We start from the raw sequence: 57,671 nt of genomic DNA, 5'->3' as shown, positions 1-57,671 counted from the left end.
CTCTTACAGATCAATTTGATAAGGTGTTAGCTCTTGTCACAGGTGGGGTAGACTATATCACTAAACCTTTTAATTTGGATGAAGTTTTAGTAAGAATCCAAGTGCATTTAAAATTGAGCTTCTTAACCAAAGAACTAGAAATAAAAAACCAAGAACTTGATAAGTTAGTAGAAGAACGGACACAAACACTCTCTCTAACTTTGGATAAACTCCAGCAATCTCAATTACAGTTAGTCCAAAGTGAAAAACTATCCACTCTGGGAGCATTAGTTGCTGGAGTCGCTCACGAAATTAATAATCCCCTAAACTCCTTGATGGGTAATTTAGGCTTCCTTCGTAATTATATAAATGCTTTAACTCAGCATTTACAGCTTTATCATCAACATTGCCCACATCCAGTTATAAATATTACTAAAAATGCTAATCTAATAGAACTAGATGAAATATTAATAGATATACCAAAAGTTATGACTTCAATCGATACAGAATTAGAAAGAATTAATAATATTAGTGATAGTTTACGCAATTTTTATGGTTCAGATATATCTAAAAAAGCATTTTTTGATATCCATGAAGGTATCAATAGTACTTTAATAATTTTATCCCATCGCTTAAGAGGTAATAAACTACGTCCAGACATAGAAGTAATTAAAGAATATGGCAATTTACCACTAATCGAGTGTTATCCTGAGCAGATAAACCAAGTTTTCATGAATATGATTGCTAATGCTATTGATGCTATTGATGAGTTATGTCACAAAGTAGCAGATATTCAAGACAATAAAAATCGTAAAATTATCATCAAAACTGTATGGAAGCAAGAAGAAGAATTACTAATAGTTACATTTAAAGATAATGGTTTGGGTATGTCAGTAGAAACTCAAAAACAGATATTTGAACAGTTTTTCACCACCAAACCAAGTGGTAAAGGTACTAATTTTGGTTTATCTATTAGCCGCCAAATTATTGAAGAGAAACACAATGGCAGATTAAAATGTTTTTCTGTATTAGGTGAAGGCACAGAATTTTTAATGGAAATTCCAGTTAGGTGACTTACTAAAAATTTTTCTAATCAGGCGAGGTTACTAGTAGATGTCAAATTTATATAAAAAATTAGTATATGCTGAATTTCACTAAATATGCTGTCTCTTTGGGAGGGCTAACCTTCTTTTTAATAACAACAAATCTTGCAGTATTGGCACAGACCAATCAGGAGCTAGGCCAGATATCACAATTAAATTTGCAAGCAGATTCAAGTTTACGGCAATACTCCATTATTGACTCTTCAAATCCCAAATATCAGCTGCATCAGGGTAGGAAGTTATTTGAGTCTGGACGCTTTACTGAAGCTGTGAAATTTTGGGAAGCTGCATATATTGGTTTTAAAAACCAAGGTGATAGTATTAATGAAGCTTGGAGTTTAAGTTACCTGTCCTTGGCTCATCAAAACTTAGGCGATTGGCAAAACGCAGAAGTTACTATTATTAATAGCTTAAATATATTAAAACCTCTCAACGTCCGGAAACAAGGAAACTCTGCCATCTTAGCAGTAGCTCTGAATACTCTAGGTAATCTCAAACTCTCAACAGGACAAGCACAAGCAGCTTTAACAGCTTGGCAAGATGCGGAAAGTGCATATGCAGTGGCTGGTGATGAAGTGGGAAAGCTAGGTAGTCAAATTAACCAATCCCAAGCAATGCGAGCTTTAGGATTATATCGCAGAGGGCAGCAGTTATTGGTTGATGTGCATCAAAAGTTACAAAATCAGCCAGATTCTATTATTAAAGCAAAAGCATTACAAAGCTTAGGAATTGCTTTTCAATTAGTAGGAGACATACAACAATCTCAAGAAATTTTACAGCAGAGCTTAAAGATTAGTAAAGGCTTAAATTCCGCTACAGACATTAGCAATATTCTGTTTAATCTGGGAAATACGGCTAGAGATTTACAACAAATAGAGGTAGCTTTTGATTATTATCAACAAGTTGTAGCTCAGACAACTAATTCTCAATTGCGAGTAGATGCACAGTTGAATCAACTTAGTCTCTATTTAGAAACTAGAAAAAACAAACCATCTGAGGCCTTGTTATCAGAGATTAAGTGGCAATTAGAGAAACTACCGCCAAGTCGGTTGTCTGTTTATGCAGCAATTAATTTTGTCAACAATTTTACTAAATTGTCAAAGCTAGATGGCAATGAGTCCGTATCATATCAAGAATCAGCACAAATTTTAGCCCGTGCATTACGGCAGGCTCAAATGCTGGGTGATTTGCGCTCTCAAGGTTATGCTTTAAATGAGTTAGGAAAATTGTATTTTGAGAAGCGGCAGTTAGCTGACGCTTTAAAACTGAGCCAAAAAGCACTACAAATTACTCAAGAGATTAACGCTGGTGATATTAGTTATCAAGCGGCTTGGCAAGTTGGGCGTATTCTAAAAAAACAAGGTGACAATCAGGGTGCGATCGCAGCTTATGATAGTGCTGTTAAAACCCTCAAGTCTCTGCGTAGTGACTTAGTAGCCATTAATCGTAATGTTCAGTTTTCTTTTCAAGAGAGTGTGGAGCCAATTTATCGGGAGTTAGTGGATATATTACTAGAATCGCCCCAACCTAGTCAAAGAAACTTAAAGTTAGCACGAGAGACAATCGAAGCGTTGCAATTAGCAGAGTTAGATAATTTCTTTCGGGAAGCTTGTTTAAACGCTAAACCAGAGCAAATTGATCAAATCGACAAACAAGCAGCAGTGATCTATCCGATTATTTTAGGCGATCGCTTAGAAGTAATTCTATCTATTCCTGGCAAACCCCTATCTAGTTATAAAACAGTCCTATCTTCAAGAGAAATAGAAGACATAATTAAACAGACACGCCAATCTCTCAACCCAATTTTCTCAAATGAGGAAAGGCTAAATGTTTCTCGAAAACTTTATGATTGGCTAATACGTCCTCTTGAATCTGAGTTAAGCAAAAGTGGAATCAAGACACTAGCTTTTGTGTTAGATGGTTCTTTACGCAATATCCCAATGGCAGTTTTACATGATGGCAAACAGTATTTGCTAGAGAAATACAGTTTAGCAATATCTCCAGGGATGCAGTTGATGCCAGCGCGATCGCTCAAACGGGAAAATCTCAAATTGATGACAGCTGCGCTGAGTGAATCACGCCAAGGCTTTAAAGCTTTACCAGCAGTTAAATCGGAAGTAACAGAAATTTCTGAGGAAGTTTCTTCAAAACTACTTTTAAATGAAAATTTTACCGACACCAACCTCAAACAAGCCATAGAATCAACACCGTTTTCGGTGTTACATCTAGCTACTCATGGTCAGTTTAGTAGCCAGTCTGATGACACTTTTATTCTTAGTTGGAATGAAAAGATTAATGTGAAAAAATTGAGTGAATTTCTGCAAGCCAGAAACGAATCACAATCTACACCAGTAGAATTAATGGTTCTCAGTGCCTGTCAAACAGCAAAAGGAGACAATCGAGCTATATTAGGCTTGGCTGGGGTAGCAGTACGTTCTGGTGCGCGCAGCACTCTAGCTACTCTCTGGTCAGTAAAAGATGAGTCTACTGCTAAATTTATGGTGGAATTTTATAAACACCTCAGACAGCCGGGTATTAGCAAAGCAGAAGCATTACGACAAACTCAACTAACTTTTTTGCAAAACGCTGATTTCCAACATCCTTTTTATTGGTCAGCATTTGTATTGGTAGGTAATTGGCTTTAGAGGGTGTTTGAATCGAAAATTGAACTCAGCATGACACAGCACCCATCAATTATCGTTATCTGATCAACCTATAATCCCATGTTTAACTTTCCACGAATTGTTGGTTATTTTTTCCTGTTTTTTGATTACTATTGGTATATTTACTTGTACCGCAAGAGTTTTAGCCTTTTATTAGTTCTTTTTCTAGTACACCTTAACAGGGGTAGCACAACAGAGGAACTCTATGTGCAGCGATCGCTCTAAAAATTGGTATATAAATTACGCAATTTTTACACAAATTGCGTAATTAAACGCAAGATATATTGACCCTCAAAGGTTTATTGTGATTATTTATAATCAACATTTGGCAAAAAGTTCCATAAAGAAATCATGTATAATATTATTCCATGATAACCAGTGATAATCATTGTATTCGGTGAATGAAATATAAAAACAAGCAACCACTCTCACAAGTTTTCAACTTGTGCCATCCATTTGTGATCTGAGAAAATTTTGGCATTGAGAAAGCTGAATAATTAATTGATGTGCATTGGCAAGAATGGCTGTTATAAATAGTGAAGTCTAATTGATATATTTCAACTGTATATTCAAAATATTTGAGGATTTGAGAAAGAATAATGCCAGGCAACGAGTGGGAGAAAATACGCCACATACTAGTTGTCCAAGACTTGCAAGGACAGCGCACCATACCATTGCAGGAGGCCACTTATTCTATTGGACGGCATACCAGTAATGCGATTGTTCTCCATTCTCGGTCAGTATCCAGACAACACGCCATTTTACTGCGGGTAACGCTTCCTGAGACTGACCAATGTAGTTTTCGGATCATTGATGGTAACTTCAAAGGACAGGGAAGCACTAATGGCTTACTTGTAAATGGGACTAGATGCTTTTCCCACAATCTCAGGCACGGGGATGTGATCAACTTTGGTAGCCATCAAGCTCAAGCTAAATATTATGCTATTTCCAACATTTCCGAAAAAGCTTTTTTTGCATCTGCCGACGTTGAAGACTTATCAACATTTTTATCTGAGCTATCCCAACCTGTTAATCCTTTTCAAACTTTAGTTGTTGATCCTGAGTTTGAAGGTGCTAGTGAGACGGCCTTAGCTCGTTTAGCATCGTTCCCAGAACTGATTCCCAATCCAATTATTGAGACAGATTTAGAGGGAAGAGTCACATATATCAACCCAGCTGCATCTGTGAAATTTCCAGATTTGCGAGAATTGGGTAAGCAGCATCCGATTTTGAAAGATATTCTGAATATTGCTGAAAATCCCAAAATCAATCCTTTTGTCCGAGAAGTGACAGTTGGTCATGCAGTTTATGAGCAATCAGTCCATAATTTACCAGAAAGTGATCTAATTAGAACGTATATTATACGTGATGTTACTGAACAAAAACAGGCTGAAGCCGAACTACATCAGCGCGATCGCCTGTTACAGGCAGTAGCAGAAGCAGCTAATTGGTTAGTTGTGGAAATGAATTATGATACTGCTATTGAAAAAGCTTTAGCTGTGGTGGGTGAAGCCGCCCAGGCAGATCGAGCTTATTTATTTAAAAACCATCCTCATCCCATTACGGGAAAAAGGGCAGTAAGCTTACAATTTGAATGGTATGGCTCCGACCTCCAGCCTTCTATTCAAGATTGGCAAAATCAGCTTTATCAGTCTACAGAATTATCACGTTGGTACAGTGTTTTATCTAGTGGTAAATCCATCAATGAACTGAGGCGAAAATTGCCAGTGGCTGAACGCGAACTTCTGGAAAGGCAGGGGATTCAGTCTCTATTGTTAGTACCTCTGGGACTAGAAGATCAGTTTTGGGGCTACCTTGGTTTAGCCGATTGCACTCAAGAGCGTTACTGGTCAAGGCATGAAGAGTCTACACTTTTGACAATGGCAGCTAGTATTAGTGGTGCTTGGCAACGTCAACAAGTGGAAGAAAAAATTCGCTACCAAGCCCTACATGATTTGCTGACAGGATTACCCAATCGCTTACTCTTTAATGAATTACTGGCTAAAGCTTTAGCTAACGCATCGCGCAGTCAAGAGAGTTTAGCGGTCATGTTTCTCGACCTGGATCGCTTCAAAGTCATCAATGATACTCTGGGTCATACCTTAGGCGATCGCTTATTACAAAGTGTCGCTCAAAGATTGCGTGACTGTCTTAGAAGTGGAGACACGGTTTCTCGTTGGGGAGGTGATGAATTTACAATTCTTCTGCCCCACATAAGTTATATAGAAGAAGTCACCCAGGCAGCTTGCAGGATTCTCAAAGCTTTAGAAGAAGTTTTCCATCTGGATGGGCATGAACTTTACGTGAGTGCTAGTCTTGGCATAGCCTTACTAGACCACCATAGTCCAGACGCAGAAGCTCTAATTAAACACGCGGATGCAGCCTTGTATCATGCCAAAGATGAGGGGAGAAATAACTATCAGTTTTACACCACTAGCTTAAGTGGTAAAACCCCAGAACTGCTAACTTTAGAAAAAAGTCTGCGTTATGCCTTAGAAAAGCAAGAATTAAAAGTTTACTATCAACCCCGCGTTAATATCCTCACCGGACAAATTACTGGTATGGAAGCATTGTTACGTTGGCAACATCCAGAGATGGGGATAGTAGCACCGAGTATTTTTATTCCCATTGCTGAGGAAACTGGGTTAATTATTCCTATTGGTGAATGGGTATTACGCACAGCCTGTATGCAAAACCGAGCTTGGCAAGAAGCTGGATTACCTCCTGTGCAAATGGCTGTTAACCTTTCTCCCAAACAGTTCCGTCAACCCACTTTGCTAGAACTTGTCTCGGCAATTTTAGCCGAAACAGGGCTAGCACCAGAGTTTTTAGAATTAGAAATTACGGAATCAACAGCTATTGAGGATATTGATTTTACTAGGAGTGTGTTAGAAAATTTACAGCAGATGGGTGTTGATATTGCCATTGATGACTTTGGTACTGGTCATTCTTCCTTATCCCGGTTACAGCTTTTACCACTCCACAATCTAAAAATTGATGGGTCTTTCATCAAAGCACTGACCACAGATAGCAAAGTAGCACATATAGTTAAGGCGATCGTGACTTTGGGCAGAAGTTTAGGTTTGAGGCTAACTGCTGAAGGGGTAGAAAAACAGGAAGAACTTGATTTTTTAAAATCAATTAACTGTCAGGATGTCCAAGGTTTCTTGTTCCATAAGCCTCTTTCTGCTGAAAAAGCAACAGAAATCCTTCAAGGTGAAAAAAAACACGCTACTCTGTAATATCGAGTACAGGTAATAGCTCATTGGTAATTGGTTTTGAAGATGACCAATTACCAAGATTACTTTATTACTGAGTGTTCAAAAGAACGTGATATTTTCTGCTATATCTCTAAGCAGCAATTTTTTCCTCAAGTAGTTTAAAAGTCTTTTTGGTAGCACCACAAATCGGACATTGCCAATCATTAGGGATATCTTCAAATGGTGTACCTGGCGCAATACCAGAATCGGGATCACCAGCAACAGGATCATAAATCATGCTGCATTGTCTGCAAATCCATTTGCGAGTGCTGGGATCTTCGCCGGCCACTCTGGTAACAGGTTGTCCACCATTTAATACTTCTAATGCTTCAGTGTAGCGATCCGCGTGGTAATTTTCGATAAACTTCAATAAACCAAAGCGATGTGCAGCTTCACGGAAAGTGCTGGCGTGTTCGCTAGATTCTTGCGCTTGTTTGAGAAATTCTTCCGCCGCCGGATGATCGCGATCGCTTTGGGCAGATGCGGCAAAATCTGGATACATTGTAGTGTACTCGTAGGTTTCGCCTTCAATAGCCAAAGATAAACACCGAGAGACAATTTCTCGCTTTTGTTCGTCAGTTAAGGCAGAGGGATTTTCTACAACCAATTCGGGATGTAGCAACTCAAAATGGGCAAAAGCGTGTTCTGTTTCTTGCTCTGCTGTTTCACGAAATAGTTTAGCTAAATCTGTAAATCCCAACTTACGGGCTACTTCGGCAAAAAATAAATACTTACGATTTGCCATCGATTCACCACCAAAGGCAGCTTCTAAGTTTTGCAGTGTAGTAAAGTTTGATAAATCCATAGTTTTTGGATGTAGTAAAGTATATTTACATAGCGAATATAGGCTCTAAATCACGTAAGTAAGCTGTTATTTGTGCATACAAAACAACCTTACCCACATTTGCTGCCCATATTTATTTACCCCTTTTGTTAGCTGCGACAGGACAATTATCAAGCAGCTGCATAGAGAAGACAAAAGATATCTAATATCAAGTCCGGTTAACCCTCTGTTATCACGTTGAGCAGAGAAAATAATCTGAATACCAATTTGTAGCGAAAAACAGTTTTAGGATAGCGTATTCACCATTTTTCTGCATCTATCGCTGGCATCCATGTCTAAGATCAATGTTATCTATCGCTAGAGAGTTACGCACAAGAGGCACTTAATCCTACTATCTAGAGAGTTAATTCGCACAAGCCATTAGGTAGAATCATGAGTGATAATACTCTGTCATCACGTCTCTATCCCACCCGCATTGATATTCCAGCAGAAAAACGGGTGCAAATTGTTGCTATCCTCAATCAAACTTTAGCGGCCACTCTGGACTTAAAAACTCAGGCAAAACAAGCCCATTGGAATGTTAAAGGTACTGATTTCTATCAGTTACATGAATTGTTCGACGAACTTGCTGGCGAATTAGAAGAGTTTGTTGACCTTGTTGCTGAAAGGGTAACTGCTTTGGGTGGATATGCCGTGGGAACAGCACGCGCCGCCGCAAAAAATTCAATTTTGCCAGAATTTCCCTTTGATATTTTGGATAGTCAGGAGTACGTAGCAGCTTTAGCAGACCGATATGCACCCTACGCCAAGCATATCCGCGAAGCGATCGCTAAAACTGATGATTTAGGTGATGCTGACACCGCAGACCTTTATACCGAAATCTCCCGCACCATTGACAAGCGACTGTGGTTCCTAGACGCGCATCTACAAGCAGCAACTGTTAAAGAAGAAAATGGTGCAATCGCTAAGAAAATTCAACAGCCAGCTGCTGTTAGATAAACTTTTTTGGGAATCTCTATAATTGCAATTTCATAGTATCTTTTTGGTAAGTACGCCACTTTTTAGTGCGTACTTTTCATTTTATATTGCCATACCTTACTATTTAAATAGTTCAATAAGTCAATTATAAAAAACAAAAATGTATTGTAAAGATTTCTTTTTGCCAAATTAAAAACAAAAAAATAATCTCTTATACAACCAATTGAAAATCACCAATCAATGAGGTAAACCTATGTCTAAAAATACAATCAACCATCTAATTCATGATAGAAATGCACGCGGTCGTAGTCAAACAGGTTGGCTTGATAGTTATCATACATTTTCCTTCAGCAGTTTTTATGATCCCAACCGGATGGGATTCCGTTCCTTACGAGTAATTAACGATGACCGCATTGCACCTGGTGCAGGATTTCCCACTCATGGACATCGTGATATGGAAATTCTCACTTATGTACTCTCTGGTGCAGTAGAACATAAAGACAGTTTGGGTACTGGTTCAGTTATTCGTCCTGGTGATGTGCAGATTATGAGTGCTGGTAAGGGGATTCAACATAGTGAATTTAATCACTCACGTACCGAACCATTACATTTACTGCAAATCTGGATTTTACCTGACGAAAAAGGATTAGCACCCAGATACGAACAGAAAGCTTTTACCCCAGAAGAAAAACGCGGTCAACTGCGTCTTGTAGCTGCTAAAGATGGACGTGATGGTGCTGTCACTATTCACCAAAATGTTGATATCTACGCCTCTATTTTAGAACCAGGTGATGTAGTCAATTATCACGTAAAAGGCGATCGCTATGCTTGGTTGCAAATTGCTCAAGGTGTCGTAACCTTAAATGGTACAGAACTCAGAGCAGGTGATGGCGTACAAATCAACGGAGAAGAGCAACTGAAAATCAGCACTAGCATCGGTACAGAATTATTGCTGTTCGATTTAGATTGATAACTGATGTTAAGCGACTCCCCTAATAGACTATTTATAAAGTCAATTTTAAGTAGGGGATTTAGGGGGATCAAACCACATTTTGCATCCAGCGCAAAGATGTGTGTACACCATAGCTCCTTGTAAGGGAGAGGTACCCTACGGGTAGGCTTACGCCATCGTAAGAGAAGCAAGCTATGGAGAGGGGTTTTCCATATCTCGTGAAAAGTCAGAGTTATATGGCAGTATGTTAGGCGCTTCAATTATTTTCTTCGTAAATTAATAGTAAAGGTACTACCTTTACCTAATTCACTCTGCACATCTATACTGCCTTGATGTGCTTCAGTAATAGCCTGAACAATGGCTAATCCTAAACCAGAACCACCAGTGTTACGAGAGCGATCGCTACTTACTCGATAAAAGCGATCAAAAATTCGAGTCAGTTCATGTTGTGGGATACCAATGCCTGTATCTTGAACTTTAATGACAGCATAATTATCATTGCGTTCCAAGATAACTGTTACTTCCCCTCCTTTAGGTGTGTATTGAATTGCATTGACAATTAAGTTGGAAAGCAATCGATAAAGCTGATCAGAATTCCCCATAATATTCAGATTCTGCTTAACTCGAATTGAATATATCAGCTTTACCCCTGCGGCATTTGCCATCGCTGCAAACTCTTCAATTAAATCGCTAACGATATCATTTAAACAACAAACTTCACGCTGTAACTTTTGAGCTTGTCTATCTAAACGCGCTAACATCAATAAGTCAACGACCAGAGTTGTTAGTCTTTGATTTTGACGCTGTATAGTTTGCAATATATCTCGTGTTTCTGGTTCATCTATTTTTGGCATTAAAAGTGCTGATTCTACCGTTGCGCCTGTTGCAGCTAAAGGAGTTCGTAATTCATGTGCGGCATCGGCTGTAAACTGTTGGATTTGTCGATATGATTGATAAATTGGCTGCATAGCTAATCCAGATAACCACCAACTAGCACCAGCAATGATAGCCATTGCTATTGGCAGTCCTAATATCAAAATTAGTTTTACACTATCCAAATAATGATTAAACTCTTCTAGACTTCGCCCTACCTGCATATATCCCCAGTCTTGATAATCTTGAGTATGCAGCGATAGGCTAATTTGATGATACTCTTTACCTTTGCTGTCTTTGAGGAATTGCCAAGTTTTTTGATTAAAAACATCAGGTAATCCCTCTGGATAATAACCAGCGTTAGCAATTAATTTCCCTGAAGTATCAAAAAAACGGATATAGTAGCTAGTCTTAGTGACAATACCCAGAAGATGACGTTGAGGATGCAGCTGTCCTTGAATACAATTAGTAGTTCCCTGTCTACAGTTACCTGTATTTGGAAATAACTGATTTGCTAAAGGTTCTAAACGTCCAGGTGACTGTAATTTTAGTTCAATACTGTCGTGCAGTGTTCCCGCTACAGTCTCAATTTCACTGTCTAAAGCTACCACATGAGCATGAAACACAGACCTATAAAAGCTAAAAGCAGATAGGCTTAAAATCAAACCCATAACAATAGCGTAATACAGAGCTAAACGAACACGGGTAAGCCGAAACAGTTTATTTTGATTCATCTGAGAACTTAAGACGATACCCCATACCGTGCAGAGTTTCAATTGGATTAGGACAGTCGTTACTTGTGAGTTTACGACGTAACAAGCGTATTTGGGCCGCTACTACATTACTGCTAGATTCCGCATTAACTTCCCAAATTTGATTACGAATTTGCTCAGTTGTCACAATTTGGTGAGGATGGTTCATGAAATATTCCAATAGTTGGAATTCTTTATTAGTTAATGGAATACTTTGCTGTTCACCTGTTGTATTTTGTCTAACAACTGTACTGTTGCCGTAATCTAGGGTGAAGTTACCAACAGTTAATTGTTGGGGTTGTAAGTGTGGAGAACGACGTTGCAAAGCTCGCAATCGTGCCAGCAGTTCCACCATACCGAAAGGCTTTACTAAGTAGTCATCGGCACCTGCATCTAGTCCGGCAACTTTATCTTCCATTCTATCTTTGGCAGTTAGCATCAGGATAGGAAGAGGATTACCTTGATAACGCAGTCTTTTACACAATTCTAAACCACTAATTCCTGGAAGCATCCAATCAAGAATCACTACTGTATATTGCGCCGAACTATTTTCTAAGTAAGTCCATGCGTCATTCCCATCCATAACCCAGTCAACTAGGTACTTTTGCTGATTTAAAGTACGCTTAATCGCTGCCCCCAAATCTGGCTCATCTTCGACTAGTAGCACCCTCATATCAAACTGAGTATTTGAAATTTCGTTGTAAATTTTTGGCTTTAGTATAGTTCGCCATAGGGACACCCTTATTAATAGGTTTGCAGAAATTTATGAAATTAGGATGAAATTCTGAGATATTTTATGTCAATCAAAGTTAATTAATTGACGGATATAAATTATCGCTACTGATTTCTGGAATTTTCCAAGAAAGATTAAATAAAAATTTCATCTTGATTTCATATTTATACTTCAACATAAAAATATGTTGATTTCGCAATGATCATAACTTAAATACTTGCTTAGGTATTTATCAATCCAAACATGATTGCTATCTATTTTGAGTAGATTAAACCGGATTTAAGAGGTAATTAACTATATGAGTAATAGTTGTTACTATGCTTATTTTCAAGAAAAAATGTAGTGGTGATGTTTCAAAAAAATCAAACCCAATGAGCAAGTTCATGTAGCTATGAGATTTTGCGCTAATTTTTTATTTTTTGGGTAATTAATATGAATTATTTGGCGAAATATTCATACTTTGAAAGCATTTTCAAACCTCAAAGCGGCAACCATAGTAAATGGAAAAATACTACGGCTACTGATGTTACCCAGGCGTTGGGTAATGTCCCGATTGTCAAACTCAGAAATATTTCTCCTGTCTGTGCGATCGCAGAATGCTTCTTGAAATTGGAAAGTTGTAATCCTGGTGGATCAATTAAGGAGAAAAATGCAGTCTACCTCGTTACGTGTGCAGAGGAGGAAGGGCTGCTTGTACCTGGTGGTACGATTATTGAGTCCAGTTCAGGAAATTTCGGTGTAGGATTGGCGATGGTAGGAGCAGTCCGAGGGTATCGGGTGATAATTGTCGTCGATGCGAAAACTCCTCCACCCTTTAGGCGAATGTTGAAAGCGTATGGTGCTGAACTTGTCGATGTACCGCTACATGAAGCAGACGAATCGGGATCTATGCAAAAGGCACGAATGAAACGGGCGAAAGAGCTTGCAGCAACTATTCCTGATGCTTGGTATCCATGTCAGCACTTGAATCCTTTGAACACTGAGGCACATTCGTATTACACTGCGAGGGAAATTGAAGCCCACTTTGCTGATGAACTTGATGCTGTGGTAGTCGGTGTCAGTACGGCGGGACAGATCATGGGAATAGCTCGTTATCTCCGGCCGCGATTCCCGAAAATTCGGATTATTGGCGTTGATGTGGTGGGTTCAGTAATTATGGGAACGTCAGCAAAACCGTACAAAATGACGGGTATTGGCTTATCTTTCTTTCCCCCAAATCTCGATCTTTCCCTACTCGATCGCGCTTACATAGTACCAGAAGATTTAGCTTATTCAGTCTGTCACGCCCTAGCACGTCGTGAGGGTTTGCTTCTGGGTGCATCAACAGGGGCGATTGTAGCTGGTGGACTGCATCTGGCGCGTGAACTAGGTAGGGGCGCGCGGATTTTGATGATTAATCCAGATAGAGGAGATAGATATCTGGAGACAGTGTATGATTCCGAGTGGCTGGAGCGTCATGGATTTACCCTCAAACAAGACTCTCATCTTGATGATGCGATCGCTTCACTAAGCCCTGTGTATTTTGAGTAGTGCTGAAAAATATCATGAACACCTCACCCCAGCAGAAACAAGAAACAACTTCAGGGCGATCGCTCCTAGCACTACTCACCCAGTTTATTCCACTTTCCCTATCTGATGTGGCCATGACTCTTGGAGATCCGCTTCAGACATCTGCACTGAGTCGCCTAGCCTTTCCACAAGAAACATTAGCCGGAGTCGGGGTAGTCAAAGGAGTTGCTGTATTTCTAGAAAGCCCCATTATCATGATTCTTCATGCCTCAACCGCACTGGGAGGCCAAGCCAAATCTCGACGCGCCCTTTGGCAGTTTACGATCATTGCGGGACTAGTTCTTAGTGGTATCTTCCTGTTACTCACTTGGGAACCCTTGTATAACTGGCTACTGCTTGATGTATTTGGTGTTAGCTCATTAATTGCTCAACGAGGAAGAACGGCTTTTCTGCTCATGTTCCTGTGGCCTTTCGTGATTGCTTGGCGGCGATTCTTTCAAGGGTTGTTAATCCGCGCTCAAAAGAGCATAGCTGTAGGTTGGGCAAGTGTAGCGCGATTGACTTGGGTAGTTGTGTCACTGGTAGTAGGAGTAAATTTGCGATTAGATGGGGCAATGCTCGCAGGTATCACCATGATGGGAGCAATACTTATTGAGGCAGTATTGGTCACATGGTTTTGTTTGCGTCTTGGTGCTATTTCTATTCTTGAGCAACAAGGATATTCTGAGACTAAGAAACTGCCTCAAACTTTGTCAGGAGTCAGCTTTTACTATCTTCCTTTAGCCTCAACAATGCTGATTGTTTGGGGTGCAAGAGCCATTCTCTTAAGTCTCATTGCACGTTCATTCGATGGTAGTTTAGCACTTGCTGTCTGGCCTGCGACTTGGGGGTTACTGCTTTCAATCGCTAACGGTACACGTATGATTCAACAAGTGGTAATTTCTGCTTATGAAGAAACTTCCAGGCGAACACTTGCTGCTTTTGTAATTATTGTCGGACTGAGTTTTACTTTAATACCTTTTTTCCTGGGGTTTACAGACCAAGGATTATTTTTACTGCGTCAGTTTTTGGGAAATAATCCTTCCCTTGTAGAAGCATCTCGTCCAGTTATACAAATACTCTCATGTTTCCCCCTACTCTTGGCTCTGCAAAACACGTTTCAGGGGCTACTTATTCACAAGGGTAAGAATTGGTTTATCAACTTGGCAACAGTAGTTGCTGCGACCTTTACTTTAGTAATATGTGGAAGTTTGATTTTTACCAAACATAGCGGAGCTACTTCAGCAGCCTATGGAATGCTGGCGGGTGTGATGAGTGAAATAATTGTCCTTTTCTTGGCACTCCAAAGTAAATCATCGGCTCAATTGTGACGAGCCATCATGACATATTTTTAGCCCTTTCCCTTTTACAATGGCTGAAGAAATAGTTTAGCCTCAGCTACTCGCCTGCGCCTCAAACCCGCCTCAACTGAACTACCCGGATTTCTATACATAGTTAGTGTGGGTTCAATTTTGTCCCACTCTTGATTGTTCAAAACTCTAGTAATTGTCTCAAAGCCCTTAGAACCGTAGAAATTCGCACCCAAGTTATAGGCAAAACTTAATAATGCTCCTTGTTGGTAAGGATTTAAATTTTCCCATCCGGGTATTTTCTCTAGAGATGGTAAATATTTACGCTCTAACTGAAGAATTAACAGTTCATCCGCCTCCACTTGGGTCATTTTTTCACCCAACGACCATTCGCTACCATCTTTTTTGACGGTAGAACCCCAACCAATGGTGTAAGGTTTACCTTTAGAGAGGGGATCTGGATAAGCTATCAGCTTACAACCTTCAAATTCCTTGATCAAATTCACCCCTGGTAGTGGTAATTTACCGGAAGCCCCACCATAAAGTTTTGCTATTTCTATTTGCCTCTGAATTGCTTTATTTAAGGCATTACGAGTATTTATCTCTACTACGCCATCAGGAGTAATACTTTGCCTTTGCTGGAATTGTTTGACAGCCGCTTCTGTTTTGTTACCGAAATCACCATCTATCCGACCTGGGTCGAATTTTAGTTTAATTAATATTTCTTGCAGTTCGCTCACATCTGAGCCTTTTGACCCTTTTCTGAGCGTCTCGGTGATACTCATATTACGTGCATTTTATTTAATTAATATATACAATTACTAATCAAACCTTTCTGTCTTTACACGCAAAGCATCTGTAATAAAAAATTATATGTGGTTCTGGCTAGAGGAAATTAAACTCTGATTTAATCAGCCAACGCCTACCATCGTGAAACAGCAAAGTTAACTTATCCGCAGTGAATTCAAAATTTATTTGACGATTGGCAAATTCTGGCCAAGCAGCCTGAAAGTTTTGTTTTGTTAAGTCTCGAAAGGCTACTGTCATGTGTGGTGCAAAAGGTCGCTGTTTGCCAACTGCATCTACAATTTTCAAGCTAGTTTCTGTATGGGTTATTAACTCAGCTTGCAAGTTTAACAGTTCTGGACTTCTCTCGACATTGATATAGATGACACGAGGTGGAAAGGCATCAAAGCCACTGAGAGTTATTGGTATTGACTGTTGCTGGCTGGCAAACTCTCTCAAGGAGGTTTCTAGTATTGATAAATTATCATCTACCCACTTGAAAGGTGGTTGTAGTGTAATGTGTGGTGGCGACTTTTGCGCGTGGCGACTAGCGTAATGATCTGCAAAATACTGTTTGATTTGGTTGGCGTAGTCTTGTATCTCTTGCGGCGGTAGCAAGGCAACGAAAAAACGGCTCATTAGGTAAATTCAAAATTTAAAATGGAAAACAGGATACAGTAATTTGCAAATTGACATTACATAAACTCGCGATCGCTCCTCACTTTATTTCCATGAAGTTGGAGACCGATAACGTTACCGTTGAAAATATTAGAACATAGGATTTCCAGAGGTTGCAAGCAAAATGCCTTGGTTTGTAAAGTTAGAAGAAGGTAAAGTTGATAAATCCACCTTTGACCAATACGTACCTGCTCACCAAGCCTACGTGAGAGATTTGATTACCAAGGGTTACAAAGCCCGAACAGGTTATTGGGCGCAATTCGGTGGCGGGATGTTGCTGTTTGAGGCTGCTTCAATGGCAGAAGCCGAGGCAATTGTTGCCGATGATCCCTTAGTAAAAAGCGGTTGTGTCAACTTTAAACTTTACGAATGGAAAATTGTCGTGGAATAACGCACAGTTACGGAATTTGATGTTATATTGTTAATAGACCTGGATCTATGCGACTGCAACGCCTAAACCTTGTCAGGACCGGAAGGTAGCAGCAACACAGGATGCTTGTGGTAGGCGTAGTCTCCGGGTCGCCCTATTTATTAGGAGCTATCAGCAGCAATGCCTGGTTTTGGAGATATTGTTCAAAAAGCATTTTACCTCGGTGTCGGGTTGGCTTCTTACGCTGGCGAGAAAGCCGGAGGTAAATTAACTGAACTGCGATCGCAAGTCCAAAAACTGGCAGATGAAATGGTTGCCAAGGGTGAAATGACCACAGACGAAGCTCGTCGCTTTGTGGAAGACATGATGAAGCAAGCCCAACAGCCTCCAGCGACAGATGAAGCTCCTGAAAAACCGCCGTCTTCTGAACCTCGTCGCATCGAAATTTTAGAGGAAGATGAAGAGCCAACGGTGAGAGAGGCATCAACAGAAAAAGTAGATGAACTGCGCCAACAAGTGCTAGACCTGCAAGAAGAGTTAAAAAGACTGCAAAAAGAATAGATATTTCTGAGTTAAAAGTCTTATTAGCGCAGTGTTAACTGGGTATATTACCACGCACCAGAGAATCTATAATATATGTGATCTAGGGTGTACTTTAGTGTTTCCAGCCAAGTAGCACTATGCGTCCTATTTTTTGCAAGCCAGGGCGTTAAGTTTATGGATCAATGGCAAAAAGATTTGATGGAAATGGTGGAAACCGTGGCCGATGAAGTAGAACGCTTCTTCTTAGGAATGGGTGAAATGGTAGATGCCTTTTTTGAGCTAACAGAAGAATTCACTGAACAAGTCCAACACAACATTGTTACCGAAGTTGACCAGTATTTACAGGATTTAACGGAGCCGATTCTGGATATTTACTGGGAACTAGAGGATGTTGTGGCAGATGTTGATCCTGGCTTTCCCTATTCAGTCGAAGCGACAACAGAACAAAATGCTGCCTGCATAGGTTGTAGCAATTACCACGGCCATGTATATGGCGGTAACTTGCTAGTCTGTGGTATGCACCCTCATGGGTGGGATGATGGGAGTTGTCCTGATTGGGAACGAGAATAGTTTTGAGGGCTGGGTGCTGGGTGTTGAATGTTAAGTTATTAGTGATGGGTCTTTACATTTCTTTGGACTAATAATTTATGAGTAATTCTTCACCGGAAACTGTATCTCAGCCTAGCCAGGAAGTTAAGTATGGCGAACGGGAAATCGCAGAAGGACAACTAATTACCTTTCCCAATCCGCGTGTGGGTCGGCGCTATGATATTAATATTACTTTGCCGGAATTTACTTGTAAGTGTCCATTTTCCGGTTATCCTGACTTCGCCACCATTTATATTACCTATGTGCCTGATGAGCGAGTGGTGGAATTAAAGGCTCTCAAACTTTATATTAACAGTTACCGCGATCGCTACATTTCCCACGAAGAATCAGCCAACCAAATTCTTGATGATTTTGTCGCAGCTTGTGACCCTCTAGAGGCAAATGTTAAAGCTGATTTTACTCCCCGTGGGAACGTTCATACTGTGGTGGAAGTTAGGCACACGAAATAAGGAAGGCAAGGGAACAGGATAGCAGAGGAAGCTTTTAAAATTTAAAATTGCGTCTCATGTGAATTAAAATCTGTTAATTCAGTAGACATTTGTAGGGGTGGGTTCACCGGGATCAAATTGTTTATGATATTTGATTAACTCGCCTCTACCGAGTCTCATTAGCCGCAAGTATAGGCTATTTTTTGGATATAGAAGGTTTTCCTAATTCACGTCAGACGTAAATTACAAATTACGTAAGTGTAAGCCTAATAATTGAGTATTAAGAATCACAAATTAATTACTGTGGCTGAGAAACTTAACATTCACATCCAAGGTCAAGGTTTCCCCATATTAGGATTACATGGACATCCTGGTAGTGGTCGGAGTCTTTCGGTTTTTACCAATCACTTATCAAAACGTTACAAAACTATTGCCCCTGATTTGCGTGGATACGGCAAAAGTCGCTTTCGTGGCAACTTTACCATGCAGGATCATTTAACCGACTTAGAAGCTTTATTAGATCGTTTTCAAATCGAGAAATGCCTAGTATTGGGATGGTCTTTGGGTGGGATTTTAGCAATGGAGTTGGCTTTGCGCCTACCACAGCGTGTCACTGGGCTGATTTTGGTGGCAACAGCAGCTAGACCCCGTGGTAATCATCCACCAATTTCTTGGCAGGATAATCTTTATACAGGTGTTGCTGGGTTAATAAACTATATCAAACCAAGCTGGCGCTGGAATATTGAGAATTTTGGCAAGCGATCGCTGTTTCGTTATCTCATACAACAACACACACCCACTGCCTATAATTACATAGCCAGAGAAGCCTTACCAGCTTATTTGCAAACTTCTACATCTGCCACTCACGCCCTTAACAGCGCCCTACGTTTAGGATACAACCGACTTGCAGACCTTGAGCAAATTCATTGCCCTAGTCTGCTACTGGCCGGCGCTCAAGATAGACACATTACAGCCGATTCCAGTTTAGAAACAGCCCAACATCTCAAACATAGTCAGTGGCAATGCTACCCTCATACCGCCCATCTTTTCCCTTGGGAAATCCCCCAGCAGGTAATAAACGATATTGACCTGTGGTTAGCAAACAACTCACAGGTAATGAGCAATCAATAATACAAAGTCCACAGTCAAGAGTCCCAAGTCAAGAGTTAAATGCAATCACTAATGACTAATGACTAATGACTATTAACTAATTGCCTAACTTACATCTGACCGCTAAAGGCAGGCTTTACTTTGCGGTCAAGACGTTCCCCCAGGTCTTCAGCAATCGTCAAGTTATTGGGTTTGCAGCGCTTCACGTTCACACCTATTCCTTGCGCTCCTTCCGTCTCTAAATCCTCGACGTAGCCTTTGATGGCTAACTTCGCCTCAGCAGAATTCAGAAAAGGCCCGAAGTAGTATGTGCAGCATGGGTTTTGAGTAGTAATCTCCACCCACCAAGCCAAGCCAAAAGTATTGAAAGTATTAATTGTAATTTCTTTCAGGTTTTGCCAAATTGTTTTCATGGTTGTCGCCAATTGATCAAAGTGGTACTGAATGTTCAGCAATAGAGATTGCTATTTTTTGTTGTTACATTTCTTTATACTCTTTTACTGATTATTTTCATAGAGGCTTTTGTAATTTATCTAGGTATAAAGTGTTTAATGAGCGTTGGCGGAAAATCTCATAAAGCGCCATTCCTGCGGCAACTGAGGCATTCAGACTAGGGGTCTTACCCATCAGGGGAATTGATACCAAAACATCACATGAGCGCTGAGTTAACATACTCAAGCCTTCGCCTTCCGAGCCGATGACCAAAACAATGGGTCCCCGGAAGCTGACCGTGTGCAGAGGTTCACTACCTCCAGCCGCAGTTCCATAAATCCAGAAGCCTGCCTCTTTTAAATCTTCTAAAGCGCGTCCAAGGTTGACAACTCTGGCTACAGGAAAGTTTTCTAAAGCGCCTGCTGCTACTTTCACGACTGTAGAAGTGATCCCGGATGCTCTTCTTTGGGGAATAACCAAGCCTTGAGCGCCAATTGCTTCGGCTGTACGAATAATTGCCCCTAAATTATGGGGATCTGTGATGCTATCAGCTACCACAATGACGGGATCTGTGACAGTTTTAGCCTGGGCGATTAATTCATATAAATCAATATACGAGTAGGGCGCAATCTGTGCAGCTATGCCTTGGTGATTAGCTTGGTCGGTGATTTGATCTAAGCGTTTGGTGTCTACTTCGTCTATGACTGCACCATTGTCCTTGGCTTGCAGAATCAAATTATGAAACCGGGGATCGTAACGTAGTCGAGGAGTTACCCAGATGCGGTTGAGTCCACGTTGATTTTGCAAAGCACTAAGGACTGGATGACGACCATAGATAATATCGTTGTCGTTATCCTCTTGTGGTTTGGGAATAGGGGCTGAATCAGAATATTGACGAATAGGAGCTGAATCAGAATATTGACGACGCGGACGTGGAGGACGTGAACTGCTGCTAGAGCCAGAATTGCTCTCCCCATTTCTTTGGCTGCGAATAGGATTGGCAATGACGCGTTTACCCTTGATTTTTACGGGTTGTCCGCGATTGGCCTCACCGACAGTCTTAATTTTTTTAGGTTTGTTAGTCATAATATTTTGGCGTATGGCGCATGGGTAGACAGTCCGATTCCTGTATGTACTGAACCTAAACTTAAAAAACTTCCGATCATTGAGATTGAGTAGTTAAATTATTCTTCTTTCTCTAGATGGATTTTCTGTAACAGTTCGGTTAAACGTGGGAAATCGGTGAGATAAAGGTAGCCTATTAAAGCTTCAAGACTAGTGGCTTGTTGATATATTTCGGGATTAACTCGTTTGGGACGACCTGCGGCAGCATTACGGCCTCGGCGGACAATTTCTAATTCACTTGCCCTCAGGTAAGGAGTCAGCGATCGCAAATGTAGCGCCTGTGTTTCTGCTCTTACTTGTGCTACTACTAAACGATGGTAAGCATCTGATCGCTGTAGTGGTAGCAGGTAAAACATTCTAACATACAGTTCATAAATTGCATCCCCTACATAAGCTAAAGCCGCAGGAGAAATCTGCTGCAATTGTGTCTGGGAGATATTCTGAATTAATGGCGCGGTAGTTGCCAAGAGTGCTTGATCCCAAGATGAATCTGGCTTAAGGTCTTCACCTTGTTTATCTAGTAACTCTTCCTCCTGGGACTTCACAAATTCATCATTCCTTCACGGGGTAATATTAAAAAGCAAAGATAAAAAATTTTAGATGCCTGGTTTTGGCAGTTTTTTTTAATTTCAGAGGGTATCTATAATTGCCTTTATACTTTACTACATTTATAAGGCATCTACCAAAAGGCTGATTTTCTATTACGCCATTTTGCTACACCTAGCTGAATTCAATGCTATAAAAAATCATTTCCTAATATATCTTTTTATTGGTTAGTTTGCTATAGATAAATAACTTGGTCAACCTAAACTCTGGCAATCGTGAGATGAGAGATGAGTTTTGACACTCTCCGCCCTATAAGGGCGAAGATTCTTCAATCTTTGACCCAACTTGCTCAGACAGGATTTCTCCAGCATGAGTAGAGGTCGAATCTCCTGAAGCGTTCGGGTCTATGACCCAAGTTCCCGTATGACCTACGGTACTCAAGGCTAATTTCAGAATATTGATAGCCGCATTCCAATCCCTATCCATGACGAAACCACATTCACAAGCATGAGTTCTGGTTGATAGAGATTTTTTGACCATTGCGCCACAGTTAGAGCATTCTTGCGATGTATAGGCAGGGTTAACCGCAACAGTTATTCTGCCAAACTTCACTCCGAAAAACTCCAACCATTTTCTGAATTGATACCAACCAGCATCATTAATAGATTTAGCGAGACAATGATTTTTAACTAAATTCTTGATCCTCAAATCTTCATAGGCTACCAAATCGTTAGACTGGATTACGCAACGCGCCACTCTCTTGGCGTGTTCTTCACGTTGCCTACTTATTTTGAGGTGTACTCGCCCTAACCTATTAATAGCTCTCTTACGGCTGGTAGAGCCTTTCTTTTTGCGAGAAACGCGCTTTTGTCTAAACTTGAGGCGTTTCTCTCCCGTGCGATAAAATCTTGGGTTAGGTTCACTATATCCATTGCTATCTGTGTAGAACTCTTTTAGTCCAACATCTAAACCAATGGTTTTACCAGTGGGTTGTGTTTCTACTTTGTTGTCTGCACTAATCAAAAATTGAACATAGTACCCGTCAGCACGGCGGACTAACCTAACTCGTTTTATCTGTTCTAATTGGTAGAAGCTTAAATCCCACGTTCCTTTAAGTTTTAGCTTGCCAATACCCTTTTTGTCGGTGAATGTTATTTGTTTCCTAGTCTGAGAAAGTGACCACCCAGACGTTTTGTATTCCACTGAGCGAGAATTTTTCTTGAACTTTGGATATCCTTTTTTGCCCGGAACAGACTTTTTGCAGCTGTCGTAGAAACGAGCAATAGAGCTATAAGCCCGTTCGATAGATGCTTGACAAGCACTAGAGTTCAAAGCTTTCACAAATGAGAATTCAGACCTCAAAGACTTGGCTATTCGATACAGTTCTTTTTGCCCTACACCTCGGTTATCCATCCAAAAACGGATACTCTTATTGCGAACAAATTGAGCTGTTCTTATCGCCTCATCAATGGCATTGTATTGAGTTGTTTTCCCTTTGGCTTTGAATTCTAAAACAATCATTTTACGTGGGAAACTTCTACGCAAACATTATAACATAATCAAAGTCGCCCTAAAAGGGCGAGGCTTTAGACCCATTTTTTTGGTAAATTTTTTAGCTAGTAGTCCGGTCAGTCAAGTTTGCGAGGTTAATAGCAGTGAAACATCTCTTTCTCCCTCTGCTCTCCCTGCTTGCCTTAGCCTAGCAACTTTGGGTTAGTGAACTACTAGTCCCCATTCCCTATTCTTATCGTTGGCTTTTTTACCTCTCCCAGACAGAGAGAGGTTTTTCGCCAACCTTTCTATAAATTAAGCTATGCCGAAAAATATCGGATAGCTTAATCTCTCTATGAGGTCAAGCACCCTTGATGTTTTCTACAGCTGCGTCAACTGTGGATTGCAGTGAGAGAAACTTCTCTAAGCGAACGAGCTTGACAGTTTGAGTAACGCGTGCATTGGTGACAATTTGCAAGGTTCCTTCGGCCGTTTGAGCTTGCTTGGCTAGCTGCACCAGAGCGCCCAAGCCGGAACTGTCAACAAAGTCAATTTGCGAAAGATCCAGAATAATATGCTTTGGGCCTTCATCAATTTTGCCGCCAAGTACCTTGCGAAACGTCGGCTCAGAAAAGGCATCTAACAGACCTGTGAGGCGGAATAGCTGATAGTTATCGCGGACTTCACGAGTACCTCTCAGGCTTACGGTTAGATTTAGTGGTTCAGCAATAATTCCCTCCTCGTCGTTAAAGTGAACGCTCAAGTATAGATGTTTTTTGGGCGTGTTGTCTACAACCTACTGGGGTATGGGGATCGGGGACTGGGTATTGGGTGTTAGGTAAATTTCTTCTCCCTTATTCCCTGTACCTTTCTAGTTCCTAGTTCCTATTCCCCAATCCCTTTTTAACTCACTTCTGCTGTAGTGGCTTGTTTTGTTGTCCGCATTTGATGAACAAACTGGGCAAACAAGTAATCAGCATCGTGAGGGCCTGGGCTGGCTTCTGGGTGGTACTGCACGGAAAAGATGGGTAGAGATTTGTGGCGCAGACCTGCAACAGTGCGATCGTTTAAATTGAGGTGGCTGATTTCCACAACTGCCTCAGGTAAAGAATCTGGGTCGATCGCAAAGCTGTGGTTTTGGCTGGTGATTTCTACCCGTTGTGTTAAACCGGCTGGTTGATTTAAACCCCGATGTCCAAATTTCAGCTTAAAGGTTTCTGCTCCCAAGGCGTGACCCAAAATTTGGTGTCCCATACAAATACCGAAAATGGGCTTTTCGCTTTCGAGCAATGCTTTGGCTGTGGTAATACCTTCTGTAACTGCCGACGGGTCGCCAGGGCCGTTCGAGAGGAAAATACCATCTGGATTGTATTTGAGGATTTCTTCTGGTGATGTATCGGCAGGTACAACAATGACTCGGCAACCATAACTGGCTAAACGACGTAAAATATTACGTTTAACACCAAAATCTAGGGCGACAACTGTCAAGGATTCCCCATTCTTTACCGTACCATCTGGGTTAAATTCCCAAACTGCTGTTGTAGGGTCTGACCATTCGTAGACTGTAGAGGTGGTAACTTCCCGGACTAAGTTTAAGCCTGCCATGTTAGGAGCTGCTTGTACCTGTTCTAACAACTCCGCTTCATCCAAAATTTCTGTAGAAATACCGCCGTTCATGGCTCCGTACATCCGAATTTTGCGGGTGAGGGCGCGGGTATCTATACCAAAGATACCGGGGATGTGGTGCTGTTTGAGGTAGTCGGGTAAGGATTGTGTGGATCGCCAGTTACTCGGTTTATGACAAATATTGCGGGCGATCGCTCCCCGCACTTGGGGACGTGCTGATTCTTCGTCTTCAGGATTAACGCCTGTATTCCCCAATTCGGGATAGGTGAAGACGACAATTTGACCACGGTAACTAGGATCTGTCAATACTTCTTGATAGCCAGTCATACCAGTGTTGAAGACGACTTCGCCAATGGTGGTTCCCGTCGCACCGAAAGACCAACCACGGTAAGCAGTTCCATCTGCCAAGACAAGGAGAGCAGGCATTGCGTCAGACAGGGGCATAAGCGATGAATTAGGATGGGGACTGGGGGGATTGGGGATGGGGGACTGGGAATTGGAGAAATTTTTTTCTCCGTTGCTCTGTGATTGTTGAGATTTTTTCAGTCGTTAGTCCTTAATACCCACACTGCGAGTGTTAATTATCCCATGAGTTTGTGAATTACACGTTCGCCAGGAAATTAATTAAAACTTAAAATCAAAATAGCTAATGATGGGAAAATGCCAGAGCCGTTGGGGAAGGGAAATGAGGGTGTAAGGGTATGGGGGTGTAGGGGTGTACAAGAAGAATTTCTTATTTCCCACTCCCTACTCCTCTGGTTACTGAACGCAGTCGCAGTAATACCAATTTGAAAAAAGAAGGCAACAAATATACAGCCCCAAAGGCTTGTCCTATCTTGATTTTTAATTTTGAATTTTGATGTTGGTATGACTCCCCACTCCCTCAATATGCCTTCGCTGGAACAGGTAAGATTACAATTAATTATGCTTCAGCCCTTTTTATCTCGCGCAATCCTGATTTGTTTGTCTGGTACGATCGCCTTTTTCAGTGTTGCTTGTAGCACAGACAAACAAAAAACGGCTATTCTTCGTAATCAACAGTCTGTGGTGACGGAGGATTTGCCAGTACCAGTTTCCGATGAACCACAAGTAGCACCCAATATTCCGGAGTCAAAAGAGTTGCCATCATCGCCAATGGAACCGAGTTCTTTTGAGATGGGGTTAGATAAAGCAGCTGGTGCTGAGAGTATTAGCCAATCGGCGCAATCGCCTGATGATTGGTATTTGGTAGCCAGTCAGTTCCATGATGCGATCGCGCTGATGAAACAAGTCGAAAAACAAAGTTCTGAGTTTGCGATCGCTCAAACTAAAATTTCTGAGTATCAGCGTCAGATGAAAAATGCTGTACGCCAAGCTAATACGGTCGCCCGACCATTGCCTACAAGACCGACTCCCAGGGTAGTGGCAACTGCGCCCCAACAGTCTAGCTCACCTCAGTTTGTTATCCCTGTGCCGCCACCTGGAAGTACAAAACTGTCAACAGAACCAGTAAATTTTCCCATATCAGCAGCACTTACCTCGGAACAAGATGTTTTTGTTGCCCCGATTAAACGCCGAATTGGGGGTACGCCAATTGTGACGGTGACATTCAACGGTCAGCAGCAATTTGACATGATTGTCGATACTGGAGCCAGTGGTACTGTGATCACTCAAGAAATGGCGAATGCTTTGAGAGTGGTTACTGTCGGTAAAGCCAAGGCTAACACTGCTAGTTCTAAGGGTGTAGAGTTTCCCATTGGTTATGTAGATTCGATGGCAGTGGGAGGGGTGATAGTAAATAGAGTACCAGTAGCGATCGCTGGGGCGGAACTCGAAACCGGGCTTTTAGGACATGATTTTTTTGGTAATTACGATGTCACTATTAGGCGCAATGTCGTAGAATTCCGCCGCCAAGCACATTCAGAAGCTAATTCCCCAGAAAGTATACCAATTGTGCCAATTTTGCCCAGGCAGTACCAGTCTGTAGGATCTCCTTAGCGACACTCACACCTTGGGCATGGTCTAATAATGGGACTGCACCCGCCACCTGTAGCGCCAACGCCGCATTTAAAGCTACAGCGTCTTGCTGTGCTTGGGTTCCTTTACCTTGCAATACAGCTTTGAGAATTTCCGCATTTTCTTGTACATCACCACCCCGGAGTGCGCCAATAGGAGCAGGTGTCACACCCACTTCTTGGGGATTGATCGTAGTTAACTGTAGCTCACCATCAGATAATACTGCTAAGTCTGTTAAATCACCCAAGCCAGCCTCATCAAGCCGTTCTCGTCCATGTAAGACGATCGCCTTTTGCTTACCCAAATTATCTAAAGCTTGGGCAACAGTTGTCAAAAGTTTGGGAGTAAATAACCCCACCACTTGCCCAGTGGGACGCAGAGGATTGACCAACGGCCCCAGCAAATTAAACACCGTGCGGATTCTTAAAGTCCGTCGCAAAGTAGCCACCGCCTTGAGTGCAGGATGCCAACCAGGGGCAAACAAAAATGTGATCCCGACTTCTTGCAGTGCAGCTTGTACTTTTTCGGGGGAAGCACCCAAGTTAACACCCAAAGCTTCCAAAACATCGGCGCTACCAGTCAAACTCGAAGCCGAACGATTACCATGCTTGGCAACAGGTACACCATAAGCAGCTGCCACAAACGCCACCGCCGTAGAAATATTAAAAGTCGATGACCCATCGCCACCAGTGCCACAAGTATCGATTATGGAGAATGGGGAATTGGTAATTGGTAATTGAGAATAATTTTCCCCAGTCCCCATTTTCGATTGAGATTGTAGTACTTCAGCCATACCAGTCAACTCGTCGGCAGAAACGCCTTTAAAATTGAGTGCCGTTAAGATTGCGCCTGATAACTCTGGGGGTACGGCTTCACTGAGCCAACCCTGCATCAATTCAGCAGCTTGCGATCGGCTTAGAGATTCACCATCTATTAATTGTTGCAGTAGAAGATACCAGCTAGTAGAAGATTCTTGTGTAGATGTAGGAGAACTGGTCATAACTCAAGTTTGTGTACTTTGAGAGGCATGGCAGTTATCCTACCGAAAAATCGACTGTCATCAAAGCGAGGTTGAAATATTAAGTTCTAACTGTAAATCAGGTTGATTTGTTGCCATTTTACTTAAATTATGTTTGATTTCATAATTGCTAATAAATAACTCTTTTCCCTTCGCAGCACCGCTTTGTTTATAGTTATTCATGCCATACTGCAATTCCCATTCGTATATATGAGCAGATGAAAAATTAGCTCGTATTTCCGGCGAGTTGTCGTAGGTAATTAGCCAGCGCTGAGGACATTGTTGCAATAATGCAGCAAATCTCTGATGTTCAAAAGATGTATGTAACTCCCCATCTTTACCATACAATCTAGATTTTGTAGCGCTATAATATGGCGGGTCTAAAAATATGAATACATCATTTTGTTCATTGTTTAATAGTTGACTATAATCTAAATTAGTAATTTTTATATCTTCAGTTAGTATATTTTCTAATTTCTCTAATCGTTCTATTGAGGAGTGGGTAAACCTTTTTTGAAAAGCTTGTTGAGAGAAACCGCCTGATTCTACAGTACCAGAGAAAGTAATTCTGTTGAGGACAAAAAATCTTACTGCTCTGTCTAAATCAGATAGGCTAATTACATCAACTGTGGTTAATTCTAAAAACAGTAATTTACCATCTTGGTATTTATCTTTAATTCGACGTATTTCTTTGACTAGCTGAGATAGGTCAGATTGGGCAATTTTCCAAAATAGAAATAATTCAGTGTTTAAATCATTAATCCAAATTTTCAAATCAGGAAACTTTTGCTTTAAGTAAATAAATACAGAACCACCCCCTACAAACGGTTCTCGATATTCATGAAAGCTTTCGGGTAGATATTCAATTATTTGCTTGATAGCTTTTGATTTCCCGCCAGGATATCGGAGTGGGCTTTTGAGCATAAACTGACAAAATATGATAATATTTGCGCTTAATAATTGACAAGCTAACTAATATTTTTTGAAAAACTACTGAAAATAACTACGGAGGTCATAACTATGTCCCGTTCTGCGCCCTATCAGCCGTTGTTGTTAAAGATTCTTCATGGTGTGAGTGGAATTTTAGCGATCGCCGCCATCATCACAGGTTTTTTAGTTTACAATACCTTCGATGGCAGATTTGGCAAGTTACCCATCCCCCGCGTTGGGGAAAGTATAGATGTTCACGGCACATTTGCAGTCTTTTTCTTCTTTGTGTTCCCGGCGCTAGCCCTCTATAGCTTTCATGCAGGAAACCGCAAGCTATTACAACAGGATTCTTTACAGAACTTAACTCAATTTGGTAGACCGATTTGGTGGGTAAGTTTACAAAGAATTGCCAATACACTCATGCTAATTGCGGCAGTTTTAGCTGTGTTGTCTGGCAGAATGATGAAAGAGGAATGGCTCCCCACAGGAGAGTTAAATCATGCTTGGTACTACCTGCATCTAATTGGTTGGGTTGTCATGGTTGCCTGTTTAGCAATTCACATTTTAATGTCTATTAAAGTGGGTGGTGTGCCGTTGTTACTGTCCATATTTTCTTGGCAGGTACGCCCAGAAGATAGCCCAAAAAAATGGTCTAGTCGTTTGCAAAATTGGTTGAGTGATTTATCAGCTAATTTTGGCGGAGGAATTAATAATTTCATGCAGAATAATTTCCCTCTCAGAGTAATTGAAATAATTGTGCTAGTGGGAATTTTTGCAGCCCTAGTTTTACCTTTATTCTTCTCTGGTGAGTAGTGAGTACTGAATCATAATATGAAGAAATATTAAAAATAGTATACGTCTAGAAAAGCGATGCTCTACGACCACCTGTCTGTCATCGCCGCAGTATTTAAAGACCAATTAGTGAGATAAACGCTAAAGTTGCATTAGTCCGTTAGTGTATGAGTTCAGTCATGGTTACTACTGATATGACCGTCCCCTTATGGGGTCTAGCAATTTTTGTTATCTGGACAATTGCTGTTGTTGTGTTTCTGCTAGCAGTTAGGATTCGGCATTTATCTACTGGTGGTTCTCCAAAGGATTTTGGAACACCAAATGAGGAGAGTTTGCTTTGGCGACTATTTCGAGTGCAGTCCAACTTAGTAGAAAACCTACCTTTGTATATAGGAGTTGTGTTTCTTCTAACAGTTCGAGGCGTATCGGGAACAGTGGTAGATTCACTGGTTGTTGTATACATCCTATTTCGACTTGTGCATTCATTAATTCATATAGCCGGACTAAATCCAGTGTTTCGGCTCTCAAGTCTAGTGATTCAGTTAGTCTGCTTGGTTGCTTTGATTACTTTGGCAATCTTCTAACTGAGAAAATCAATTTTCACAAGGAGGTTGACTACTAATCAAGGCGTTGAGAAGTAATTTACAGACCGCTTTATGGCAACTGTTGACAACTTGTTTTCCATACTGGAGCTTTTTGCAGTACTAGGCTGCGGGCTGATGGCTGGAGTCTTCTTCGCTTTCTCCACCTTTGTCATGAACGCTCTTGCCAGACTTCAACCCACCCAGGGCATTGCCGCTATGCAGTCCATTAATATTACGGTGATTAACCCATTGTTTATGACGGCGTTTCTGGGAACAGGCGTGGCGTGTATTATTCTTTTAATTTCCTCGCTGTTAGGGTGGCATCAACCCAATGCCGTTTATTTGCTTGTTGCTAGCTTACTTTATCTTGTTGGTACATTCGGCGTGACCATCGTATTTAATGTACCGCTAAACGAAGCGCTGGCGATCGCTAATCCAGATAGCACTGATGGCGTGAAACTTTGGACTAGCTACCTGACTAACTGGACATTCTGGAACCACATTCGCACAGCCGCAGCACTTGCAGCATCAGCATTGCTCACCATTGGACTCCGCTATTGATATAGAAAGTAGGGAAGTGAGAAAACATTATTTCTTAATTTTGAATTTTGAATTTTGAATTGATTCCCTCTGCCTTTTCTACCTTGACGAACGAAAGATAACACGACCAGGGATTTCCTCTTGGTTAATGCGTGCATAGACTCGCAAACAAGTCAAAACTTCCCCAGGAATACCACCGCAGTCTAATTGCAAGTCATCTTTAGAAAAAGCACAAATATCAGCGTAAATTCCCGTCAATTGGCGAATCCGCACTTCATAACCTGCATTAGTGGCTCTATCGGCTACTTTTTTGAGAGCGCGTCTTGATTCTTGTTGTAGCTTCCCCCACCAGGAATAACGCTCAGATGGTGGTACAAATACCAAAGAATTGATTGCTTCATCCATGTCAATCCAAGCGCGTAGAGTTAATAAAGGTTCGGCAATTTCTTCGGCTTTTTTTGTGCGTTGAAAGCGGTCAACCAAAGCATCAATATATTGGTTTTGTTGGTCTGGTTGGGAATGTAAAGGAACAAAGTCAAAACTAAAAACGCTTTTGAGCGCATGATGTAAATCGGGTTCTATTTCAATAAACTTACACCATAAAAGTAGGAAACTAGCTAATAAATGTAGTTCTTCAGAAGCATAGTTTTGAATAACATTATTCTGGAAAAATGCTTTTTGTGATAAGCATAAACCTTGAACATTAACACTACCACTTAATCCGGGGTAGATAATTTCATTGCGGATAAAAGGCAGGTGATAGACATATTCATTATTTTCCATCGCGCCCATTTCTTGAGCCAAATCTAAAGCTCGTTGTCGCCAAATTTGTGCTAAATCTTCGGGAACTCGTAATAATTTGCGGTGAATTTCGTTCCATAAATCCGCATCTGTATGACTTTGTAACAAGGAATCACCCAGATATAAGCCAAGTTCTGAGTCAGAATCAAAAGCCTCTCGCAGATGATTTAGCTTGAACTCATCTGGTTGCTGGATGATAGCTACCGCCTGTTTTTCTGGCTGTAGAAGATAGCGCAGTTCTTGCAGCACTTCATCACATACCTTTGCGCCTGGGTCTTGCGGAAATTCTGCTTGGGCTTTTTTCAGGGAAGCCTCTAGCCCATACAAACCATATCGCAATAATCGCGCTAATTCCGAGTTTTTTGTTGCTAGTAACTGATATAAGTGCTGCATTAGTAATTCCTTTTTTTATCTCACGCAGAGGCGCATACTTCGACTTCGCTCAGTAGCCAGAGACGCAAAGAAAGATTTTGTATAACTCTCCGCGTACCTCCGCGCCTACCTCATCACCCCTCTGCGTTTAAATTTGCACTAATGTATTCCACAGAAAGGGTCACGTTCCTTATCCACCTCATTAGGTTGCAAATCCAATTCAGCACAGTAAACACAACCTTCCTGTTGGAGACATTCTGCGCTTGTGGATGTCCAGTAAGGTACATCACCCGCGTGGATGCGTAAAATTCCTCGATTGTCGAGGGTAACGCGATATTGGCAAGGATAGTCTGTGTTGACATCTGGTTTGCGGAGTGCGCCTATACGTATCCATTTTTTGGTGTTGGTTTGGGTGTCGGTTTGGTAAACATAAAAGGTGTGTTGTCCGGTTTGGGGGAAGGGGGGAAGGGGGTTACTAATTAAGCCTGCACCTGGATGGGGTGAACCATCGTGGAGATAATGGAAGGTTTGCAGGGATTTGTTAGGATTTTTGTCTACTTCAAAGACCAAATGATAAGCATCTGGTTGATCTACCGTGGCTGATTCAATTACATTGACAGCAATATCACCATCATTTAAATCTTTGTCTGGACGTTCAACGGCGATATTCCACTTCAAGTTACCGTCAGCAAATAGGGTGGATGCGTTGGATACGGCTGAGATAGCTGAATTGACATCAATACCGGGAACATCAATTAGATAATGGGGGTTTCCTTGACACAGGAGGACGTTAAATTGTAAGGTCTGGTCAATTTCAAACTGGACTTTAATTTTTCGTAGAAATTCCCCTTCCTCCATTGCCAATTTTTCCATGAGGGTTTTGCCGTCGAAGCTACCCCACAGGCGTAAGTCTCCGTCTTCGTAGTCTTGGCGGTAAATGATGTTGGTTAACTGTATCCCTTGCCATTCGGTGCGGACTTTGGCGACGTTTTCCCCTGGTGTGAGTTGGTATAGTTCCTGTCCAGCTTTGAATACTGTGAGGAGGTCGTTGCTTTGGGTTTTGCGTTTGAAGTTGCAGGGGAGGTAATAAAAGAGGTTTTTGACATCTATTTCTAATTGGTTAGCGCCTTTACGTAACAGTCCTTTGGATTCTTCGGGGTCAAATCTTAGTCTCCGCAGTTTCTCGGCGTAGCAAGCACCGGCGGAGGTGGCTAGTTTGGTATATTCCAAAACAAAGGTGATGCGTTCGGGATTCCAGACGAAATGGGGAGAGTTGCTAAATTCCTGGTAGATGTGGCGTTGTACTAGGTCGAGGTTGCAAGTTTTACCGGAGAGAATTAACCAATCAACTTTATGGGTGTTCCAGGGGTCTATATTGTTGTCTTCGGAACGTAAACGGCTTTCCATCAAGCCTTTAGCTATCCCTATCGCCTCTTTAATGGCTGAGGCGGCGGCGCGTTCAAATTGTTGGGTGTCTAAGGTGACGTGGAGAGTATCTAATTCTTTGACTTGGAATTTGATGGCGCTTTGGGTTAGCAGTTCAGCAATTTGCTGTTCAGAGAGGGTAAAGGTAAGGGGAGAAACATCATCGGGTGCTTTTTGCCCTAATTTGAGCTTGGCTGCTTCTGCATGATCCCATAAAGTATAGAAGGTTTGCAGGCGTTGGGGTGCTTGTTGCCAACGGGTGGGGATGACTTTCTCGGCTGTATCTAAGGCATCTTTATAAGCAGCATCACCTTCAGGATTTTCTTTATCTAAACATTTCAGTAGACTACCGCTTTTGAATTTGCCTTTTTCTAAAAAGCGTTCGTTTAATTCCGAGCTAATTAAATCTTCTAGTTTGTCGCTTTCGATTTTACCAAAACTAATTGCTGTGAGTAAAGTATCAGCGATCGCCACTTTTAACAATCTATACACGCGCAAGGTGATTAATTCGCCACCCAGTTGTAAATGTCCAGAGGAACCCAGCAGTTTCGGCGTGAGTTTATAATAACGTCCGCCTAAGCCTCTATCTTCATTACTACTAAAGAATGGTGTTTTATCTTCTAGGGTGAGTTCAATTAAAGCTAAGTCTGTGGTTCCGCCACCAATATCTAAGACGAGAACGTTTTGCGACCATTTATTTTTCTCTTGACGGCAACGAGTTTTAAAAGACTCAATGCCAATGTTGAGATTACCACCAAACTCACGCCATAGAAAGAAGATGGCTACAGATACCGCTTCATCATAGGCAGTTTGTACGTCATCTATCCCTAATTGTTCAACTAATTCTTTGACTTCTTTCCGCACTACTGGCGGTGCAACTGTGGGGTAGGTGACAACTGCGGTTAAAAATTCCCCGTCAGAAAATCTGCGTCTGGCGCGTTGGCGATAATCTTCAGTTAAATCAATTAAATGTGACCAAGCTGCTTGTACAAGTTGATTAACATTAATTGTTTCTTCTGCGCCATCTAAAATAACTGAGAAATCACGCTTTTGTCCAAAGTAACGTTTTGGTGAATGGTGAAATCTGCTGATAATTTCTTTGAGAGAACTGCTGGTTCCTTGAGCGATCGCCTTTTTGCGATTGTCTCTTGCTTCCCTACCCATGCGAATATTTAAATCTGTCAAACTGGAGATTTCTAACTCGCTGGGAATTTCTGTATCGCGGCGGTCAATATCTAAGACTACAGGAATGAGATTTTGTGATTCTAAGGTAGGTACACGAAAAACTTCATGGTAGATATTATATAATTTTCTGCTGATAGCGTGACGAAATCTATCACTATTTCCTAAACATAATTCTATTTGTCGAATCGCTTCTAAAAATCTTTCTTTATTATCAGTTTGAAAAACTTCATGTAAGTTACTAGGGTCGATTTCTAAATTTTTACTAATATCAAGGGTAAACTTATCCCATTCACTGGCGCTTGCTTCTGGTAAGGCAATAGCAGCCGGAGAACTCAACCATTGAGATAGGCGATCGCGTAATCTTAACTCCTGTTCTCTCGGTAAAACTTCGGCAATTGGCACTTCAATTGGGTCAAAAAGTGTCACCGTAGAATTAGATGTACCGAAGTCTAAAGCAAACCAACCGGGGAATCTTTTCCGTTGTTTAATATCGGGTTGTTTTTCATGATTACGGATTTCTTGGGTATTATCTGGTTGTGTTGTTGGTTTCATAGGTAGTGACCACAGATGACAATAAGCTGCTATTTTTTTGCGTGCAGATAGCAGGGGATTTCCTGATAAATCGGAATCGAAATATTCAACAATTACTTGTAAATTACAGTTGATGGCTTGTGTGAAAGTTTGCTCTAGTTTACAAGGATACTGCTCTAATTGCCCAATTTGAGAAATTTTTGGTGTAGCAGATTCAAATTGTCTATAGGATTTTTCTATTTTTAATGCCAATTCACTTGATGCGCCTTTGACAGTGCAGGTTATGCGGGAAATATGGGGGACATTGTTCCCAGTACCAATTAATTGAATCGTGGGAAGTTCCAGATATTTTTTTTCATTAACCCGCATCTGAAAGCGTGGTGCAAGCTGAATTTTTACAGGCATTTGATCGGTTCCCTATGCAGTCGTAATTAGTGGTGGCTACTAATTACTAATTACTGATATTTGACTGCTAAATCGGCAATTTCCGAGAGATTTTGTAACCAAACTGGAACTGCACCCGATGATTGAGTATCGCCAGCAGCAATAAACCTCAGCAAGCCATCTTTTTTGGAGATATTTTGCAAGGTGGGAATAATTTGATCTAAAATTCCATCTAATTCGGCATTGACTCTTTGATTAACTTCACTAACATATTGCACCAAATGTAAGCTGGCACTAGCAGTAATTTCATCCCGTAGTCTTAATACGAACATTTGATGATTACTGGACTTAGATAGAGTTTGTGCTTTTTCCGGCGACCAATCAAAGATTTGACCAATATCATGTTTTTCATCCTGACGCGCCAGAGGGAAAATAATATCTGGTGTGAGGAATTTTTCTTGATGATTAATTTCCGATATGATTGCTGCTTGCCATTGGATCGGGTCACTACCTAACAACAATTGGTAAAATAAATCAGCTTCTTCCCCACCAAATTTGCTTTCAATCTCTTGTTCTATTTCTGGGTTGAGGAGTGCTTGCAAACGTTCTCGTTCTGGGGCGATTTGTTGAGATAATTTACTCAGTAAGTCTACCACTGCTTGGCGGATGCGATCGCGCGCAAATTCTTCTACTTCTTTGACAGTCTTTTCAAAAGCGGGATAAAAATCATCACTCTTGGTAGGAATACTGGTATTAGTTCTATTTCCCCTGTCAAATAACTTCCCGGCTGCACCCTTCGATTCTGTAATGGTGATTGTGCCATTATTCGCTTTGTTAAATAACAAAGTCCAATGATTCCAACTCAAAACTCTAAAGGTCAATTCATCTTTCACCACATCACTAACCACAGTTCCCCGGCGGTCTTTGAGTGGTTCTTTACCCAAATCTTTTTGGAAGTTGCGATAGGTTTTATCTAAATTTTCCAACGCAGTCCGCAAATCAATTAAAGCCTGACTGTCGCCTGTGGGTATGCCTTGCTCATGAATTTCGGCGATGATACCTTTGAGATTATCTTGTTGTTGCCGTAAATTATCGGCAGCGCGGCTAGTATCCTCATACAGTTGCTTAAGTCCGTGAGTCGCAACGTGATTCTGCATCAATTCCCGTAGCTTGGCGATACCCCCGTCTTGAGCAAAGTAACCTAACTTGCGACTTAAATGGCTGCGTGGATCTGATTCTATCAGGCGATCGCTCAAATATCCCCACTTTTGCTGCAACTGTTTCGAGCGCTCCAAGTAATTGGGATAGTCTAAGTTAGCCAAAAACTCTGGTGAACCTGCTTTGATAGTGCTGGAACGCTTGGCTAGTTCCGCCAGTCCCAACAGAGGTGAGAGTAAAGCGATGCGGTCTTTGTTGGTGGTGAATGCACTCGCGCCGTCGATGGTGGTTTGTAAAACCCTGAGTTGTTGTAAAACCTTATCTGCTGTTAAATGCGGCGTTCGACTTTCATCAATTAATTGGTCAAGTAGTCTTTCCCCCCCTTCACTTTCCAACGGTAACTGGTCAAACCGTCCCACGCCCACCAAAATTAAATCCTTCAGGTCTTGTCCTGGGCGCTGCTGCTGCATCATCGTAAAAATTTTATTAGCGCGATCGCTCCCCGGCGATTTACCATTGAGCAGTACCAAAATCGTCTGTACTTCTGCCAATTCCCGCAATGATAAAAACGTATCCCTAGCACCAGAGTTAGCCGCACCCAACCCCGGAAAATCCAGAAGAGTAAATTCGGAAGCATCTGTAATATCCCAAATTTCCCTAGAGATTTTCACATCAATATCCACACGGCGAATTAAGGGGAAACTATTTTGTAATAACTTGGTAGCTAACTTTTGCGGTGGACTTGGTAAACGAATATGAGCTGGTGGTAAATCTTCAAAGCCAAGAGTTTGGATAGCCAAAGGCTGTTCCGCCAATTGCAAACCTTCACGGGCGGAGTCAGGGTCAATTTCATAGCGTCCGCCACAGAGAGCTTCCCCATAGGAACCATAGGCGCGGATAAACAGCACCAACTCCCGCAGCAGATAACGCAACTCTAAATTATTACTACTCTTCCAACTGGCTTCACACCAACTGAGAATTTCTTTCCCAGAGTTGAGTTTTGCCGGTTGCATTGCTGGAAGTCCGGCTGCTATTGTCCGACGATTGGCTTCTCCTAACATGAAGCGCAAACACTCATTTACCCCCTCACGAGTCAGATACTCAACGGTGAAGTTACCAACCTGGGTAGTGGTAAAACCCGGATGAGGGATAAGATGAATCGCTGTAACGTTTCCTGTAGTGGGATTTTCGCTGATAGGTAAAGCATCTGCATAGCCGATGAGACTACCCAACAGAAGAGTTTTACCACTACTAAATTCTCCCATCACGCCAATTTTTACGGGTGAGGTAGCCAGTTCTACCGTTTTTTGGGCAGCTTCCCGTAGACGTAAAAGACAATCATCCAGACTAGCAGGAACCCAGTCTTCTTGTTGCGAGGGAGATTGAGGAACAAAATCTAATTTTTGAAGAATAAGTTCGCCGTACTCTTTAAAACGTCCCAGTTTTTCTGGCTCCATAGAGCAGCTTTCCGCTAAGATAAATTTCTGTGAGTTTTATAACACAAAAAAAATCTTTTCACTTTCCTATTTGCCATCTTGTTGATTAGTTGCTTTGGCGTAGTTGAACCAGGGTGTGATTTACTCAAGCGAGGATGCAGAAGGGTGTGGAGAGTTTAATTTTTGGAAAAGAGAGATATGGGTAATTTTTAGTACATTTTGGCAACATGGTTTGTTGACCAAGTAAGTCTCTTTATAAATTGATAATTGGTGGTGGGAATTTATAAAACCACGATGAATTTTTGAATCTTCAAGTTAAATAATTCTTGATTGATATACGTAATATAGAAAATTACAGCAATATTAATTGATATTGAGTCAGTATTTTCACTATTGATTAACTATCAAAATACTCTTTATATCTTTACGGCTTTTCGGTGAAATCCTTTTTAGAATTGTCTACATCAGGTTGAGTAAATCACCTAATTTTTGGCATGGCTCCGATAGATAAGTAGGATTTATAGGACGTGAGACAATCAAATAATCAAGTTACCAAACCACCCTTTCATCAGATAAAAGCGCCTCTGCAAATTGGAGAGTCTGGAAAAAAATACTTCAATTTCACAGTTACTTTAGAAACTGAAAACAATCTATATCAAGTTATAAAAAATTCTCATAAAATTATTTTTGTATTCACAAGTGATGGTTACGTTTGCTACACTTCACCTAATGTCACAGAAATCTTAGGACATGAAATAAGAGAACTGGAAGGTAAATCTTTCTTTTCTTTTGTCCACAATGACGATGTGCAACTATTTACTGATTATTTATCCACAGTTTCTAACTGTAACAATAAGCACCAGCCATTAGAATACAGGATAAAAGACAAAGATGGTAGCTGGCGATGGCAGGAAATTAGCACATCTGCCTTTAAAGATGAGAATACTAATATTTTGTATTGTGTAGGCATTACTGACGATATAACCGACCGCAAACTTACAGAAGCGGCGCTAGCAGAAAGAATCCAGTTAGCTAACTTTCGGACAGCAATTGATACTGTTTTCTCTCAAGATCACACATTACAAGAGTTAATGCGTGGCTGTGCTGAGACTATGGTGACACATCTCAATGCAGCCTTTGCCCGCATCTGGACACTGAATAAACAAAATAACGTCCTCGAATTACAAGTTAGTTCGGGGATGTATACCCACATTGATGGCCCCCATAGATTTGTACCAGTCGGTAAATTCAAAATTGGGTTAATTGCCGAAGAAGCCAAACCCCACCTCACCAACTCTGTACAAACCGACCCCCGTGTAGGGAATAAAGAGTGGGCAAAGCAAGAGGGAATGATTGCCTTTGCTGGCTATCCCTTGATTGTGGAAGGAGAAATATTAGGGGTCATCGCCATGTTTTCTCGCCAAGTCCTCAGCAAGTCTACCTTTGAAGCCTTGAGAATAACAGCCCATGAGGTTGCTCTCGGCATTAAGCGCAAGCAGACTGAAGAAGAACTGAGAAAATCTGAAGCTAAATACCGAGAAATTGCCCAAACAGCCCAAGAAAAAGCCCAAAAGTTAGAAGCAGCGCTATGGGAACTCCAACAAACCCAGGCGCAATTAATTCAAACAGAGAAAATGTCCAGTTTAGGACAATTAGTAGCGGGTGTTGCCCATGAAATTAATAATCCCGTGAATTTTATCTACGGTAATATCACTCATACCCGTGAATACATAGAGGATTTGCTTTACTTGGTTAAACTCTATCAAAATCACTACGATTCAGTATTACCAGACATTGCAGACCATATATACGGCATGGATTTAGAGTTTATTTCTCAAGATTTGCCTAAAGTTTTGAATTCAATGCACATGGGAGCAGAACGTATTCGACAGATAGTCCTTTCTTTGCGTAACTTCTCTCGCCTAGACGAAGATGGCATGAAAGCAGTAGATATTCATGAAGGTATCGATAATACATTGCTATTATTGCAAAATCGTCTAAAAGCTAAACCAGGCTGTAATGAGATTCAAGTAATTAAAGAGTACGGCAACCTACCCAATATCGTATGTCACGCCGGACAACTCAATCAAGTATTTATGAATTTACTGACTAATGCAATTGATGCTTTGGAAGAGTCTGTTGCCAGTAGTCATTTGTCAGTGGTGAATCATCAAACAACTAACAATCCCCGAATTCTGATTCGGACTGAACTTACCACCGACAACCAGGTAATTATCCGTATTGCTGATAATGGAATGGGAATGGCAGAGAAAGTTCTTAATCGGCTATTTGACCCTTTCTTCACCACTAAACCCATAGGTAAAGGCACTGGCATGGGACTATCAATTAGTTACCAAATTGTGGTGACAAACCACCAGGGACAATTACAGTGTATCTCTGCGCCAGGAAAGGGGGCTGAGTTTATCATTACAATTCCCACGGGTGATGGGTAATGCCGACAGAAACCTTGATATGGTGGGCAATGCCCACCATACTCAGATGTTTTTCCAGTCCCTAATGCCCAATTTTCTAGCGCCGTCTGGAACCGAAACCAGTTGAACGGCGGGCAGGAGAGCGTCCGCTACCAAAACTACTACCGCTAGGGCTGCGTCTGGTGGTGCTGGATTTGCCAGAAGGTCTTAAGGTGCTACCGCCAAAACCGGAACCAGAAGGACGGTTTGTGGTGGTGCGTGGTGCAGTACGGACAGTGGAACTAGGAGACCTTCTAATGGTTCCGGTGGTACGGAAAGCCGTCCGATTTCTTACGGCTGCTGGTGGCGCATTATAACGGCTGCGGTAGCTGGATACCGCTTGGTCGTAACTATTACCATATCCACCAAAGCCCCTAATTACTCCACCTGGTTGATAGACGGGGGGAACATAGTACTGGGGTCTAAACAAGGCATTACCGATCGCCTGACCTGCTATACTACCAGCGACAGAACCAGCAAAGGGGGCCCAAAAGCCATTTTCCCGACGAACTACAACTGTTTCTTGCTGTCCGGTTTGAGGATTAGTTTTATTCTCGGTAACGTTATGAACGTACTCAATTTTAAAATCTTCTGTCAAATATAAAACTGGTTGTCCATTGTCAACCTTCAGATAACTTTTCTTACCTTCTTTGATTTCATCGTCGGTCAGGCGAGCCATTTGCAAGTTTTCGGTGGCAAAGGTTGGGGGTGTACTGTTGAGCAAAAATAGGGTGTATTCCCCACTAGCATCATCGTAAGTGGCTTGTTGTACTTGATACTGACCGTCATTGAGTTTAGTAGTAGCAGAAGTTTGGCTTACATTCCGATTTGTAGAGTTGGTTTGTTCTCCTCCTCCACAAGCAACGGTTGTCAAGCATAAGCTGACTGCTAAAAAAATTACTGTGACTTTACGTAGTATGGTCATGATCATGGCATTGTCATCTTATTTTCGAGCTTAACAAGTTCTTTGATGGTTTGTAGGTACGGACAACCACACAAGTCTAGGACTTACGCACACAGGTTGTCTGTTGAGACTGGGTGTAAGGGTGTAAGGGTATAGGGGTGTAAGGGTTTCAAACAATTCCCCTATACCTCTATACCCCTATACCCCTGAACCCCTTGATTTTCAGTTCTCATGGGTACATCCTGGTTATAAAGGTATCAACTCTGGATAATATTGCAATAGCTGATCATTACTCAGTTCATCTCCTAACCGTGCTGGTGAGAAATGCACTTGGATGGCTCTGAGCTTGTGTTTGTAGTGCAGATTAATCAAGGCTTTTAAAGCTTCTTGCAACGCTTGAATATTAGCCAAATCAGTTTCTAACTCCGGTACTTCCCCTTCGTAGGCCACTGTAGTCATGATCACGATGTTGCGTGTCGCAGGCAAAGAGAGGGGGCGATCAAAGTCATCAGTATCTAATTCTAAATCAGCACCGTATCTGGCAGCAGAATCGCTAAATAATTCGTTGACGTAATCTCCAGCTTCCCCTTCATTCCAAAATACATCACCTTCATTGGCGGCAGAGAGCCAATATTCATCGTAGCGCAGTAGGGTCTCTGATAGTTCTACCAATCCTTCCCCTAAAACTTCTAATTCCCCTTCAGCATTGATTGCATCTCTCGCAATCCGATTTAGTTCTCCTAATATGGGCGCTATGTCAGACCCACTTAAATGTAGAAATAACCGAAATACTACATAACGAGTCCGACCCATCATTTTGTTAAACATACCAATTTGTTTCCTCCAAAAGTTTGTTTAATCGTGACTGAGGAATGGGGGAAATAAAACCAATTTGCAATAAAGCTCTCCCCTGCTCCCCTGCTTTATTATTCATTCACATAGTGAAAACTGTTAACAAAATCCGTAAGTGTGTTTAAACCAGGTAGGTTATGTGGGAGAGATTCACTAGATACATCGGATAAAAAAGTCATTTCGGTATCTGAGGAGTTGATAAATCGTTTACCAAAGTTGGGGCTGTCATGAACAATTAAAGTCTGAGCGCTGGAATTAGTTAATATGGTTTGGGTTGGAGCTTGAAAAAATTTGATTTTTGAGGCTAAATGCAGGTTCTTTTTGGTTTTTTTCATTGTCTGTGCCTGATTTATAGCTTCCGCGATCGCACTCGTTAATTCCTTCACCCGATGGGGTGTTTTTATTCCTAAGGAAGATATATTTTCTTGTTCCATCATGGCTAACAGGGCATAAATATTCTTTTGGGTATTAACAGCATCTTTAAAAGGTAAAATTGCCATACAGGCTGTGGGTAATAAGTCCGCGTCATTATCTACCCGGAATGTAAACACAGTCCGACGACGACTGATTTCCATGCTGGGGGGTTGTTTGAGGATTGAGTATTCTTGGGCGATGTGGTAGTAAGCGCCAGCCAAGGCAAAGTTCGCTTCTGCTTCTAAGGCTGCATCGATGATAATTTGAATGGTTGGCGGGGTTTCGTTGAAAAATTCTCGTGGATCTTCAGTATCAAACCGTTGGATAATGGAGCGATCGCCTGTAGGACTTAAGTCAATCCATTGACAAATCAAACCCTCTGTTTTTAAGCCAAATCTGGAAGTGGAGTAAAGTTTTGCACCAGTCAAAATGGCGCTGGTTAAATCAGCACCTACCCATTCTGCTCTAATTAATTTTGCTTGAATTAAATTGGCATGGACTAAACTAGCGTTTGTTAAATTCGCATTGCTCAAGTCTGCGCCGACTAAATTAGCGCCACTCAATTTTGCATTACTTAAATCAGCCCAACTCAGGTTTACACCACTCAAATCAGCCCACCGGAGGTTCGCCCCGCTCAAATCTGCACCACTAAGGTTAGCATGGCGGAAGTTTACCTGTTTTAGTTCAGCATCCCGCAGGTTGGCGCTCGTTAAATCACAACGACTTAAGTCAGATCCATTGAGGTTTGCCATTTCCAAGTTGGCTCCTACCAAGGATGCACCTTTCAGGCTGGCTCCGTTCAAATTGGCGTGGCGAAGATTGGCGTGGCGGAGTGTGGCTTCTCGCAAATCAGCACTATTAAGGTTTGCTTCAGATAAATCAACCCGACTGAGTTCAGCACGAATTAACTCAGCACGTACCAAAGAAGCCCCACGCAATTGAGCGCGACTGAGGTCAGCACGAATTAAATTAGCAACATTGAGGCTGGAATGATTGAAAATAGCATTAGTGAGGTTAGCACCACTTAGTCTAGCTACGTTCAGTTTGGCATGGCTAAAGTCAGCTTCGCTCAAATTTGACCCACTCAGGTTAGCTATACTCAAATTTGCTTGGCTAAAATTCACACCACAGAGTTTGACACCACTCAAATTAGCTTCCGAGAGGTCAACACCACTAAAATTGATGACTCCAGTCGCATATTGTGCCAGCAATTCCTCTACATTCATCTAATACCTCATGATTTATCTAATTCGTGATTAAAAACGACCATTGACTAATGACAAAAATGCAAATTGGAATTTTAGGTTTAGGCTTGATTGGTGGTTCATTGGGTTATGATTTGCGATCGCAAGGTCATCATGTTTTAGGTGTGAGCCGTAAGCGATCTACTTGTGAAACAGCCGTTTCCTTAGGTAGTGTTGACGAAGCCTCCGTTGACATCAGCCTATTAACAGCCGCAGAGGTTGTATTTATTTGTACACCTATCGGTCTTATTGTTCCCCAAGTGGAGCAGTTGATTAATCATCTACCCCAGGCTACTGTGGTAACTGATGTTGGGTCAGTGAAAGCACCGATAGTGGAAGCGATTTCACCTCAGTGGGAAAACTTTGTCGGTGGTCATCCAATGGCTGGGACAACAGATAGTGGAATAGAATCTGCCCAAAGAAATTTATTTGCTAATAGACCCTATGTGTTAACACCAGAGCCGACAACACCCAAAGGAGCGATCGCACTTGTAGAGGAAATTGTGCGATCGTTAGGGGCTAAGATTTACTATTGTCAGCCAGAGCAACATGACCGCGCTGTGAGTTGGATTTCCCATTTACCTGTAATGGTTAGTTCCTCCTTAATTGCAGCCTGCATCAGCGAAACTGACTCCGAAGTTTTACAATTAGCCAAAAACCTAGCTAGTTCCGGTTTTCGAGATACTAGCCGCGTCGGTGGTGGTAATCCAGAGTTAGGTGTGATGATGGCGCAATACAATCGCCAAGCATTGCAGGGAGCCTTGGAACAATATCGCCGTAATCTTGATGAGTTAATCGCTCTAGTTAAGCAGGAAAACTGGTCAGCTTTAAAAACCAAGTTACAAACAACGCAACAAGCTAGACCTAATTTTGTGGATGAGATTTAGTAGTTTAGCATTCTCAATGTGGCGATGACCTGTAGGCGATCGTAGGTCATCGTACAAAGAAATTCTTGCTGATTCAAAAACAGCGATTCTCTCCAATAAAAACTTCTCATCTAATCTTATATAATTGTCCAATTGACACTGATGATAATTTTGAAAAAATCAGATTGCTATATCAGACATAAATAAGCAGGTGAATCATATTTGTCTACTGATAAGATGTGTTATGCTTGCCAACGTAAACAGAATTTTTTGGTTTTGGATAAATATTAATTAATCCTACTTTCTTGTATTTTTAACTATTGTTGAGTGATTATGGGTAGTGATTTTTTTGTTACAATACGGGATTAATCGATGGTTTATATGAGCAGTATTTTGCTGATTTATTTGCTGAGTTCACTGTAATAGCAGTCCTATGAACTTAACATCGAGAATGGCAATAGTTTTGAAGTATTGAGGAAATCATTTGAGGGTGTACATATGAGATATGGAATTGATATTGGTCACAATTGCCCACCAGACACTGGAGCTAGAGGGATTAGGTTTGAAGATAATCTGACTCTAGATGTAGGCAATCGAGTCATATCTAAGTTGAGAGCTTTAGGACACGAAGTAATACCTTGTAAACCAGATAGAGCTACTTCCGTTAAAGATTCTCTCTCGCAAAGATGTAATAGGGCTAATGCCAATAAAGTAGAGGTTTTTGTTTCCATACACTTTAATGCTTTTAATGGACAAGCCAACGGTACTGAAGTATTTGCCGCGAGTGATAATGGTAGAAGAATCGCTAAACCAGTATTAGATGAAATTATTAAGTTAGGATATTTTAATCGCGGGGTTAAAAGTGGCTCTCACCTGTTTGTTTTGCGTAATACAAATATGCCAGCAATATTGGTAGAGTGTTGCTTTATCGATGCCCAAAAGGACATGAATTTATTTGATCCGGAAGCAACTGCTAATGCAATTGTCAAGGGATTAACAGGAAAATTACCAAGTACTCCTGTGCCTTCTGTTCCAGATGAAGAACAAAATATAGATACGAGTATTTTGAGACTACAAAAATCATTAAATCGTCTCAAAATTACTGGTAGAAGTAATAAATCTCTTGTCGAAAATAGCCAACTTAATACAGAGACAAAGTTTGCTATAGAGAGATTTCAAGGTATTGTGGGACTGGAGAAAACTGGAATTGTCAATGAGGCAACATGGAATGCCATCAATCTGATTTTAGCTAAAAGAATTATCAGACAGAACCATGCTGGTGGCCCGGTGGTTAGATACTTACAATTCCGAGTAGGAGTTGAAGTTGATGGTATTTATGGCGCGCAGACAGAAGCAGCAATTAAAAGATTTCAGAGACAAAATGGTTTGCTGGCCGATGGAATTATTGGGCCGATGAGTTGGCAAAGACTAATCGGTTAGTGGTAGTGATGAGTGAGAGGTTAGAGAGGTTAGTAAAATAACTAGCTTCTGGCTCCTCTCCTGACTTCTTTCTGTCACTAACCACGATTGCGTTCTAATAAAAGCATCATCATTAAGCTTAGTAGAACTTGTTGCTCTTCGCGATCGCTAACTTGATCTACAGGTTTGATAGTAAATTTTCTAGAGAGAAAGGAAGGGATTTTCTCTAAACGCATCACAACTGTACCATCAGTTCGACTGACTAAATAAACAGGGTTAAATACATAACCAGTGAACATACCGACAATGGGAATTTCCGCAAATAAAGCGTCGGCGATTTTCACCCAAGGATTTTTCTCTTGAATATTTAAGGTAGTTATATCGCCATCAAATATGTCGTAACGCGCACGCCATAAGGATTTTAAACCGCGTCGCTTGACTGCACCAATATTCGCACCGTTACTATCGGTGAAGTCATAGCGCGCAGAAAAATCAATGATGCGATCGGCTTTGATGTAGTATAGAGGACGGGTACGCTCAACATCTGCAAAGATGGTGATGGCTTCTTTGAGCTTAAATAGTTTCTGTTTGACGTAGAAAACTAAATTACCTTGAGCGTCTGCAACGGATATTTGCGGCGCTAACGCCCAAAACTTGAATGTAAGTTCTAGTGGATACTGCATAGGGATTCCAGTGAAGATAACTGCATTTCTCACCTTCCTATTAATCCCTATTAGTGCTGATATGTAACATAGAAAAAATTAAATAATGTAAACACATCTCATAACTTTTTTTGGTTATGTAGAATGTACTCTTATCGGTGAGAAAAACTATAGAATCTGGGTTAATTTCTTTTGGTGTACCCTGCGCTTGATAATAGTTGAAATTGAGGCTCATATTTAGGGTGAACTATGCTTAATGGCATGGTGGGCATTGCCCACCCTATTGGCAGATCATAGTGCTTGAGATTTTGATTTTTTTCATAACCAATTATGGTTAAGATTCATGCCTCGGTTTGCCATAGCTTCTAAAAATAAATCCGTTGATAGTGCTTCTTCCACAGGCCAAACCCCTGGTTTTTCCAGCTTACCTGCTAGTAAAAATTGTGCCATACTGCCTGTGCCACAACCAGAAGCAACGGCTGTATTTTCATGCACTAAAGTTGAGCAATAAACAGCTTGCTTACCATTTTTTATCCCCGTTACTTCTGAACGGACTGACACACCGATACCACTAAAATTATTAGTGACATCTGTCATGAAATGGCTAACATGAGACAAGAATTCAATCATGCTACGGCGCTGCATCAACCATTTAGGAAAAATGTGAGCAGCAATCCAAGTTAAATGATTATAAAAATCGGGAACTGAGCCAAACTTAGTAATAACTGTTTTTACACTGGGGAAAGCTTCAGGTAGTGTAAAAGTTTCTGGCATATCAAACCAATAAACTCCACTGTTATTGTAGGGAGGAGGGAATTTAACTACTTCTCTTTCGCTATAGGGTTGAACTATCTGCCATTTTCCCTCTAACCAAGCTTCAAAAGGATACTGCAATCCTAAAAAAGTAGTCCGCATGACTGTAATGCCAGCACCACCAGAGCCAGATACCAGATAACTTAAATGTATCTTTTCTGGGTCATCAAATTGTTCTACATCATGACGCACCATGCTGTTAGAAATTCCCGGAAAAATGCCGGTATTCACAATTGCTGTGACACCCGCAGCCACGGCTTCCTCGTGATACTTGAGAGCCTTACTAGTAAAAGAACGGTGGTCACTAATATCTAAATAGTTAACCCTTTGTTCAATACATATTTTCAACACATTGGCATCTCGGTAGTGAAATGGCCCGGCACAGTGGATAACTAAATCAGATTGGGCGATCGCCTCTCGCAACTTGTCAACTTCTGCCAAGTCTAGCACCAAAAACTGCATTCTTCCCCCCGACGGTAAGGTAATATCCTTTTCTGACGCTGGGGAACGTCCGGTGATTGTAATTTGGGCTTGGGTATGGGTGGCTATATCTTGAGCAACACTACTACCAATCCGCCCCCGTCCTCCAAGAATTAATACGCGGTCTGTCATTACTCCGGTGTGGGTAACTATACCTCCATTTGACCAGTTTTTGGTCATCTTGGCATCAGTTGCAAGTATGACTTACGTACTGATGGGGATAGGGATTGAGAAAGGTGGGGAAAACTTCAAATGGCTTTGGAAAAACCGCTATTTGACCACTTTTGTAAATAGGCATCAAATACAGCAGCAATATTGCGGATGAGTAATCTGCCGGCAGTGTAACTTCTATATGATTAGGGAGCCATATAAGCAATTATTGAACTTTAATTACTCTATAGTGATTAAGTTATTAAAAATGATCGCAGTCGCAAAACATAACGCAACTAGGGCTAATGCAGGGAGTCGTTTTGCTTTGGTAAGCTATTCTGCTTTTAATTTGCACAATCCATCGTAAGGGCTGTTGACCCTTCGACCACGCTCAGGGTCAACAGTTCACGTTTTATTTACTTAGTGCTAGCTCTTTTTTCTTTTTCATGATTTCCAAATATTCAGTGCGGGTACCATCAACTCGATAGTGGTCACAAATTTGACAGAGTTTGAGAACATCCGATCGAGTGAATACTTTTTGGTGTTCAATTCCGTTATCGTTCCTCCAACGCCAGAAAGTTGTGCGGTCAATTCGGCGATCGCTCTCAGGCCATCTTCTGCGAGAGAGAAAATCTACCACCTCTTCTTCATAAAATGAGTAGCCTTTTGGTAACTTGAGAAGTTCTTCTTTTAAATGAATAAGCGGTATGAGTGGATCTAGCTCAGATAGTCTCATGCCAGCAAGCCCTTATAGTCTTGTGTAAATTCAACTAAACAGAAGGCTTCATAGAAAACGGTTCATCATCTACTTAGTTAGTTTCTATACTGTACCATCTATAAAAAGGCAGCAATGAGGCTATTAGGAACTTTTTCAATGTATTTTCCCTTACACCATACTTTCCTTAATTAAAGTAACAGTAAGAAGCTAAATTACTAATTTAGACAATAATGTAATTTATACTTCATGGCAATGTATATGCAACAAATTTTAGGCTGTATAATTAGCAATTTTGTATATAAAAAATACTCAGTAATTTTTATTGTTAGATATTGAAAGTCTTGAAAAATGGGTAATAGCTAATTGGCAATTGGTAATTGAGGAGTTATTACTCACCGTTCGCGTAATAAAATTTGATAGAGGTTTTTCAGATAGACAGCAGTAAAAAAGGTGAATAATACCCACCTTTTTATATAGTTAATAAATAAATAGCTCAACTCTATTTGCGGCTACCCAACCACTTAGCGGCGGCGATGCCAATCAGCCCTGCAACTACAGGATTGCTGAGGAATTTCATAATTCCTGGTTGTTCGGCTAGGACTTCGCGGAAAATGTCGGGGTGATTGTGATAGGCGAAGGATGCAAGTTTGCTTACATCGTCAGCGTTCATGCGGCTGGCATGGTGAGTACTAAGTCCTAGTTGTTGTTCTAGGTGTCTATCGTCCAATCCTCTTTGTTTGAAGTGTTTGAAAAAGGCGCGGGCTACATCATCCCGTTCGTTGGGCTTGATCTGGGCGATCGCTTTTTGTAATTCTGGTTCCATTTGATTGGAAGGAATCTGATTAGGTTGGAACGACCGACCAAACAATTGACGACGCTGATCTGTGGTTGTCCGTTGGGCGAAATCGTCAAAGGTTTCGTATTCAGTCGCGGGATCACCCGTTGGGCTATCTAAAGATTCGACATTACCTTCACCTAAATCTCTTAGGACTTGCCTTCTGTATTCTTCGCTACTTGTCACTTTTCTCTTCTCCTTATTAATGCCAATTCAGTGATTAGGTATACTGAATTTGGTTTGTCTGAACATCGTACTTAGCCGTCAAAATCAACTTTTTATCAGGCCCATACACGAGAACAGTTAAATCTTGATTGGGAAAGTTTTTGCGGAAACCCTGGGCCAAAGATTTTACTAGAGGTCGCACTTCGTTAGGACGTACTTGACGCGAAATCACAACTCCTAACTTGTTGTTATCGCGGACGTAAGCATCTTGAACTAATCCTTGAGAAGTCTGTACGACCCAGTTACCAAAAGTTTGTCCAGATGGCGAGTTTCCGCGCTCTAATTGGGAATAAGCTGTACCACTACCAATTGCTGATGGGGTACTTGTCCGGTCAAGTTGAGCTACGTTTCCACCACCGCAAGCAGTCGTGAGCATCAACACTAAAACTAAGACAACAGTAGTCAAGATTTTCCTGCTCTGCTGAACCCAAATCATTGTTTATCCCTCCCATTTACATACAATTTATAACAACCTATTTATTAGGGTTACTGATGTGATATTTTTCAAATAATTAACGACCTTCTATTACTCTCGTTAACTAAAAATTTATAATCCTTGATTGTTAAGGCGTTGATAAATTTACGAGGTTGGGTTGAGGAACGTAGGCGCAGCCTTCTCATAGAGTAACCCAACACGAAAAATAATTGGTTTTGTTGGGTTTCACTAAATTTCAACCCAACCTACATTTTTGTCTTTCATCAGAGTCATAAACGAGAGTTAACTCAGAGGAACTTTTTTAATAAATGTAGAGATATGAATGATATCTCTACAACGGCCTTATGAATTAGCCTCCATCTCCCAAACTAAACCTTTTACCCATAGGTAATAAAAAGACTACGTCTATTGTTAAATTACCTGAGGATATAAACTAAATAGCTTTAGTCGATTTTTTTCTTGACGTTGTCCTTAACATCTTCAACGCCATGACGGACTTCACTTTCGGCTTGTTTAGCTTTACCTTCAGCTTTATCTTCAGGGTCACCAGTTACATTACCTAAAGCTTCTTGAGCTTTGCCTTCAATATTTTTACCAGTGGCTTTTGCTCTATCTTCTAAGCTCATTTTTCTCTCCTGAATTTTATAGATTTTAGTTTCAAAGCTATTAGTAAACTTTGAATTGTTTGTTATTACATTTACAAAGTAGCTTAAAACTTTTGCCATAGCCTTCTGCCACAAGATACATTGATCTACTATGCAAAAAGAGTGAAAAAATGAAAGTAAAGTACAATATCCCCGAATTTTTAGAAAAGTTGGGGATCTGATTTATCACACATAAATTAAAAACCCAGTTACTTCATGTAACTGGGTTAGCAAGTTATATAAATTAATAGAATTATTTTCTTGACTAATCTATAAAACCCATCAGACTATCAGAATCATCAATAGTATTTGATGCAACGGGACGATCGCCCATCGACGAGTAAGTGCTAGACAGAACCAAGGCACTGGAAGCAATTGGACGAATTCCAGAAAGGTTAATACTGTCTACGATATTGAATGTATGGGCTGTAATTGGACGAAGTCCCATTATATCGATTGTTTCCACTACTTCCAAAGTACTAGTACTAATTGGACGTAAACCAGCAATTGAGACTGTTCCAGCTATCTCCCAGTTACTACCGGTAATGGAATGCGCTCCGGCAACAGCAAGTTTTCCGTGAATCTGTTCTTGCTCTGATGCTTCCACTGACAGTTCAGCATTTGGCTCGACTTGCTCTTTATTCAAGCTCTGACCCTGATTATTTTCTACTTCCACTGTTGTTTCTCCTTTGAGCTTGGCGCGTTTTTGCCGAGGACTGACCGTTTTGCCGGTACTGCTAATGGTCATAATTAAACACCTCTGGGTTATTAACTTAACTTTACAATACTTAAGGAAAAATCAAATTATTTCCTATATAAGTGAGTTTACCCTTAAAGCACCTTGCATATATATAAGTATCTTCAAAAGTGACATATAAGTAAACTTAAATTCTGAAAATTTGTCAAAGAAAATTGCTAATTGAAAAGGTGGGGGAGCAAAGGTAAGAACAATTACTATGGGCTGTTGACTGTTGACCGTTGAATGTTGACGGCTGACTGCTGACTGTTAGCTTTTGAGTAGGAACTCAGTACTTAGCACTAGCCTGATTAATTTATCGCTAACATGAGATAGGGTATCTTTAGTACAGATGTATGACAGAATTTGGTCTGCAAGCTCCCTTTAGTCCGACAGGTGATCAACCAAGCGCGATCGCCCAGTTAGTTGCTAGCATCGAAGGAGGTAACCGTTACCAAACCTTATTAGGTGCTACGGGAACAGGTAAGACATTTTCCATCGCCGCAGTGATTGAGAAAATTGGGAGACCAACGCTAGTTCTGGCGCATAATAAAACCTTGGCCGCGCAACTATGTAATGAATTGCGCGAGTTCTTTCCCAACAACGCTGTTGAGTATTTCGTCAGTTATTACGATTACTATCAACCAGAAGCCTATATTCCCGTTACCGATACGTATATTGAAAAAACGGCGGCGATTAACGATGAGATTGATATGTTACGACATTCAGCCACGCGATCGCTATTCGAGCGTCGTGATGTGATTGTTGTGGCTTCTATTAGCTGTATTTACGGTTTGGGAATCCCCGCCGAATACCTTAAAGCCGCTATTCCTCTGCAAATTGGGATGGAAGTAAATCAACGGGAGATTTTGCGGGATTTAGCCTCTGTACAATACAGCCGCAACGATGTAGAAATGGGAAGGGGACGTTTCCGCGTCCGGGGTGATGTATTAGAAATCGGCCCCGCTTACGAAGACAGGATTATTCGGGTAGAATTTTTTGGCGATGAAATTGACGCAATTCGCTACATTGACCCCGTGACAGGGGAAATTATCAACAGTTTACAAGCAGTAAATATCTATCCTGCGCGTCACTTTGTCACCCCAGAGGAACGTTTAGAGGTAGCTTGCGAAGATATCGCCTATGAATTAAAACAGCGCAAAGCAGAATTAGAAGAAACTGGCAAATTGGTAGAAGCGCAACGCATCGACCAACGCACCCGTTACGATTTAGAAATGCTGCGGGAAGTGGGTTATTGCAACGGCGTAGAAAACTATTCTCGCCATTTAGCAGGTAGACAAGCGGGGGAACCACCAGAAAGTTTAATTGATTATTTCCCGAAAGATTGGTTGTTAGTCATTGACGAATCTCACGTTACAGTCCCGCAAATTCGCGGAATGTATAACGGCGACCAAGCTAGGAAGAAAGTATTAATTGAGCATGGATTTAGGCTTCCTAGTGCTGCTGATAACCGTCCTTTAAAAGCAGAGGAATTTTGGCAAAAAGTTAACCAGTGTATTTTTGTTTCTGCTACCCCAGGAAATTGGGAATTAGAGATTTCCGAAAATCGCATAGTTGAGCAAGTCATTCGCCCTACAGGCGTAATTGATCCAGAAATTTCCGTTCGTCCCACAGAAGGACAAATTGATGATTTGTTAGGAGAAATTAAAGATAGAATCGACCTCCATGAAAGGGTATTGATTACCACTTTAACTAAGCGGATGGCGGAAGATTTAACAGAATATCTGCAAGAACACGGCGTGAAAGTGCGGTATTTACATTCAGAAATTAATTCTATTCAACGGATTGAAATATTGCAGGATTTACGCCAAGGTAGCTTTGATGTGTTGGTGGGTGTGAACCTACTACGGGAAGGTTTAGATTTACCTGAAGTTTCCCTAGTAGCGATTATGGATGCCGATAAAGAAGGTTTCTTACGCGCGGAACGTTCTTTAATTCAAACCATTGGGAGAGCAGCACGACACATCAGAGGACAAGCAATTTTATATGCTGATAATATGACAGATAGCATGATTAAAGCTATTGAAGAAACAGACAGACGGCGCGGTATTCAGGTTGCATATAATAAGCTGCATGGAATTACACCACAACCGATTGTCAAAAAATCGAGTAATGCAATTTTGTCTTTCTTGGAAGTGTCTCGACGGTTGAATGCAACAGACTTAAAAGTTGTTGAAGAACATATTGATGAATTGCCGTTAGAGGAGATTCCTAACTTGATTGACAAATTAGAAGCACAGATGAAAGAAGCATCGAAAAAACTGGAATTTGAAGAGGCGGCAAAATTGCGCGATCGCATCAAGCAATTGCGCGATAAATTAGTAGGCAGATAATTGCTGTCTAAGTATCTGTAGGGTGGGCATTGCCCACCATAACCCAACTTAAAATCGAGCGAGCAATCTCGACACAGCAAGGAGTACAGCTTTCAAAAATCCCAGTTTAAATGCACATCAGCTTACCTTACAGCCACATCGTAACGCTACACACTCGGTATTGTAGCTCTGTACCACTTTAAATCTTCCTGTCCACACTGCTAAGTTTGGCTTATGCCAAAATAAATATCAGTAAAACTACGGCTTTTAGCAATGGGGTGGAATCCAGTATGGAGAAGCAGCTAGTTTGGTAATCGCAGCGTCAAAATAGTATTAGAACTGGTGAACAATAAACATAATATGAAAGCGTACGAATTTCTAGCAAACGTCACCACTGAAGGCAAAATAGAATTACCAGATGTGATTTGGCAAAAGTTAGCAACTAAAACGAAAACGTTCTCGTTTAAAACAAGAACGTTCTCACTTAGAACAGCAAAGTTTTAGTTCAAACAAAAACATCCCAGCGCAGAAGCTCAAATTTGATGTTTTCCGCTAAAGTCGCCGCGTTTTTTCTAAACTGACGACGCTTGTGGTTGCACTTTTTTCGATTCACTGCTAGGTTAAATTACTTGCTTTCTTAACTGCTTTCTTTAACTCTTCAAAGGTAATACTACCGTCTTGGTCTGAATCATACTGTACTAGCAACTCTTGGGGGCTATTGGTATTCGTTTCTGATGAGATGACTGCACTTAAACCAGGGCTTAAAAAAAGCTCATTAATGGAGATTTTGCCGTCTTGATCACGATCTAAGGTATTAAAAAGAGATTGAAGCTCTTGCTCGGTTGCCATAAATTTCTATCTGAATTAATATTTCACTTTAATATTTCAGAATTAAATAAACTTATATCTTTAGATGTAGAAATAGGTATCGCTGGGGCTGAGATTAAGAATACTAAAGGTGAGTATGAAGCACCGATTAGTCTAAAAAATGGGAAACATAAGTTAAATACACCCGTTGAAATAGGTTTTACTTTATGATTTTTGGTTTAAAAAGTCTCACTAATTTATCAATATTACTGATATTAGTCGGCAGCAACAATTTTTATCCGTCGGCTATAGCTAATACAAATAATCAACCGCAGCTATCAGCACAACGACCAGCTAGAACAGCTAATTCTCAGCCACACAAAGTTTTTCAACCGATTTTGCCGAAGTTAAAGCAAAAGAGTCAAATTAAGATTTTATTGCCTAAATACATTCCTGAGTCGGATGGGACAAATCCAATTTACGCCATTATAGAAACGGCTACACCGAAGAAATATGAGATTCTGTTGGGTTTCAGTCCTGATTGTACTGGTGGGACGGCTTGTCGTTTAGGTGTGGTTTCGGCGGAGGCTGTCACGCGTTCAACGCCGCGCCTCAAGGGGAGAAGGGTGGCTTTAGCTAAGGGTATTGCTGGCTATTTTGTGGATTTTCGTTGTGGGGCTAATTGTTCTGATGCGACTTTGACGTGGCGACAGCAAGGGGTGCAGTATAGTTTTGGGTTGAAGGCAGGCGATCGCAATTCTCTCATCAAAATGGCTAATTCTGCTATTAATCCTTAAGCAAAAAATTAAACCTCTCCTACAAACAAATAGGAGAGGTTTAATCATGAATCACCAAAAAATTAATATCCGCCTTCTTCTTCGTATTCTGGTTGTCTTTCTTTGACTTTCTTGGGAATATTTACTGGTTGGGGTGGTACGTCTTCCCACGCATCACTTTCTACATCGTCATCATAATCGTCGTAATCTTCGGTGTATGGTTTGCTGTAGGGTTGAGACGGGGGCTGATATCTGTCTCTACCCGTGGCTTCACTCCAGTTGTCTTCTTCGTCTTCTTCGTATTGAATTGACTCGTATTGTCGCGCCTTCATGACTTGGCGCTGTGGTCTTTCTTCTTCGATGTAATCTTCAGTCCATTCTTCCTCGGCTACGGGTTCGGGGGTGCGGACTTTGGGTTTGGGTGGCTGTAAGGGTACGCCGCTAGGTAGCTGATTTGATGGTGCGACAGCGCGGGGTGCGGAATAACCATATTCTTCTTCTGTATCCCGTTCCCAAGGTGCTTTACCAATACCCAGGCGTTCGAGAACACCGACTGTTAACTGATTTACCCGTTCTTCGGCTCCTTCAAAGACAATCAACCTGTTGGGGCCGGTGCTGACTACTTCTTCTATGGATATTTCGTAGGTGCTTAAAAACTGGTCGGGAATTTGGGGAACTCCCAAGGAGGCGATGACTATGGTGTTGAGTTTACCTGTTTCGGCTTCAAATCGGAAACCCCGCACTCTACCTAAAACTTCGCCTGTTTCGGTGATTACTTCCCAGTTAATCAAGTTACTGAGGGCTTCAACTTCAATATCTTCGATGACATCTTCGTTATCAACTAAGATGACATCGCCATATTGGTGGATGCTGCTAAGGTACATATAGCGGGGCAGACCAGAGATAGAGATCAGGCTGTCTCGCAAACCAAGAGCCACAACCTCTCTTTGATCAATATCCACCCAAACTTGACTGACGATTCCTAACCGTTTGCCGTTGTCGCGGGTAATTACCTGCGTATTTAATATGTCGGAACGCCTAATTATTTGTTCAGAGGTCATTCTATACGGAGTCCTGATCTCGAATCCGGTTTATCTATACACTATTATTAACAAAAACTCAAGCAGATGTATTCGAGGATGATAACTTAATTCCCAAAACTTGAGTATAAGCTCCTCGTGCTTGAGTAACGCCGATTGTGCGTTCGGCTGATTCTATCATCGGACGGCGCAAACTCACAACTATGAATTGTGCCTGCTGGGCTTGTTGTTTAATCATTCTTGATAATCGCTCTACGTTTGCCCCATCGAGGAACATATCTACTTCATCAAAGGCGTAAAATGGCGAGGGGCGGTAGCGTTGCAAGGCGAAGATAAAGCTTAAGGCGGTGAGGGATTTTTCACCACCGGACATGGAGGCGAGTCTTTGGACTGGTTTACCTTTGGGGTGGGCGACTAAGTTCAAGCCACTGTTAAAGGGATCTTCTGGGTTATCTAATTGCAGGTAGCCGTCGCCGTCGGAAAGGGTGGCGAAGATTGATTGGAAATTTTCATTTACAGCGTCGAAGGCTTCTTTAAAGGCGATTTGGCGCAAGGTGGTGAAGTTTTCAATGCGTAGGAGTAGTTCGGTGCGTTCTCCTTCTAAGGTCTGTAATTTTTGGGATAGTTCTTCTAGGCGCTTTTGGGTACGTTCGTATTCTTCCAACGCCAGCATATTCACAGGTTCCATTGCTTGGAGGCGTTTGGCGAGCGATCGCAATTCTTTCTGCAATTCTTCTAAGTCTACCTTGTCTGGGACTTCTGGCAAAGGGTTGGGTAGTTCTGGGACTAGTTCCTGTAACTGGCTTTGTAAGGCGGTTAAGTCTTCCCGGCGTTTAAGTTGGGTTTCTTCCAGTTTTTGAATTTCCCATTCTAATTGTTGCTGACGCAGGAGGTGCGATCGCACTTCTTGTTCAATTGTGTCGCGTTTTTGTTTTTCTGCGCCGAGGTGTTGTTCAAGTTCGCTGAGTTTGGCGCGGGTTTGGGTGATTTGTGCGTTTATGGTTGTGGTTTGTTGA

At 41.3% G+C, this 57,671-nt stretch carries 50 protein-coding genes and 1 other RNA gene (2 of these 51 running past the window's edge); 22 read left to right on the top strand and 29 right to left on the bottom strand.

The genetic code is table 11. The annotated features are described in order from the left end of the window. The 3 genes from ACN222_RS05855 to ACN222_RS05845 form a co-directional block, all read left to right on the top strand. A protein-coding gene (locus tag ACN222_RS05855; protein ID WP_010995350.1) for a sensor histidine kinase crosses the window boundary here: on the top strand, nucleotides 1-1,052 show its 3' portion. 271 nt of this gene lie to the left of the window's left edge; 1,052 of the gene's 1,323 nt are visible here — the last part of the coding sequence; its start codon lies beyond the left edge, outside the window; its stop codon occupies nucleotides 1,050-1,052. 68 nt (nucleotides 1,053-1,120) lie between these two features. Continuing rightward, a complete protein-coding gene (locus tag ACN222_RS05850) occupies nucleotides 1,121-3,727 on the top strand; it encodes a CHAT domain-containing protein (protein ID WP_010995349.1) in 2,607 nt (868 codons plus the stop codon). 617 nt (nucleotides 3,728-4,344) lie between these two features. Continuing rightward, the gene (locus tag ACN222_RS05845) at nucleotides 4,345-6,987 is read left to right on the top strand and encodes an EAL domain-containing protein (protein ID WP_010995348.1); all 2,643 of its coding nucleotides are present in this window, start codon (nucleotides 4,345-4,347) and stop codon (nucleotides 6,985-6,987) included. 109 nt (nucleotides 6,988-7,096) lie between these two features. Here the strand turns inward: ACN222_RS05845 and ACN222_RS05840 are convergent, their stop codons facing one another. Beyond that, nucleotides 7,097-7,810, bottom strand: coding sequence for a rubrerythrin family protein (locus tag ACN222_RS05840; protein ID WP_010995347.1), 714 nt, complete (start codon nucleotides 7,808-7,810; stop codon nucleotides 7,097-7,099). Between the two features lie 411 nt (nucleotides 7,811-8,221). Between ACN222_RS05840 and dps the strand changes: the two genes are divergently transcribed. Both dps and ACN222_RS05830 read left to right on the top strand, forming a co-directional pair. Next, on the top strand, nucleotides 8,222-8,788 hold the full coding sequence (dps, locus tag ACN222_RS05835; RefSeq protein WP_010995346.1) for a DNA starvation/stationary phase protection protein Dps: 567 nt from the start codon (nucleotides 8,222-8,224) through the stop codon (nucleotides 8,786-8,788). A 232-nt stretch (nucleotides 8,789-9,020) separates the two neighbouring features. Beyond that, complete coding sequence (locus tag ACN222_RS05830) at nucleotides 9,021-9,737, top strand: pirin family protein (protein ID WP_010995345.1); 717 nt, start codon at nucleotides 9,021-9,023, stop codon at nucleotides 9,735-9,737. A 242-nt stretch (nucleotides 9,738-9,979) separates the two neighbouring features. Here the strand turns inward: ACN222_RS05830 and rppB are convergent, their stop codons facing one another. Continuing rightward, complete coding sequence (gene rppB / locus ACN222_RS05825) at nucleotides 9,980-11,326, bottom strand: two-component system sensor histidine kinase RppB (protein ID WP_010995344.1); 1,347 nt, start codon at nucleotides 11,324-11,326, stop codon at nucleotides 9,980-9,982. Beyond that, complete coding sequence (gene rppA, locus ACN222_RS05820; RefSeq protein ID WP_010995343.1) at nucleotides 11,313-12,017, bottom strand: two-component system response regulator RppA; 705 nt, start codon at nucleotides 12,015-12,017, stop codon at nucleotides 11,313-11,315. The genes rppB and rppA overlap by 14 nt, the downstream gene beginning before the upstream one ends. 492 nt (nucleotides 12,018-12,509) lie before the next feature. Between rppA and ACN222_RS05815 the strand changes: the two genes are divergently transcribed. Continuing rightward, nucleotides 12,510-13,607, top strand: a complete 1,098-nt coding sequence (locus ACN222_RS05815) for a cysteine synthase family protein (protein ID WP_010995342.1) — start codon at nucleotides 12,510-12,512, stop codon at nucleotides 13,605-13,607. A 14-nt stretch (nucleotides 13,608-13,621) separates the two neighbouring features. After that, nucleotides 13,622-14,956, top strand: coding sequence for a hypothetical protein (locus tag ACN222_RS05810; RefSeq protein ID WP_044520833.1), 1,335 nt, complete (start codon nucleotides 13,622-13,624; stop codon nucleotides 14,954-14,956). Nucleotides 14,957-14,991: 35 nt separating this feature from the next. On the opposite strand, the gene ACN222_RS05805 is transcribed toward ACN222_RS05810, so the two are convergent. Together ACN222_RS05805 and ACN222_RS05800 are read right to left on the bottom strand one after the other, a co-directional pair. After that, nucleotides 14,992-15,720, bottom strand: coding sequence for a glycoside hydrolase family protein (locus tag ACN222_RS05805; protein WP_010995340.1), 729 nt, complete (start codon nucleotides 15,718-15,720; stop codon nucleotides 14,992-14,994). A 100-nt stretch (nucleotides 15,721-15,820) separates the two neighbouring features. Then, a complete protein-coding gene (locus ACN222_RS05800; RefSeq protein ID WP_010995339.1) occupies nucleotides 15,821-16,360 on the bottom strand; it encodes a 2'-5' RNA ligase family protein in 540 nt (179 codons plus the stop codon). Nucleotides 16,361-16,523: 163 nt separating this feature from the next. Here ACN222_RS05800 and ACN222_RS05795 point away from each other — a divergent pair, with 163 nt between their 5' ends. The 6 genes from ACN222_RS05795 (at nucleotide 16,524) to ACN222_RS05770 (ending at nucleotide 19,480) form a co-directional block, all read left to right on the top strand. Beyond that, nucleotides 16,524-16,790, top strand: coding sequence for a YciI family protein (locus ACN222_RS05795; RefSeq protein ID WP_010995338.1), 267 nt, complete (start codon nucleotides 16,524-16,526; stop codon nucleotides 16,788-16,790). Between the two features lie 36 nt (nucleotides 16,791-16,826). Next, an RNA gene (gene ffs, locus ACN222_RS05790) (signal recognition particle sRNA small type) lies at nucleotides 16,827-16,923 on the top strand. A 26-nt stretch (nucleotides 16,924-16,949) separates the two neighbouring features. Then, nucleotides 16,950-17,330, top strand: a complete 381-nt coding sequence (locus tag ACN222_RS05785) for a phasin family protein (protein WP_010995337.1) — start codon at nucleotides 16,950-16,952, stop codon at nucleotides 17,328-17,330. 156 nt (nucleotides 17,331-17,486) lie between these two features. After that, the gene (locus ACN222_RS05780; RefSeq protein ID WP_044520831.1) at nucleotides 17,487-17,882 is read left to right on the top strand and encodes a hypothetical protein; all 396 of its coding nucleotides are present in this window, start codon (nucleotides 17,487-17,489) and stop codon (nucleotides 17,880-17,882) included. A gap of 77 nt (nucleotides 17,883-17,959) precedes the next feature. Continuing rightward, on the top strand, nucleotides 17,960-18,370 hold the full coding sequence (gene queF / locus ACN222_RS05775) for a preQ(1) synthase (protein ID WP_010995335.1): 411 nt from the start codon (nucleotides 17,960-17,962) through the stop codon (nucleotides 18,368-18,370). Between the two features lie 282 nt (nucleotides 18,371-18,652). Continuing rightward, nucleotides 18,653-19,480 carry an alpha/beta fold hydrolase gene (locus tag ACN222_RS05770; RefSeq protein ID WP_010995334.1) on the top strand — a complete coding sequence of 276 codons (828 nt, stop codon included), beginning with the start codon at nucleotides 18,653-18,655 and terminating at the stop codon, nucleotides 19,478-19,480. Between the two features lie 89 nt (nucleotides 19,481-19,569). Here the strand turns inward: ACN222_RS05770 and ACN222_RS05765 are convergent, their stop codons facing one another. From ACN222_RS05765 to carA, 6 genes are all read right to left on the bottom strand, one after another. Continuing rightward, on the bottom strand, nucleotides 19,570-19,872 hold the full coding sequence (locus tag ACN222_RS05765; protein ID WP_010995333.1) for a DUF1816 domain-containing protein: 303 nt from the start codon (nucleotides 19,870-19,872) through the stop codon (nucleotides 19,570-19,572). 97 nt (nucleotides 19,873-19,969) lie between these two features. Then, nucleotides 19,970-20,977: a 23S rRNA (guanosine(2251)-2'-O)-methyltransferase RlmB gene (rlmB, locus tag ACN222_RS05760; RefSeq protein ID WP_010995332.1), complete on the bottom strand. Its 1,008-nt coding sequence runs from the start codon at nucleotides 20,975-20,977 to the stop codon at nucleotides 19,970-19,972. Between the two features lie 98 nt (nucleotides 20,978-21,075). Continuing rightward, nucleotides 21,076-21,561: a Mini-ribonuclease 3 gene (locus tag ACN222_RS05755; RefSeq protein ID WP_010995331.1), complete on the bottom strand. Its 486-nt coding sequence runs from the start codon at nucleotides 21,559-21,561 to the stop codon at nucleotides 21,076-21,078. A 310-nt stretch (nucleotides 21,562-21,871) separates the two neighbouring features. Beyond that, nucleotides 21,872-23,083: an RNA-guided endonuclease InsQ/TnpB family protein gene (locus tag ACN222_RS05750; RefSeq protein WP_010995330.1), complete on the bottom strand. Its 1,212-nt coding sequence runs from the start codon at nucleotides 23,081-23,083 to the stop codon at nucleotides 21,872-21,874. Between the two features lie 331 nt (nucleotides 23,084-23,414). After that, on the bottom strand, nucleotides 23,415-23,816 hold the full coding sequence (locus tag ACN222_RS05745) for an STAS domain-containing protein (RefSeq protein WP_011321086.1): 402 nt from the start codon (nucleotides 23,814-23,816) through the stop codon (nucleotides 23,415-23,417). A gap of 140 nt (nucleotides 23,817-23,956) precedes the next feature. Next, entirely contained in the window at nucleotides 23,957-25,123 is a 1,167-nt protein-coding gene (carA, locus tag ACN222_RS05740; RefSeq protein WP_010995328.1) for a glutamine-hydrolyzing carbamoyl-phosphate synthase small subunit, read from the bottom strand. 423 nt (nucleotides 25,124-25,546) lie between these two features. Between carA and ACN222_RS05735 the strand changes: the two genes are divergently transcribed. After that, the gene (locus ACN222_RS05735) at nucleotides 25,547-26,656 is read left to right on the top strand and encodes a retropepsin-like aspartic protease family protein (protein ID WP_010995327.1); all 1,110 of its coding nucleotides are present in this window, start codon (nucleotides 25,547-25,549) and stop codon (nucleotides 26,654-26,656) included. Here ACN222_RS05735 and trpD read toward each other — a convergent pair. Beyond that, nucleotides 26,586-27,674, bottom strand: coding sequence for an anthranilate phosphoribosyltransferase (gene trpD, locus ACN222_RS05730; RefSeq protein ID WP_010995326.1), 1,089 nt, complete (start codon nucleotides 27,672-27,674; stop codon nucleotides 26,586-26,588). The genes ACN222_RS05735 and trpD overlap by 71 nt on opposite strands. Before the next feature lie 60 nt (nucleotides 27,675-27,734). Then, complete coding sequence (locus ACN222_RS05725; protein WP_010995325.1) at nucleotides 27,735-28,616, bottom strand: DNA adenine methylase; 882 nt, start codon at nucleotides 28,614-28,616, stop codon at nucleotides 27,735-27,737. Between the two features lie 96 nt (nucleotides 28,617-28,712). On the opposite strand from ACN222_RS05725, the gene ACN222_RS05720 reads away from it, so the two are divergent. The 3 genes from ACN222_RS05720 to ACN222_RS05710 all read left to right on the top strand — a co-directional run bounded on the left by ACN222_RS05720 (nucleotide 28,713) and on the right by ACN222_RS05710 (nucleotide 30,559). Further along, nucleotides 28,713-29,435, top strand: coding sequence for a cytochrome b/b6 domain-containing protein (locus ACN222_RS05720; protein WP_010995324.1), 723 nt, complete (start codon nucleotides 28,713-28,715; stop codon nucleotides 29,433-29,435). A 158-nt stretch (nucleotides 29,436-29,593) separates the two neighbouring features. Next, entirely contained in the window at nucleotides 29,594-29,998 is a 405-nt protein-coding gene (locus ACN222_RS05715) for an MAPEG family protein (RefSeq protein ID WP_231865513.1), read from the top strand. Between the two features lie 135 nt (nucleotides 29,999-30,133). After that, nucleotides 30,134-30,559, top strand: coding sequence for a DUF1772 domain-containing protein (locus ACN222_RS05710; protein WP_231865512.1), 426 nt, complete (start codon nucleotides 30,134-30,136; stop codon nucleotides 30,557-30,559). 78 nt (nucleotides 30,560-30,637) lie between these two features. On the opposite strand, the gene ACN222_RS05705 is transcribed toward ACN222_RS05710, so the two are convergent. From ACN222_RS05705 to ACN222_RS05695, 3 genes are all read right to left on the bottom strand, one after another. Then, complete coding sequence (locus ACN222_RS05705) at nucleotides 30,638-31,732, bottom strand: hypothetical protein (RefSeq protein WP_010995321.1); 1,095 nt, start codon at nucleotides 31,730-31,732, stop codon at nucleotides 30,638-30,640. Nucleotides 31,733-31,870: 138 nt separating this feature from the next. Continuing rightward, complete coding sequence (locus ACN222_RS05700; protein ID WP_010995320.1) at nucleotides 31,871-35,257, bottom strand: virulence factor SrfB; 3,387 nt, start codon at nucleotides 35,255-35,257, stop codon at nucleotides 31,871-31,873. A gap of 50 nt (nucleotides 35,258-35,307) precedes the next feature. Beyond that, nucleotides 35,308-37,851 carry a hypothetical protein gene (locus ACN222_RS05695; RefSeq protein WP_010995319.1) on the bottom strand — a complete coding sequence of 848 codons (2,544 nt, stop codon included), beginning with the start codon at nucleotides 37,849-37,851 and terminating at the stop codon, nucleotides 35,308-35,310. A gap of 506 nt (nucleotides 37,852-38,357) precedes the next feature. On the opposite strand from ACN222_RS05695, the gene ACN222_RS05690 reads away from it, so the two are divergent. After that, nucleotides 38,358-40,283 carry an ATP-binding protein gene (locus tag ACN222_RS05690; RefSeq protein WP_010995318.1) on the top strand — a complete coding sequence of 642 codons (1,926 nt, stop codon included), beginning with the start codon at nucleotides 38,358-38,360 and terminating at the stop codon, nucleotides 40,281-40,283. Between the two features lie 76 nt (nucleotides 40,284-40,359). Here the strand turns inward: ACN222_RS05690 and ACN222_RS05685 are convergent, their stop codons facing one another. From ACN222_RS05685 to ACN222_RS05675, 3 genes are all read right to left on the bottom strand, one after another. Beyond that, a complete protein-coding gene (locus ACN222_RS05685) occupies nucleotides 40,360-41,232 on the bottom strand; it encodes a hypothetical protein (RefSeq protein ID WP_010995317.1) in 873 nt (290 codons plus the stop codon). Nucleotides 41,233-41,451: 219 nt separating this feature from the next. After that, entirely contained in the window at nucleotides 41,452-42,033 is a 582-nt protein-coding gene (locus ACN222_RS05680) for a DUF1517 domain-containing protein (protein WP_010995316.1), read from the bottom strand. Nucleotides 42,034-42,131: 98 nt separating this feature from the next. Continuing rightward, complete coding sequence (locus ACN222_RS05675) at nucleotides 42,132-43,697, bottom strand: pentapeptide repeat-containing protein (protein WP_010995315.1); 1,566 nt, start codon at nucleotides 43,695-43,697, stop codon at nucleotides 42,132-42,134. A 59-nt stretch (nucleotides 43,698-43,756) separates the two neighbouring features. Here ACN222_RS05675 and ACN222_RS05670 point away from each other — a divergent pair, with 59 nt between their 5' ends. After that, nucleotides 43,757-44,602 (top strand): prephenate/arogenate dehydrogenase, encoded by an 846-nt coding sequence (locus ACN222_RS05670; RefSeq protein WP_010995314.1) that lies wholly within the window; start codon nucleotides 43,757-43,759, stop codon nucleotides 44,600-44,602. A 477-nt stretch (nucleotides 44,603-45,079) separates the two neighbouring features. After that, nucleotides 45,080-46,021 (top strand): N-acetylmuramoyl-L-alanine amidase, encoded by a 942-nt coding sequence (locus ACN222_RS05665; protein WP_010995313.1) that lies wholly within the window; start codon nucleotides 45,080-45,082, stop codon nucleotides 46,019-46,021. A gap of 77 nt (nucleotides 46,022-46,098) precedes the next feature. Here the strand turns inward: ACN222_RS05665 and ACN222_RS05660 are convergent, their stop codons facing one another. From ACN222_RS05660 to ACN222_RS05630, 7 genes are all read right to left on the bottom strand, one after another. Then, entirely contained in the window at nucleotides 46,099-46,683 is a 585-nt protein-coding gene (locus ACN222_RS05660; protein WP_044520824.1) for a hypothetical protein, read from the bottom strand. Between the two features lie 297 nt (nucleotides 46,684-46,980). After that, nucleotides 46,981-48,087 (bottom strand): saccharopine dehydrogenase family protein, encoded by a 1,107-nt coding sequence (locus ACN222_RS05655; RefSeq protein ID WP_044522791.1) that lies wholly within the window; start codon nucleotides 48,085-48,087, stop codon nucleotides 46,981-46,983. A gap of 430 nt (nucleotides 48,088-48,517) precedes the next feature. Beyond that, a complete protein-coding gene (locus tag ACN222_RS05650; protein WP_010995310.1) occupies nucleotides 48,518-48,841 on the bottom strand; it encodes a hypothetical protein in 324 nt (107 codons plus the stop codon). A gap of 481 nt (nucleotides 48,842-49,322) precedes the next feature. Continuing rightward, nucleotides 49,323-49,844 (bottom strand): hypothetical protein, encoded by a 522-nt coding sequence (locus ACN222_RS05645; RefSeq protein ID WP_010995309.1) that lies wholly within the window; start codon nucleotides 49,842-49,844, stop codon nucleotides 49,323-49,325. Between the two features lie 34 nt (nucleotides 49,845-49,878). Continuing rightward, complete coding sequence (locus tag ACN222_RS05640; RefSeq protein WP_044520823.1) at nucleotides 49,879-50,319, bottom strand: hypothetical protein; 441 nt, start codon at nucleotides 50,317-50,319, stop codon at nucleotides 49,879-49,881. 443 nt (nucleotides 50,320-50,762) lie between these two features. Beyond that, nucleotides 50,763-50,945, bottom strand: coding sequence for a CsbD family protein (locus ACN222_RS05635; RefSeq protein WP_010995307.1), 183 nt, complete (start codon nucleotides 50,943-50,945; stop codon nucleotides 50,763-50,765). Between the two features lie 283 nt (nucleotides 50,946-51,228). Continuing rightward, entirely contained in the window at nucleotides 51,229-51,711 is a 483-nt protein-coding gene (locus tag ACN222_RS05630) for a hypothetical protein (RefSeq protein WP_010995306.1), read from the bottom strand. Between the two features lie 344 nt (nucleotides 51,712-52,055). On the opposite strand from ACN222_RS05630, the gene uvrB reads away from it, so the two are divergent. Continuing rightward, on the top strand, nucleotides 52,056-54,053 hold the full coding sequence (gene uvrB / locus ACN222_RS05625) for an excinuclease ABC subunit UvrB (protein WP_010995305.1): 1,998 nt from the start codon (nucleotides 52,056-52,058) through the stop codon (nucleotides 54,051-54,053). A 594-nt stretch (nucleotides 54,054-54,647) separates the two neighbouring features. Here uvrB and ACN222_RS05620 read toward each other — a convergent pair. Beyond that, nucleotides 54,648-54,881, bottom strand: coding sequence for an EF-hand domain-containing protein (locus tag ACN222_RS05620; protein WP_010995304.1), 234 nt, complete (start codon nucleotides 54,879-54,881; stop codon nucleotides 54,648-54,650). Between the two features lie 185 nt (nucleotides 54,882-55,066). Here ACN222_RS05620 and ACN222_RS05615 point away from each other — a divergent pair, with 185 nt between their 5' ends. Further along, nucleotides 55,067-55,636: a hypothetical protein gene (locus tag ACN222_RS05615; RefSeq protein ID WP_010995303.1), complete on the top strand. Its 570-nt coding sequence runs from the start codon at nucleotides 55,067-55,069 to the stop codon at nucleotides 55,634-55,636. A gap of 62 nt (nucleotides 55,637-55,698) precedes the next feature. Here ACN222_RS05615 and ACN222_RS05610 read toward each other — a convergent pair whose 3' ends face one another. After that, entirely contained in the window at nucleotides 55,699-56,676 is a 978-nt protein-coding gene (locus tag ACN222_RS05610) for a PRC-barrel domain-containing protein (RefSeq protein WP_010995302.1), read from the bottom strand. A gap of 58 nt (nucleotides 56,677-56,734) precedes the next feature. After that, nucleotides 56,735-57,671 carry the 3' end of a chromosome segregation protein SMC gene (gene smc / locus ACN222_RS05605; RefSeq protein WP_010995301.1) on the bottom strand. The gene runs 2,690 nt beyond the window's last position, so the window shows 937 of its 3,627 coding nt (coding positions 2,691-3,627); its start codon lies off the right edge, out of view — the gene reads right to left on this strand; the stop codon is at nucleotides 56,735-56,737.

Source organism: Anabaena sp. FACHB-595 (genome assembly GCF_048568275.1).
Classification (GTDB): domain Bacteria; phylum Cyanobacteriota; class Cyanobacteriia; order Cyanobacteriales; family Nostocaceae; genus Trichormus.
This window is presented reverse-complemented; position numbering and strand designations above follow the sequence as displayed.

What these genes read in the sequence shown, in the direction of transcription:
- ACN222_RS05850 (WP_010995349.1), top strand. Translation starts at nt 1,121, where the DNA reads ATGCTGAATTTCACTAAATATGCTGTCTCTTTGGGAGGGCTAACCTTC.
- ACN222_RS05845 (WP_010995348.1), top strand. Translation starts at nt 4,345, where the DNA reads ATGCCAGGCAACGAGTGGGAGAAAATACGCCACATACTAGTTGTCCAA.
- ACN222_RS05840 (WP_010995347.1), bottom strand. Translation starts at nt 7,810, where the DNA reads ATGGATTTATCAAACTTTACTACACTGCAAAACTTAGAAGCTGCCTTT.
- dps (WP_010995346.1), top strand. Translation starts at nt 8,222, where the DNA reads ATGAGTGATAATACTCTGTCATCACGTCTCTATCCCACCCGCATTGAT.
- ACN222_RS05830 (WP_010995345.1), top strand. Translation starts at nt 9,021, where the DNA reads ATGTCTAAAAATACAATCAACCATCTAATTCATGATAGAAATGCACGC.
- rppB (WP_010995344.1), bottom strand. Translation starts at nt 11,326, where the DNA reads ATGAATCAAAATAAACTGTTTCGGCTTACCCGTGTTCGTTTAGCTCTG.
- rppA (WP_010995343.1), bottom strand. Translation starts at nt 12,017, where the DNA reads ATGAGGGTGCTACTAGTCGAAGATGAGCCAGATTTGGGGGCAGCGATT.
- ACN222_RS05815 (WP_010995342.1), top strand. Translation starts at nt 12,510, where the DNA reads ATGAATTATTTGGCGAAATATTCATACTTTGAAAGCATTTTCAAACCT.
- ACN222_RS05810 (WP_044520833.1), top strand. Translation starts at nt 13,622, where the DNA reads ATGAACACCTCACCCCAGCAGAAACAAGAAACAACTTCAGGGCGATCG.
- ACN222_RS05805 (WP_010995340.1), bottom strand. Translation starts at nt 15,720, where the DNA reads ATGAGTATCACCGAGACGCTCAGAAAAGGGTCAAAAGGCTCAGATGTG.
- ACN222_RS05800 (WP_010995339.1), bottom strand. Translation starts at nt 16,360, where the DNA reads ATGAGCCGTTTTTTCGTTGCCTTGCTACCGCCGCAAGAGATACAAGAC.
- ACN222_RS05795 (WP_010995338.1), top strand. Translation starts at nt 16,524, where the DNA reads ATGCCTTGGTTTGTAAAGTTAGAAGAAGGTAAAGTTGATAAATCCACC.
- ACN222_RS05785 (WP_010995337.1), top strand. Translation starts at nt 16,950, where the DNA reads ATGCCTGGTTTTGGAGATATTGTTCAAAAAGCATTTTACCTCGGTGTC.
- ACN222_RS05780 (WP_044520831.1), top strand. Translation starts at nt 17,487, where the DNA reads ATGGATCAATGGCAAAAAGATTTGATGGAAATGGTGGAAACCGTGGCC.
- queF (WP_010995335.1), top strand. Translation starts at nt 17,960, where the DNA reads ATGAGTAATTCTTCACCGGAAACTGTATCTCAGCCTAGCCAGGAAGTT.
- ACN222_RS05765 (WP_010995333.1), bottom strand. Translation starts at nt 19,872, where the DNA reads ATGAAAACAATTTGGCAAAACCTGAAAGAAATTACAATTAATACTTTC.
- rlmB (WP_010995332.1), bottom strand. Translation starts at nt 20,977, where the DNA reads ATGACTAACAAACCTAAAAAAATTAAGACTGTCGGTGAGGCCAATCGC.
- ACN222_RS05750 (WP_010995330.1), bottom strand. Translation starts at nt 23,083, where the DNA reads ATGATTGTTTTAGAATTCAAAGCCAAAGGGAAAACAACTCAATACAAT.
- carA (WP_010995328.1), bottom strand. Translation starts at nt 25,123, where the DNA reads ATGCCCCTGTCTGACGCAATGCCTGCTCTCCTTGTCTTGGCAGATGGA.
- ACN222_RS05735 (WP_010995327.1), top strand. Translation starts at nt 25,547, where the DNA reads ATGACTCCCCACTCCCTCAATATGCCTTCGCTGGAACAGGTAAGATTA.
- trpD (WP_010995326.1), bottom strand. Translation starts at nt 27,674, where the DNA reads ATGACCAGTTCTCCTACATCTACACAAGAATCTTCTACTAGCTGGTAT.
- ACN222_RS05725 (WP_010995325.1), bottom strand. Translation starts at nt 28,616, where the DNA reads ATGCTCAAAAGCCCACTCCGATATCCTGGCGGGAAATCAAAAGCTATC.
- ACN222_RS05720 (WP_010995324.1), top strand. Translation starts at nt 28,713, where the DNA reads ATGTCCCGTTCTGCGCCCTATCAGCCGTTGTTGTTAAAGATTCTTCAT.
- ACN222_RS05715 (WP_231865513.1), top strand. Translation starts at nt 29,594, where the DNA reads ATGGTTACTACTGATATGACCGTCCCCTTATGGGGTCTAGCAATTTTT.
- ACN222_RS05710 (WP_231865512.1), top strand. Translation starts at nt 30,134, where the DNA reads ATGGCTGGAGTCTTCTTCGCTTTCTCCACCTTTGTCATGAACGCTCTT.
- ACN222_RS05705 (WP_010995321.1), bottom strand. Translation starts at nt 31,732, where the DNA reads ATGCAGCACTTATATCAGTTACTAGCAACAAAAAACTCGGAATTAGCG.
- ACN222_RS05700 (WP_010995320.1), bottom strand. Translation starts at nt 35,257, where the DNA reads ATGCCTGTAAAAATTCAGCTTGCACCACGCTTTCAGATGCGGGTTAAT.
- ACN222_RS05695 (WP_010995319.1), bottom strand. Translation starts at nt 37,851, where the DNA reads ATGGAGCCAGAAAAACTGGGACGTTTTAAAGAGTACGGCGAACTTATT.
- ACN222_RS05685 (WP_010995317.1), bottom strand. Translation starts at nt 41,232, where the DNA reads ATGATCATGACCATACTACGTAAAGTCACAGTAATTTTTTTAGCAGTC.
- ACN222_RS05680 (WP_010995316.1), bottom strand. Translation starts at nt 42,033, where the DNA reads ATGTTTAACAAAATGATGGGTCGGACTCGTTATGTAGTATTTCGGTTA.
- ACN222_RS05675 (WP_010995315.1), bottom strand. Translation starts at nt 43,697, where the DNA reads ATGAATGTAGAGGAATTGCTGGCACAATATGCGACTGGAGTCATCAAT.
- ACN222_RS05670 (WP_010995314.1), top strand. Translation starts at nt 43,757, where the DNA reads ATGCAAATTGGAATTTTAGGTTTAGGCTTGATTGGTGGTTCATTGGGT.
- ACN222_RS05665 (WP_010995313.1), top strand. Translation starts at nt 45,080, where the DNA reads ATGAGATATGGAATTGATATTGGTCACAATTGCCCACCAGACACTGGA.
- ACN222_RS05660 (WP_044520824.1), bottom strand. Translation starts at nt 46,683, where the DNA reads ATGCAGTATCCACTAGAACTTACATTCAAGTTTTGGGCGTTAGCGCCG.
- ACN222_RS05655 (WP_044522791.1), bottom strand. Translation starts at nt 48,087, where the DNA reads ATGACAGACCGCGTATTAATTCTTGGAGGACGGGGGCGGATTGGTAGT.
- ACN222_RS05650 (WP_010995310.1), bottom strand. Translation starts at nt 48,841, where the DNA reads ATGAGACTATCTGAGCTAGATCCACTCATACCGCTTATTCATTTAAAA.
- ACN222_RS05640 (WP_044520823.1), bottom strand. Translation starts at nt 50,319, where the DNA reads ATGATTTGGGTTCAGCAGAGCAGGAAAATCTTGACTACTGTTGTCTTA.
- ACN222_RS05635 (WP_010995307.1), bottom strand. Translation starts at nt 50,945, where the DNA reads ATGAGCTTAGAAGATAGAGCAAAAGCCACTGGTAAAAATATTGAAGGC.
- ACN222_RS05630 (WP_010995306.1), bottom strand. Translation starts at nt 51,711, where the DNA reads ATGACCATTAGCAGTACCGGCAAAACGGTCAGTCCTCGGCAAAAACGC.
- uvrB (WP_010995305.1), top strand. Translation starts at nt 52,056, where the DNA reads ATGACAGAATTTGGTCTGCAAGCTCCCTTTAGTCCGACAGGTGATCAA.
- ACN222_RS05620 (WP_010995304.1), bottom strand. Translation starts at nt 54,881, where the DNA reads ATGGCAACCGAGCAAGAGCTTCAATCTCTTTTTAATACCTTAGATCGT.
- ACN222_RS05615 (WP_010995303.1), top strand. Translation starts at nt 55,067, where the DNA reads ATGATTTTTGGTTTAAAAAGTCTCACTAATTTATCAATATTACTGATA.
- ACN222_RS05610 (WP_010995302.1), bottom strand. Translation starts at nt 56,676, where the DNA reads ATGACCTCTGAACAAATAATTAGGCGTTCCGACATATTAAATACGCAG.